We start from the raw sequence: 57,671 nt of genomic DNA, 5'->3' as shown, positions 1-57,671 counted from the left end.
GATCTAGAAGAGCTTGATCCACAGAAAGCTGACGAAGCAGCGCTAAACTTAACTTACGATCAAATCGATGATTTCCTTGAAGGTAAAGAAGTACCTCAAGACGTATCAGACCGCTTAGTGAGCATCTACAAAGCAACACAACACAAGCGTCAACCAATTCCAACAATCTATGATTAATGCTTTAAGTTAATCTCAATTAAAGAGGCCGGAAGTTCAGCTTCCGGCCTTTTCTATTTTATGAAGGGAGTGACTTAATTAGCCATTAATCCACAACTTCGATATCGGTTTGAGGCACACTGCAACATGCTAAAATCTGGCCCATGTTACGTTCGTGCTCCTGCAGCGCTGGTACATCCGGTTGGTGGACTTGCCCAGACTCAAGGGTCACTTTACAAGCACCACAAAAACCCGCTCGACAGCTTGATGCAATAGATACACCCGCCGACTCAGCTTGCTCTAGTAAGGTAGACTGGTTATTGCCTTCGAATAGATAGCCATTAACACTTAGCTGTAGCTGCTTAACTGTCTCTTCCGTTGGTTGTGCGACACCAAATGCTTCTTGATGATAGTGCTGAGGATTCAAGCCCATTTGAATCAGTAGTTTCTTTGCATTATCCATAAAGCCATCAGGACCACACACAAAAGCTTGGCGTTTATGAAGCGCTTCAATTTTGGCGACATGCGACACGCTCAAACGACCAGACAAACCATTCCACTCTTTCGCTGGTTGGCTCAATGAATAAATCACACGTAAGCCTTTGTGCTCTTTGGCGATCTGGTCAATCTCAGCTTGATAAGGAATATCTTCTTCGCTGCTGCATTGATGATAGAAAACCACATCATTAATTTGATCATGGTCTGCCAAATAACGAAGCATCGACAACATAGGCGTGATACCGCTACCCGCAGAAAGCAATAATAATGGGTGCGTTGGGTTCTCTTCTAAGTAGAAAGCACCATCAGGGTTTTGCGCGACTAAGGTATCGCCAACTTGGAAATTATCGTTCAACCAGTTGGAGATCTGGCCATCATTCACGCGCTTCACTGAAATCGCTAAACGACCCGCGCGAGATGGGCTTGAAGATAGCGTATAACGACGAGACACTTTTTCACCATCAATAACCATTTCAATCGGCAGATGCTGACCTGGTTGGTAACTTGGTAAAGAGTGGTTCTCTTTCGCTGGCTCTAACCAAAATGTCGTAAAGTCTCGAGCGATCTCTTCACGCTCGACGCAAGTTAAATGCAACGACTCTACCCATGTGTCTTCGTAATGTTCTTTTTCTTTAGTTTCGAGTACTTCAACCACATCACCCGCTCTGACTAAACCTTCGTTCTTAGCGACTAGGTTCTGACCAAAGAACACACCACCACGATCATTGGCTCTGAATTTAGAGAAGGTATTCAGTGGCTCTTTTGTCGCTCTTAACTCACCACTGTTAACATCCACAGTAGTTAGAATACAACGTTCGCAAGGCTTCACCGCCTCGAACTCAACCTCACCAATTCGAATGCGCTTCCAACCATCTTCAGCAAACGCTTCAGTGTTTGAGACCACGAAGTTGGTGCGGAACTGATCCATGGAATGCGTTTCAGGGCTGCGGCGATTCAACTCATCAAGCGAAGCTTGGCTGATGACCAACATCGGGTAACCGTCGGCAAAACTCACGTTATGACCCAACTTTTCACGAACACGATTCGATTGTTCACCAGAGAAAAGCAGCTCTACACGGACACCCAATACATCACTAAACCAGTCATCAGCTTCATCACTCGTTGTGTAGGCCGTGAAGCTGTCTTTCCACACTGTTGCTGGCGCTTCTTGCATCTTAAAGTTCGCATACTTAAGGCGCAGTGGCTCTTTGCCTTCGTAAGTAAAAATCAAGCCATCTGGCAGTAAGCTGGAAGACACTTTAACCATTTTAGGATATTTACGCGCCGTAACCATTGAGCCGTCAGCCAATGCCAGCATGAAACGTCTGTCAAAAGTGAGACCTTGTTTTTCAACCCAAGCAGAAGAAAGCGCAATGCCGCCCACTGATTTAACCGGAAACACATTGATTTGAGATAAGGAAGGAGCTTGCTCTGAAGCCTTTCGATCTAGAGGTGACTGCGACATAACGATTCCAATGTTTTGTAGTTTGTCCCAATGCTAACAAATGGTTATAAATAGATAAACTGGCAGCCATTAAACACTTGATACTAAGCGAATATCTTGAGATGTTTAACTCATTGTCTTCTATACATTAAGGCAGCAATGCATTAACACTCTCCAGACCTTCTATACTGTGAATACAGTTAGTGCATTGAACTTTCATTGAATAAAAAGGATTTATCATGAACAAACTCGTCATTATCATCTTATGTGTACTGCTTCCTCCTTTGGGTGTGTTTTTCGCACGAGGCGCAGGCAAAGACCTTTTGATCAACATCGTCCTCACTTTCTTCTTCTGGGTTCCAGGAATGATCCACGGGTTGTGGGTAGCGACTCGATAATCCATCTTCAAAAATAAATACCGAATAAAATACGTAGAAAAACAAGCTCCTAACCCTGAAGAGTTAAAAATAGGATGAAATGAAAGTGCTTTTCCACTATCATCCTGTCGCCTAAACGTAAGCGATTGCTTTCACAGATTTCGCCGAGTTTAGGCTCCAACTACATAACACTTCAAATGGTGGGAGCCTTCAATGACACAACTTACGATTACTCGTCCTGACGACTGGCACGTTCATCTACGCGATGGCGAAGTATTAAAAGATACAGTGCGCGATATCAGCCGCTACAATGGTCGAGCGTTAATCATGCCAAATACCATCCCACCGGTAACTGATACCGAAATGGCTCTAGCTTACCGTAAACGCATCATGGCAGAGCAGCCAAGCGAGCAGTTCCAGCCTCTAATGGCACTTTACCTGACAGACAACACAACACCTGATGAAATTCGCAAAGCGAAAGAATCTGGCGCTGTTGTAGCTGCAAAGCTTTACCCAGCTGGCGCAACAACTAACTCTGACTCAGGTGTAACCTCTGCGAAGAACATCTACCACGTACTAGAAGCTATGCAAGAAGTTGGCATGCTACTTTTGGTACACGGCGAAGTAACGACGCACGATGTTGATATCTTTGACCGTGAGAAGCAGTTCCTAGACACCGTTCTTGCGCCAATCGTGAATGACTTCCCTAACCTAAAAATCGTTCTAGAGCACATCACGACTGCAGATGCTGCGAATTTCGTAAAGAACGCGAACGACAACGTTGCCGCGACAATCACAGCCCATCACTTGCTTTACAACCGCAACCACATGCTGGTTGGCGGCATTAAGCCACACTTCTACTGCCTACCAATCCTTAAGCGCAACACTCACCAAAAAGCGCTAATTGAAGCAGCGACAAGCGGCAGCAAGAAGTTCTTCTTAGGTACAGACTCAGCACCACACGCAAAAGGCGCAAAAGAGTCAGCATGTGGCTGTGCGGGTTCTTACACGGCACACGCAGCTGTTGAACTGTACGCTGAAGTGTTCGAATTAGAAGGCAAGATTGAGAACCTAGAAGCGTTCGCAAGCCACAACGGCCCAGACTTCTACGGCATCCCACGTAACACAGACACTATCACTCTAGTAAAAGAAGAGTGGAACGTTGCTGAAACCATGCCATTTGGTTCAGACATCGTTGTGCCAATTCGTGGCGGCGAGACGATCGCTTGGTCAGTAAAATAAGCACTCGGAAGGCAAAGTAAATACGTTGTAGATACTTCGTAAATACTTCACTTCAACTAAAAAGGGTCACCAAATTATGGTGACCCTTTTTAATATGTATGAAAGGAACGCTCTAAGACGTTGTTTAAGCCCTACTTGCCGCGAACCTTCTCTATGACACTCCAAACCGCGACAACAAGTAACCCTGCCACCACACCAATCACGCCATTCAACAAAGTGGGAACAACTGCAGTCGCTATTGTATGCCCGCTGAAGTCCATGATGATAGGTTCAATCAAATGATGAATCGCAGGAACGTTATGAACCACGATACCACCACCAACCAAGAACATGGCAGCCGTACCGACAACAGCAAGCATCTTCATTAACTTTGGCGCAAAGGAAACAAGCCCATTGCCAAGCTTTGTTTTGACTGCGCTACCGTCAGATGTACGTTGAAGATAGAAACCTAAGTCATCTAACTTCACTATCCCTGCAACCAAGCCATAGACACCAATCGTCATCACGACAGCAATCAAGCTCACGACAATAATCTGGGTCAAGATGCTGGTCCCCGTCACGGTACCCAGAGCAATCACAATGATTTCTGCGGATAAGATGAAGTCGGTACGAATTGCGCCTTTAACCTTTCTCTTCTCATAGTCCTCAATAGACTCACCGGTTTTATCTTCATCTCCTTTGTCGTCATCTTGGTGGGCATGCGGGAAGAACTTTTCTAAGATCTTCTCAGCCCCTTCGAAACAAAGAAATAAGCCACCAATTAACAGCAATGGCATGATCAACCAAGGAATAAATGCACTAATCAATAAAGCGGCAGGCACAAGAACCAACTTGTTCTTGAATGAGCCTTTTGCAACCGCCCACACCACAGGGATTTCTCGTTCAGCAGACACACCCGAAACCTGCTGTGCGTTAAGTGCTAAATCATCGCCCAATACACCTGCGGTTTTCTTTGCCGCAACTTTAGACATCAGTGCAACATCGTCTAGCACTGTGGCTATGTCATCTAACAGTGTGAGTAAACTTGCTCCAGCCATTTTATTGTCTCTTTTAAAGGATTGAACAATAGATAAAATGTAACACTATCAATTCACTCATCAAAGTTATGAGTCTGTAAAAAATAAAGTCACAAACCGTGTTCTCTATTGCCGTCTCAGCGAGACAGGACTAGTCTGTCTGCATCTTTCACAAACATAAAAGAAAAAGTATAGATGAAAAGTGAATACAGCTACCCTATCGGTGAACCTGGAAAAAAATGGCAAGAAGCAGAACGTCAAGCATGGTTTGCTCAAAGAACCGTTAAGCGCGAATACCAGCAAGAAGTGGTTCCTAAAATCCAAGCATTAGCAGACCGCTTTGACATCGAGCAATACGGCGCGTTGAGCTACGATGAGGCGCGTTTCCCTCTGTTTGCAATCAAGAGCAAAAACTGGGATGCATCAAAACCAACCGTTCTGGTAACAGGCGGTGTTCACGGTTATGAGACAAGTGGTGTGCACGGTGCGATCAAATTCGCAGATACTCAAGCAGAGAAATACGCAGCGCATTTCAATGTAGTGGTTGCACCTTGTGTTAGCCCTTGGGGTTACGAAGTCATCAACCGCTGGAACCCAAATGCCATTGATCCGAACCGTTCTTTCTATGAAGGTACCCCAGCTGAAGAATCAGCAAACTTACGTGCATTAGTGGCGTCTCTACCAGAGGTACTGGTACACGTTGATCTACACGAAACGACAGATTCTGATGAAACAGAATTCCGCCCAGCACTTGCTGCTCGTGACGGCATTGAGTACATCGAAGGTATGATTCCAGATGGTTTCTACACAGTAGGTGACACTGAAAACCCTCAGCCAGAATTCCAAGCGGCTGTCATTGCTTCAGTTGAAAAAGTAACCCACATTGCACCAGCAGATGCAGACGGTAAGATCATTGGTTCAGAGGTGACACAGCATGGTGTGATTAACTACCCAATGAAAGAGCTTGGCCTTTGTGGCGGCGTAACGAACTGCAAGTACGGTACAACGACAGAAGTTTACCCAGACAGCAACAAAGTAACAGACGAAGAATGTAACGACGCACAAGTTGCAGCTGTCGTTGGTGCTTTAGATTACGTGATTCAACACGAGCTAAAGGCGTAAGCGAACAATTTATCTCTAGAGAACTAGAATAAAGTTGAAAAAAGCCACAAGTGACGAATCATTTGTGGCTTTTTTATTTCTTGATAGCGCATATAAAAAAACTCCCTCGCACAGAGTACAAGAGAGTTTCAGTAATACTTAGGGCATCATTAGCGAGCAATTTACCTCACTAGAAAGTCGCGCTATTTCGCTGTTTCGCTTACGTTTGCTTGGCCTTTATCTACTTCTGTAAATAGACCTTTCAGCAGACTCACACAACCAATCAGAAGAATGATAGTGAACGGCAGCGCTGCGATAATTGTAATAGATTGCAGTGCTTGGATAGATTGAGTACCACCAATCCACAGCATCACCATCGCAATCGCGCCTGAAATAACTGCCCACACTACTTTCTGTTTCACAGGTACTTCAAGCTTACCACCAGCCGTCATGCCATCGATAACAATCGAACCTGAGTCTAGTGTCGTAACGAAGAACACAATGATCAGTGCTACTGCGATAACCGATAGGATGCTACCAAACGAGTACGCATCTAACATGTGGAACAAGCTTAATGATACATCTGTGATGCCTTGATCAAGACCAAGTTGACCGACATGATTAATGACCTGTTCAATAGCCACACCACCAAACACAGACATCCAAGCCGAAGTTACTAGCGTCGGGATAATCAGTACGCAGAACAAGAACTCACGAACAGTACGACCTTTAGAAATACGCGCTACAAACATACCAAAGAATGGTGCATACGCTACCCACCACGCCCAGTAGAACACAGTCCAACCATGCAGCCATGTCGTGTCTTCACGACCAGTGCTTTGGCTCAATGCCAAGATATTTTTCACATAGCCTGTTGCCGCTGTTGCCACAGAATCAAGCACAGTTGTGAAGTTAAGCACTGCAATAAGACCAAGGAATACAAACGCAATAACCATGTTTAAGTTACTTAGGAACTTAACACCACCGTCCATACCACGAAGTACAGAGATGATCGCCAGACCCATGATCAAAACAATGATAGATTGCTGAAGTAGGATATTGTTTTCCAAACCAAACACGTGGCTAATACCACTTGCTGCTTGTGTACCACCCAAACCTAACGAAGTCGCCAAACCGAACAGAGTAACCAGTACCGTTAGCACATCGATCACATCACCCGTTTTGCCCCACACTCGCTCACCCAAGATTGGGTAAAAAACGGAGCGCATAGATAGCGGTAGACCTTTGTTATAAACAAAATACGCTAAGCAAAGTGCTGTCATGCCGTAGATAGCCCAAGCATGGAAACCCCAGTGGAATACCGTTGCACCCAGCGCTAACTCACGACCTGCTTCTGTAAAAGGTTCTGCGTTCAATGGAGTACCAAACCAGTTGGTAAAGAACGCAGTTGGCTCAGCAACACCCCAGAAAATAAGTCCAATGCCCATGCCTGCTGCGAATAACATCGCAATCCAAGAGGCCATTGAATAGTCTGCCGTTGCGTCTTCGCCACCTAAGCGAACTTTACCTAGCGGTGAGAATGCCAAAATAACGGCAAAAATTAACATGATGTTGGCTCCCCACATAAACAGGAAGTCAAACTTTGATAGAACCGCACCCTTGATGGAGTCAATTGCCGCTTTGGCATCTGCAGGAGGCAGAGCAAGAAGGGTGATGATGAAGAGAAGAGATAAGCCAACAGAGGCTACGAAAACTGTGTTATGGACATCCATGCCCCATTTACTGACGTTGTCTTGACCAACTTGATAGTCAGTAGAATCAATACTGTACTTTTTTGATTTAAAACTCATAAATTATGATGTTCGTATATCCGATTCAACGAATATAAGGACTCGCTCCATATCCAACTACTACTTGATTGGCTCGCCAAATCACCCAAACAAAGCATGGTGAAAGTCACTATTTGAGATAGTGAATGGACTTACTTGCTCAATCCCAAGCCGCACAATATAGCACAACACGAAGCATTTTGACTAAGTTTTAGCTCAATAGTTACTCATAATCGCCTGAATAATGATAATTAACCTAATAAAATCAGAATAAAATAAAACAACAAAATTATTTAAATACAACAACTTAAATCAAAACTGCACACCATAAAGTCACATCCAAATTTTCTGTATATAATTTTAATAATCGTCCAATTTACTTATAGCTCTAATAAAAAAGCCCCGCTATAGGGGCGGGGAAATTACCAAAGGTAAAAGAGAAATTGATGTTAGCGCTGCGCACTGCAGCGCTCGATATTAGAGTGCGAAACAGAATCCAAGATTGTAATCATCACCATTTTTCGCAGTGAACTCTTTATCTTCACTTGATGCATTTGGTCGGCCGCTTTCATCACCCTTCACTAAGCTAACCCAATGTCGGATTCCAGAAGAAATACTTGCGTCTGTTTGACCAAATGTGGTGCATGTCTCTAGTTGGATGTCTTCGATATCAACAAGCTCAAGGTTACCTGTACCTTTGCGAGCACCAATCGTCACTTCCACATGAGTACCACTTTCATCACGGAACAGGATTGATGATGGCTTAGATTTATCACCTGTATATGCCACAAAATGCTTCGCGCGTTTTAGGCCTGTATGTTCACCATTTTTGAAGTAAACCTGAACATGTCGGTAGTCAATCTCATAGCTCACAACATCTTCATGAGAGCCCGACTCAAGAGGAAATAGAGTATCTAGCAACTGCTTCGCCATCTTCTGCTTTTCGAGTTGCTTGTCTGCTTTCACCATTTCGACGGCAAAGACAGCTTCAGCAATAAAAGTTGAATGGTTTCTGTGAAGTTCTGTTTTGTCTAGTGTCAGCATATTCATAGTCTATCCCTCGTACGGCTTTAAATTTCACTCGGGTCAAACATCCTAATTGACCCTTTTCAGATTTGTTCTTTACTACTTGGTTTCCATGTTTTTCATACTACTGTTATTTTTGAAACAATTTCACAACAAAAATTACACACTGTGAATTTTACTAAATTGCTTTTTTACACACTCCTATTTTTAGGGGTAAAATGAGCATTAAGTCATTAATTTAAATAGACTTACACTCTCCGCACCCTCATTTTTACGTCTTGTTTGATTTTGTGTAATATCCAACCCCTACCAGCTTGTTATCGATAACTCGATAGTAGGTATGCTTGGTTTCGACCTTACTCGACAATGGATTTAACCAGCGATAGGTATAAACTCCACGGCCATTTTCGCGTGCAAGATTCAACATATCAGTGAGGATCGGCTTATCGTCTGGGCTCAAGATTTCGTTGTGTGATCGCCCAACTAACTCAGGGGACACCCCATGCGCCAGCAGCTTTCCTGAACTCATATCCATCACAAACACATACAAATCCCCTTCTACGAAGCTACCGTCGGCGTCATTGAACTGAGCCAAACTCTGTTGCTCCGACTCCACTATCGCGGTCATCGCTCTCGCCAATAAGCGCTTAGCTTCAGCGGCACTAGAGCGCTCTGGATAGAAGCCTACGGCAACAATCACATCTCCAACACGTTCAAAGAAGGTCGTTTTGGGCTCTCCCATACGATCGGTAGGGTTGGTCCAGTGATATTCCACCTCACCAAAACCGTTGTGGACCGCTTTGGTGATCATTTCTCGGAAAAATGGATTGCCATAAACATCTTGCGTGTCCAACACACTATCGCCCACCAGCACCATTGAAGAGCCGCCACTGGCAAGGAATTGGCCGTCAATTCCGAGTGCAAACACGTATAACTCACCGTCAATGTATTCTGGGTCACTCATGAAATCTTTGACGCTTTCATCTCCCTCTTTTTGAACGTGGATTACCGCTTTCGCCAGCAGAGTTTTGGCTCTTCTCTCAGCCTCGCTCACCACATGGGGCTCAGAAATATCGAGCACATTGACAGCTTGGGTAGCCTTCTCCGACTCCGAATGCTCAGCCCGTAAGCCCATACCACCAATAACGGCAAACAAGGCGCAACTGATAAGGATAATTTTGGATAAACTCATGGTTATCTCTCCTAATAGCCCACTAAGGACGGTAGCCAAAGCGTAATTTGTGGGAAGAAAGCGATAACAAACACACCTACAACCGAAGCAAGAACGAAGGGATGGATTTTCGCGGTAATTTGCTCAACCGTGGAACCACCTATCCCCGAAGCAACAAAGATGTTTTCGCCAAGCGGCGGCGTTGCAAAACCTATCGATAAGGTACATACCACCACGATGCCCACGTGAGTAGGATCCGCGCCTAACATATACATGATTGGTAATAGAACCGGCACAATGATCATGATTGCCGCTAAGGTTTCCATGAACATGCCGATGAACAGCAGCAAAGTAATCGTCAGCGCCCACACCATGTACATGTTGTCAGTAAAACTGAGCAAAGATTCAGCCACCACAACTGGAATTTTTTGTTCAATCAGTAAACGGCCAAACACAGTAGCGGCAAAGAGGATCAACAACACACGCCCGGTGATCCAGGTCGTGGTGGATAAAGATTTCATCACGCTTTTAAATGACAATTCGCGGTGAATAAATACACCCACAAACAGCGAATAGAAAATTGCCACAACCGCAGACTCTGTTGGTGTGAACATACCGCTGTAGATACCACCAAGAATCAAGAATGGCGCCAATATCGACCATAAACCTCGACGCAAGTAATGCCTTACATCCCCAAATGACCAGGTTTCAGTAAGCCCTTTATAGCCTTCGCGCTTAGCAATGAAATAGTTGGTCAGTACCAGTGTCGATGCCATGATGAAACCCGGCACAACCCCAGCGACAAACAGTTTTGGAATCGATAAAGATGCGAACTGACCATGTTGTGCAATGGCTTCTGGTGGTGCCATTAAGCCCATCGCAGAGATACCAAAAATAACCAAAGGAATGGATGGCGGAATAATGATCCCTAGCCCGCCAGATGCCGCCGTGACCGCCGAAGCGTAGCTCTTATCGTAGTCACGCTTAACCATCGCTGGCACCATTAGCATACCTACTGCGGCTGTGGTTGCTGGGCCAGAACCAGAGATCGCACCGAAGAAAAGGCAGGCCATTACTGTTGCCGCACCAAGGCCGCCTGTTACTGGCCCAGCTAAGCTTTCGGCAATATCAACCAAACGTTTGGAGATCCCTGCCGCCTCCATTAATGCGCCCGCAAGCACAAAAGCAGGCAGTGCCATAAGCGGGAAGTTACCTACCGAAGTAAATGCGATTTGTACCAGTGCGATAGGATTTTTGTCGAGCAACATATAGGCCGCCATCGAGGCGCCGGCCAGTGATACCGTGATTGGTGCACCTAGAATTAACAGGGTTAAGAAGCCACCAAATAAAATTAGAGTTAAATAGGATTCCATTATTACATCTCTCTATTACGACTATTCTCTGTGACTACTGCATAGACTTTTGTGCAGTCATTTTTCGCAGTTCTTTCACTTCTGGATCTTCATTGGTTGCACCTTTGAATAAGCGCTCATAGTTGTTCCAGATAATTCGAATCATCATCAGGGAAAACGCGATAGGTAAAATCATGTAGAAGTACTTCATCGGGATACCTGTGGTCTGAGACTTCCAAAACAGGTTCATTTTGTTGAAAACGAAGTCATAACTGAGATAGACAAAGTAACCGTTGAAGCAGAGCCATAAGAAATCAGCGATGGTTTCACTGACGGTTTGCACAATAGGCGGAAAGAATTTGAAGTGAAAGCTCACTCGGTTGTGTGCCGACATCTTGGCCGCCACAACAGCTCCTAGATAAGCGAACCAAACGAACATGTAAGTAGCGACTTCATCCCCCCACGGGATTGAGTAGTCGAATAGCTGACGCGTCAGGATTTGTGTAAACAGCAATAGGACAAAGCTTGCAAGCAACAAACAACATGTATATTCCTCAATGTTGTTCAGGTGTTTTTTTATTGTTTTAGCGACTGACATATAACCTCCAATGTTGATTTTCACATGACAACCAGTCGCTCACGGTCCTAAAAGATCAGGTACAGAACAGCTCAACGAGTACAGCCATGTAAATGCCCTATCTCACTGTTCTATCGCGAGGTGATTAAGTCGCGGAGAACAGCAGATAGGGCGAATCTAATCGTTACTTTCTACCTAGTAACTCAAGAACGTCGTCTAGCTTGTCTTTACCTCCAATGCTTGAGTAGAACTTAGGCCAAACTGACTTAGTCACCTTGCTGATCCACTCTTGCTCATTATCTGCTGGATCGGTGAATACCATGCCCTTCGCTTGTAGCTCTTCACGAATTTGGTTTTCCGTGTTTTCTAGATAAGCGAAGCTGTGCTCTGTCGCTTCCTGACCGGCTTCAAGAATGATCTTCTGCATTTCAGGTGTTTGCTGTTGGAAGACCGTTTCACTCACAATTAGAGGTTCTAGAGAGAAAATGTAGCGAATGTTGGTCACGTACTTTTGTACTTCATTGAACTTCATCGCATGCACTGTGATGTAAGGGTTATCTTGACCATCTACCACGCCCTGTTGAAGACCGGTAAAGGTTTCAGACCATGCCATTGGCGTTGGGTTTACGCCCCATGCTTGGTAAGAAGCGATCATGATTTCGTTACGAGGAACACGAATCACGAGCCCTTTAAGATCTTCTGGCGAAGCAACAGGCTTTTTCGAGTTAGTCAGAACCCTAAAGCCTGAATACGCCCAGCCTACAATACGAACACCAGCATCACGAATCGTGTTATCACCTAAGTCTTGACCGACTTGACCTTGAGTCAGTAGCACAGCTTCTTCTGCACTCTGAATTACGTAAGGCATGGTCAATAGACCAACGGTTGGAGAGAAAGGCGTTACGTTGTTGATCGCCAGTACAGAGAAGTCGAGAAGCCCGATTGCCGCATCGTTGACTGTGTCTTGCTCGTTGCCTAACTGACCGTTAGGGAACAGATCGATTTTTACTTTACCGTCTGTTTTTTGCTCCATGAGTTCAGAGAATGAGGTCGCTAATTCCCACTGCGTACCACCAGCAGCATCGCCGATGGCCATTTTAAAATTCGCTGCTGCCGCGGTATGAGATAGCACCGCTGTTGCTACAATAGTGACACCAGCAATAATTTTATTTTTAATAAATTTCATAGTCTTAACCTTTCCTTTCATACAGACTTCCTGCCTGTACTTTGCTCACAAGGTGACCTGGTACAACTTTCCTGGTCGTAGTTCTATTTCCCTATTTTGGAAACAATGTTCGGGTAGTTACAGCCTTTCATCCTTTAACGAATACCACTGATAAAGGAACCGCTGCCCCATTCTTCGAAACGGCGCAAACATCTCTGATTCCACCACTTCCCTCACGTTGGGGAACGGAAGTTTTGATTCAAATATTGGTAGGTCGAGCGTGTGACCTTCACCTGCAATCCACTGAGCAAGGCGTTTACCCGCTTGAGCGGAATACATCACGCCATTACCGCCATATCCAAGGGCGTAGAAGATGGATTGTTTTGGATTCGGTTGATAAATCCTCGGCATCATGTCGTGACTAACATCCACCCAGCCCCACCATGAATAATCAATTTTGATCTGGTCGAGAGACGGGAACTTTCGAGTAAGATCCGCTCTTAGCATGTCTTCATATTTCTTTTCAGGTGCATTCTTGCCGCTGATAGCACTGCGTGTACCAATCTGTACTCGGTTATCCGGTAACAAACGGTAGTAGTGGCGCAGAATTCGAGTATCAGTAATCACTTGATTGGTTTTGAAGTTACACGCGGCGATTTCGTCTTGAGTCAGCGGACGTGTGACCATTGAGTTAGACAGTACTGGCAACAGGCGATTTTTAAGCTCTGAATGCAAGCCTTGACTGGTATACCCACCCGTACAAACACCGACAGAACGCGCTTTAACAACACCACCAGGCGTCTTCAGGTAATGCACACCGCCACGAGTCTCCCAGCCCATCACTGGACTCGATGGATGAACTTTAACGCCGAGTGCTCGAGCCTTTCTTAGATAACCAAACGCCAACTTCCCTGCATGAATGCCAATCCCTTCTGGCTCATGCATCGCGCCTGCTGCTTCTTGGTCTCCAACGTAATCACGCTTTACGGTTTCTGCATCTAAGATCTGCGCATCGTAGTCAAATGTGTCGCGCAGCAACTTGGCTTCTTTCTCAAGTGTTGCCATCACTTTTGAGCGGTGAGCAACATATAAGTGACCACCCGGTTGTGGGTCACAATCGATGTCTTTGATCAAAGACTTGAAGGTTTCCATGCCATCAACACACTCGCGGTGCATTTTTAGCGCCGTTTCTAGGCCCCAGCGTTCAATCCATTGAGAACGCTTCAAACGCCCAGAGGCACACTGCGCTTGACCACCATTTCGAGTACTGCATCCCCAGCTTGAACGGTTAGCTTCAATCACTGTCGCTTTTATGCCATACATTTCTGCAAGATGTATCGCGGTACTCAGGCCAGTAAAGCCGGAACCGATAATCGCCACATCGACATCCATGTCCGATGTGATTGGGCCATCATCTTCAGGTGGAGCACCTGCAGTATCTACCCAATACGTTGGGGCGTATTCTTTACCATGACCTGGCGTTTTATCCTTAAGTGGATCGTACTTTGGATCGTATCTATCTTTTGCTTGAGTACTTTCTTGTGCTTGGGTGCTTTTCACCTTTGGCTGCACATCGGCAGCCGGTTGTTCCATTACTAAACTCATAATTCGACTCTCCTAGTCATAACACGTGAACGGGTTGCGATTTCGTGTCTAGTTCTTGGGAGTCAAAAGAGGTCGTGTTTTACGGAAGGCATTTTTAACGCTAATTTTTCCGTCTTTCAGAGTAAATACATCAACCATACGAGCTTCAATAATGCTGCCATCCGGGTTAGTCGCAGAGAATGTTGATTCACTCACAGCGCGATCACCACACACAAAGTGGACAGGATCGCTCCAAGCGGCGTCTGGGAAGTTCTGCCAAACCAATTCAAAGCTCTTTCGAACCGCTTCGTACCCTTCAATGGTATTTCCAACTAAGCCTTCACCAGCCACAGTATGGAATACACAATCTTCAGTCATGAACGACATTAATGCTTCGATATCATGGTTATTCCAAGCATCACTGAATGACTGTAAAAAAGCGGTGTCGACTTGGTTTTCCAGCACGAATGTCGCTGCATTGGTTTGCATATTCATATTCCAGAATCCTTTATGTTTACGTTATTGATTTAAATTTCAGTAGCTTTGCGCCACTTTTTTATTAGAGTTTTTAAACTAGAAACTTGAAAGATTTAACAACCTGATAACAAGCCGCATAACTCTAACTTCGAGTTGTGTTATATACAATCTTCAAGCTCACAGATTTCGTATTTTTATAAATTTAATTAGTGTTCTAAGTTTATTTAAACAAGACTTCACTCTATTTAAATAATTAAAATAAGACATGAGCGAAGTCTTAATTTTCGATAAAGATATTAGTCGTTAGTCGAAGTCAAAATCTTGATGGTACTTTCGACCATATTGTTCCAAAGTTCGATTATGAGTATTAACTTGTAATTCGATGTTGCTTCCATCTTTACCCATAACCTTATTTCCATCGACGTGTGATTCATTTTTCAAATCAACCAGTGTCTCTTCGTTATACTCTGTAGGTTCATTTAACACATTCATGGATATTAACTCCTTTATCAGATTTACTTTGGCTGACGGCAGAACATGAACGGATACTAGATCGTTTGAATACCCTTGCTCGTCGTACAAAGGTTGAATGGCATCATTGCAACCTTCCTTAAACGGATGAATGGAATACCATTTGTCCTTCCGTTGTTCTTGCTGATCACAATCAACAACATGAAATATCTGAGTTTTCTCAACACCACATGACGTGAAGAAATCACTAACCCTTTCAAAATCAATAACTTTAGTAATATTAATGCAGTCTTTACTCTGGCTATGACACAAAGCCCACAGCGCATTAACCAGGTTATCGCTCCATTCAAGTAAACGTGTAGGAAATCCCTGCTTCTTTGCTAAGCACATCAGCAACCAATCATTTATGTCGTGAGAGTTCAATGAATGCCCACCATAGACACGAACGGTTGAAAGCAGATCTTGTTCGACTCTTCGTAAGTTCTTACGGTTAGAACGGCCCAAGCTCGGCATCAAGTTATTGTTTTCGTAATCACAAACGTTATAAATCAACCCACAAGGTTCGTTGCACTCTTTAATATATGAATCAATTATTTGATACAGTTCTTTGAGTGCGCTTATATACCGTTTATTGTTCATGTCTATTTTCTACCACTCAACCATATAAATAATTATTCTTAGCTAAAAAATAAAGGTTAACGACTCTTCGAATACTCATACTAAAGTCGAATAAATCCAGTGACTCATCAATAATTACTATTTTAATATTCGGTTAATAATAATTACTGATAAAACCTCGATATCGATACAATGTAATATGGAGTAATAGTGATTTGGTTAGTGCTCTAATATTCAGAGCATTGAACGTGAAAAATATTACTTAATGAAAAAAGAGTTTTCTTTCACGTTCAATTTAATATCAAAAACCATCACTTAATTTGTTTGTCCGACTCCGATCTCGATAGACTTCTCCCTAACATTTTCGATAATACAGTGCCGGACAAACGTCCTATTGGTTATACGTAGTCTTTGTATTTATCTAGGAAACGAACCGGTTTAGACAATGCGTCTCGACGGAACGGGTCGCCCAGTTCTTGAGTACACATGATCTCAATGATGGTTGTTTTGCCTTCATTCATTTGCATGTCGATGGCTTTTTGTAGAGTTGGACCAACATCTTCTAGCTTATCAACCGTGATACCTTCAGCACCCATTGCTCGAGCGATCTCTGCAAAGCTTTGGTTGTCTAGTTCACCAGCGACAAAACGTCGGTTGTAGAAGTCGACTTGGTTCTTCTTCTCTGCGCCCCATTGACGGTTGTGGAATACCACCGCAGTCACAGGAATGTTGTGACGAACACACGTCATGGTCTCCATCAGGCTCATGCCCCACGCGCCGTCGCCTGCGTAAGAGATAGCTGGACGATGAGGTGCTGCTGCTTTCGCACCAATGATGGTCGGGAACGCGTAGCCACAGTTACCGAAACTCATTGCCGCAAAGAAGCTACGTGGTTTTTCAAAACGTAAGTAGCTGTTTGCAACCGAGTTGATGTTACCGATATCCGTTGAGACCATTACGTCTTCTGGCATCGCTTTTTCTAGTTCACGAAGTACTTGACGTGGGTGAAGATATTCACCACCAGAGAACGGCGTCTCATGCGAGTTTTCTTCGATCATGTCCAAGCTGAACGAGTCACGCTCGTGCGTCCACTCATCCAGCTCTTTTTCCCACAGCGCTTTTTCTGTTGCGACGGTGTCTTGGCGAGCACCTTTGTTGTCATCACACAGCAGTGCACGACCTTCCAATCTCTCGGTTAATGCCACGGCAGCCGCTTTCGCATCACCACAAATACCCACAGAGATCTTCTTAACCAAGCCAAGCATCTTGTTGTCCGCATCAATCTGAATGATTTTTGCGTTCTTCGGCCAGTAATCCATACCGTGCTGAGGCAATGTGCCGAATGGACCAAGACGTGTACCAAGAGCAATAACCACATCCGCTTGAGCCATCAATTTCATTGCAGCTTTTGAACCTTGGTAACCTAGTGGACCACACCATAATGGGTGACTTGCTGGGAACGAATCATTGTGTAGGTAGCTGTTTACTACTGGCGCGCCTAGTCTTTCAGCCAGTGCTGCACACTCTTGAACCGCGTCAGCCATTACCACACCGCCACCAGAAATGATGACTGGGAATTTAGCTTCAGCAATCAGGTCTGCCGCTTCATTCAGAGATTTTTCACCACCTGGGCCACGGTCTAAGCGTGCCGGTTGAGGGATCTCGGTTTGAGTCTCACCATAGAAGTAGTCACGTGGAATGTTAAGTTGAGTAGGCCCCATCTCGCTCATTGCACGGTCAAAGCATCGACCCGTGTACTCCGCCATACGATCAGGGTGGGTTACATGCCCTTGATACTTAGTAAACTCTTGGAACATTGGAAGTTGGTTACACTCTTGGAAACCACCTAAGCCCATTGTTTTAGTGCCGGTCTCTGGCGTCACAATAACAACAGGGCTGTGTGCCCAATACGCTGCTGCAATTGCTGTTACACAGTTACTGATACCCGGACCATTCTGGCCGATAACGACACCGTGGCGACCAGAGACTCGAGAGTAACCATCTGCCATGTGAGCAGCACCTTGCTCGTGTACCACTGGGACCAATCGAATGCCAGCAGGAGCAAAGATATCCATTGCATCCATAAATGCCGAACCCATGATGCCGAACATATCGGTGACATCATTGGCGACCATAGTTTCAACGAACGCTTCTGATGGTGTCATTGTTACTGTGCCGGAAACAACCGTACGTTTTTCTTGCTCACTCATTCTTCCATTCTCCTTGAGTTAACCTAAATTTCATTTTTCGGAATGAATTGTCTCTTTTTCGAATTCAAATTCACCTTAGTAGTAGATTTTTTGCGCGTCAACTTTTTACGTTAAATTGGAACAATTCATTCTAATTAATAAAACTGGATCACATTATTGGTAGTTTTTCGTACAAAAAGTGCCGTTAACTCCAAGAGAGAGGTTAATAATCGATAGCAGTTCAAAAATCACAGCAGTCATGGAAGCGAGAATGGGGAATAAAGAATGAACAATGAGGAATTGCGACCAACGCAACAGGTAAGTGTAAGAGAGCATTTCGGCATCGATAGCGACTTAACGGTGTTGGCCTTTGAGAAGGCGGGAGAGTATGTACCGAAGATCGATCCTAATTACTGTTTTGATCCTGAAGTCACGCTCGCAATATTAGCGGGCTTCACATCTAACCGTCGCACTTTAATACAAGGCACACACGGAACCGGCAAGTCTTCTCATATAGAGCAAGTGGCTGCGCGATTAAATTGGCCATGCTTGAGGATCAACCTAGATGGACACTTAAGCCGATTGGATTTCATTGGCAAAGATAGCATCGTCATTAAAGATGGCATGCAGGTAACGGAGTTTAAGGAAGGCATTCTTCCACAAAGTATTCAACAACCCATCGCATTAGTGTTGGACGAATACGATGCGGGCCGACCTGATGTGATGTTTGTGATTCAGCAACTGTTAGAGCAAGACGGCAAATATACTTCTCTCGAGCAAAACCGAGTGATCACTCCCCACCCTTCTTTCCGCCTGTTTGCGACCTGCAATACACTCGGTTTAGGCAACTTTTCCGGTTTGTACTCTGGCACTCAAGTGCTTAACCATAGCCAACTTGACCGATGGAACATCATCGCGACACTTAACTATTTAGACCCACAACATGAAACTAAGATCGTTCTATCAAAGCGCCCTGAACTAAACAATGAGAGCGGTCAGCAGTTAGTAGAAAAAATGATCGCCACCGCCGGTTTAACGCGAAATGGATTTAGAGCCGGCGATTTATCAACGGTTATGTCGCCAAGAACAGTAATCACATGGGCTGAGAATATTCGAATATTCAACAATGTAGCCACTGCATTTAGGCTGTCGTTCCTCAACCGTTGTGAAGAAGAAGAGAAGGAGCTGGTTCGCGAATATTACTTCCGCTGCTTTGGTGAGGCTCTAGAGGATCATACTCAGAGCTATGCTCAATCGGAGTCCTAATCGATGGCTAATATTTCCTCCCAACAGAAAAAGATCCTCGATATTGGCGTGTCAGTTGCCAGAGCAATCAGCGGTGAGTTGAGCCTGAATTACCGAGGAGAGCGCCTCTACAACGGTAGTCGTCCTTGTTATCACTTATCGGCACACACCAACGATCTTACCTTTGTGTCACGCCATGAGCTCATCAACAGTAAATTATCGATGAATGGTAAAATTGACTCCTCTGCATTGAGGCTGCTGTTTTCTGATGCTGAGCTTCACTATTCGTTGCGCCCAAAAAGCGAAGTCGAACGTTTACTTTTCGATTTTTGCGAACAGGTGCGAATCGAGTCACAAGTTCCCGCTTACCTAAAAGGCGTCACTAAAAGCATCCAGTTCAACTTTACGTATTGGAGCGATCAATATCATCAAAATGGCTTTACTGAATCCCGCATTGGTATTTTGTTGTTCACATTAATGCAGGTCATCCATACTCGCTTAACGGGTGTTCCTATCTCGGAGCCGATCGCTGAAACCATTGAATCTACTCGAGCAGGCATCGTGCCTATATTTGGTAGCTGTCTAAAACAATTAAAAGAACATCGAGCCGATCAACAGCGTTTTGCTCACTATACCAACGAGCTCGCATCTCTGGCGCAAGCGCTTATCAACCAAGAACAAGAGGGTGAAAGCTCAAGCACACCAACGGTCGAAGAAGACATTAAAATCCTCGCGCAACTTGCTTTAATCGTTGATGGTGACATTGAAGATGAAGAGGTTGATGCGGACATCACTGGCAGTAGTAAGGTATTCGAGCTTTCCGGTGCCAATTACCAGATCTTTAATTCAGAGTTCGATCAAGTGATCACCGCAGATAAGCTTGTTAGGCGTGCCCTGTTATTCGAACTGAGGCAAAAACTCACTGATGACTTGATGGCGAGACAAGTGAATACCCGTCGCTTAGCTGCCATGCTGTCTGGTTTTGTCGCCACACCACAACGAATTCGACGCCAAGAACACCTAGAAGAAGGCATCGTTAACGCCACTGCCATCACTAAGCTAATCACTTCGCCTTTAGACCGTACGGTTTTTTATCAACCTGAAATTGGCCCGTCCCACCAATGTGCCATCACGTTTTTGATGGACTGTTCAGGGTCGATGCAAAAACACAGTCATAAACTCAGCCTACTGATGGATACGATTCTCAAATCCGTTGGACTCGCCAATATCCCCTTTGAGATTATCGGCTTCACCACCAATAACTGGAACGGTGGCAAGGTCTATCGTCAATGGCTTAAACAAGGCCAACCGAAGCATCCTGGGCGTTTAAACGAGGTTAGACATATCGTATTTAAAGATTTTGATACGCATTGGAGGCGTGCTCGACTCGGTATTGCCAGCCTTCGTAAAGCAGACATCTTCAAAGAAGGAATTGATGGAGAAGCGGTTCAGTTTGCTAGCCAGCGATTGCAGCAGCACAGCGCACAACGAAAGATCTTGTTTGTGTTTTCAGATGGGTGCCCAATGGATACCGCGACCAGCACAGCCAATGATCAATTCTATTTAGATAACCACCTCAAACAGGTGATTGATCGCGAGACGACCAAGAATAATATTGAGATCCATGGCATCGGTATGGGGGTAGATTTAAGCCCCTACTATCGCAGCAACATCACGTTGGATGCGCAAGAGAGCTGCTTGTTTGGACTATGTAGAGGGATCTTTGAGATGCTAAAGCGTGTTTAAACGGTGAAGATTTGGCTAGCGAGTCGCTAGCCTCACTGATAGAGCGGATTTTACGGAGAGCCCAACAGTGACCATGCCGACACGGCCATCAAATATCCACCAATCAACATCAATACACCAAACACCAACTTCCTCAATTGATCATTAGACAAGGGAGGCGGAAAGCGCCGCGCAAACATGGTGACAAGCGCCACCAAAGGAATAGCAATCGCAGATAGCCACAATATGCTCGCTTCCATATCGCCTGCAGCGTAAACATTCACGGTACGAGACATCGACGTGCAAGCGAACACCATCAGTAGTGTGCTTCGTACTAGATCGAGCGTAAAAGGTTGCCTATAAAGATGATAAACAATCGGTGGACCCGCCATACCAAACAGCCCACCCGCTAGACCAGAACTAAAACCTGACACAAAAAATGATAGGGTTGCTGAGCGCTCTGTTCTGGTTTTAGGTTTGAACATAAAACTCAGACCAGCGAATAACACCATAGCACCCAACAAAGCTCGTAGGATATGCGTTGCAGATTCGCTCAATTCGCCCAATAAGAACACCCCCAGCGAAACCCCAGGGATAATACCGAGCACTAACACCACAAGGATTTTTAGCTCACCAAGCAACGGCTTGCCCATTAAAGCAACCAAGCAATTGAACAAGGTGACAATGCTAACTACGGCGGCAATAACATTAATGGAAACCAGATTAAGACTGACCGTCAAACCAATCACAATGATGCCTAACCCAAAGCCCGTGACAGTTTGAAAATAGGTGCCTAGCGCAATGGTGGCCAAAATAGCGAGTAAAACCGGTAACTCCATTAGCAATCCTAATTCGATACTTGTTATTTAGTGGAAGGGCGAGCTCTAGGTATTCAGCTTTGGCTAATTAAGGCTTAATACCTAAACTCAAATTCTGATTCTTCTTTCTCTTCAACATTAGCTTCGGTATCAAAAGTTGAGTTTGCTGCTTTACCTTGCTGCGCTTGAACTGCTGTCACCGCAATCACGTTAAAAATGTCTTCCGCGCTACAGCCTCTCGACAGATCATTAGCCGGTTGATTCAACCCTTGGAGCAAAGGACCAATAGCCACCGCACCACCTAACCTTTCTGCCAACTTGTAACCTATATTGCCCGCTTCAAGGTTCGGGAAGATCAATACATTCGACTGACCTTTCACTTCGGAATCAGGCAACTTTTTGGCCGCGATTTCGGTAACAATCGCTGCATCAAGCTGAACATCTTGGTCAACCGCAATACCAGGGCAACGCTGTTTCACTATCTGCGCAGCACTACGCACCTTATCGACCGACTCATGTTTCGCGCTACCGTTGGTAGAGAATGAAAGCATCGCCAATTTGGGCTCTTCCATTAGCAACGCCTGAGCACTTTGAGAAGCGGCAACCGCGATTGATGCCAGCTCAGTTTCATTGGGGTTAATCACCAAACCACAGTCACTGAAAATCAGACCACCTTTTAGGTTATGGAAAGGCTCACACAACATCATGAGAAAGAAACTCGACACCAACTCGCTATCGGGAGCAGGGCCGATGATCTGCAGCGCGGCTCGTACTACATCAGAAGTGGTATACACCGCACCATTTACTGTGCCGTCAACCAGCCCTTCCCTTACCATCAAGTTGGCAAAAATAAGTGGATCTTTAACCTTCTCCAAAGCATCTTCATACGTCACACCTTTAGCTTTTCTTAACTCATATAGACGCTCAGCTAACACGGCTTTCAAAGCTGACGTTTGAGGCGAAACAATGTGAATGCCAGCAAGATTAATATGATGCAACTGCGCGGCTTCAATGATCGCCTTCTCATCCCCCACTAGCGTGATATGGGCGAGCTGCTTATCAACCGCTAATCGTGCTGCGGCGAGTATCCGAGGATCTTCCGCTTCGCTCAACACCACACGCTTACGATCTAAGTGCGCCTTATCAATAATCCGTTCAATTGCCTTCATGATAAAATTCCATTTATTGAGATTAATTGTTCCATAATTTAAGTTTATATTATTGAAATAATAAAAAAGGTCAAATATTATTCAGATAATTGAAGGAAATTGATTTGCTATGTACACTCTTACACATAGACATATCGCAAGGATGAATCACTGTATGCAAACAGAAACACCACAAGTTCAAGGAGATACGCCAACTCTTCGACTTTTTGCTCTATTAGAGGTAATCGCACAGAAAGACGAATTCATTTCTCTTCAAGGATTAGTCGAAGAAACCGGGCTCCCTAAACCGACGTTACACCGTATGCTGCAACAACTGGAATCAGCAGGCATCATTCAAAGAGATGGTGACGACAAGCACTACAGCTCGGGGACTCGACTCAGAAAACTGGCCGAAAACCTACTCTTCAATAGCACTATGCACAGTGCAAGACGCACGATTCTTGAAAACCTACGTGCAGAAGTTGGCGAGAGCTGCAACCTGACAGCGCTATCGAGTGGCGAGATCATCTACCTTGACCGTGCAGAAACGGAAGCCCCACTTCGTTTCCACCTTCAGCCAGGCTCCCGCGTTCCCGTGCATTGCTCGGCTACCGGCAAACTGTTTTTGGCTCACATGTCGAAATCGCAGCGCAGACGTCTGATCGAGAATGTACCTCTGACGCAGTACACAGTAAAAACCATTACCGACTACTCCGTTCTGGAACAAGATATCGAAGAAGCGAAGATCCAAGGCTATGCGATTGACGATGAAGAGTTTCTTCCAGGTTTGGTGTGTATTGCGGTACTCATCCCATCACCAACCGGTCAATCCAACCTTGGTTTAGCAATTCAAGCACCTGTGATTCGAGTGAAGCCAGATGAAGCGATTAAGTTTTTGCCTGCACTGCAAAAAGCGGCGAAAGCATTAGCGAAAATCGAAGCGGACAACTGGGGCCAGCAATAAAGAGTTAGAGGCTATCTGGCTCATCGACAGCGGTAAGTTCACTCACTAGGTCAACATGTGTTAAGTAATCATCAATAAGGAACCACAATGCTCAAAATCAACAACAAGCAATTACTCTCTTTTATGGTGACAGAAGCAGATAGCGCGGTTACGGTCACCAATCCAGCAACCGGTGAGCTCATTGGCTATGCGCCAATCTCTACCGAGGTGGAGCTAGATAACGCTATCAAGCGTGCAAATATCGCACAGAAAGAGTGGGCAAAAGTTCCAGCCAAAACTCGCGCTGCGCTACTGAATAATTGGTATAAGTTGATCCTTGAAAACAAAGATGATCTTGCTCGCTTGATGACCATGGAACAAGGTAAACCGTTGGCAGAAGCCACTGGCGAAGTGGTTTACGGAGCAAGCTTTATTGAGTGGTTCGCCGAAGAAGCCAAGCGCACCTACGGCGATTCGATCCCAAGTACTGCGGCAGATAAACGCCTAGTCACCATCAAACAACCGATTGGGTTAGCCTGTGCCATCACGCCATGGAACTTTCCCGTGGCGATGATCACGCGTAAAGCAGCGCCTGCATTGGCGGCTGGCTGTAGTTTTATTGTGAAACCTTCTGACGAGACACCACTTTCTGCGTTTGCGGTCGTTAAACTGGCTTACCAAGCTGGAATCCCTGAAGACCTTATTCAAGTGGTTTTAGGTACTAGTCCGGAACAAATCGGCGAACTGTTTACCTCTCATCCATTAATCAAAAAGATCTCATTTACCGGCTCTACCCGTGTTGGCAGCATCTTGATGGCGCAAGCCGCCAAAGGCATCAAACGTACTTCAATGGAGCTTGGCGGCAACGCACCCTTTATTGTGTTTGATGACGCAGACATCGATGCTGCCGTACAAGGTGCAATGGCATCTAAGTTCCGAAATGCAGGGCAAACCTGTGTTTGTGCTAACAGATTCTATATCCACAGCAAGGTACACGATGAATTTGTGGCTAAGTTCGACCAAGCAGTACAACAGCTTAAGGTCGGAAATGGCTTAGATGAAGGCGTCAATATTGGCCCAGTCATCAGTGAAAGAGCGAAGCAAAATATCCAAAGCTTAATTGACCGAGCGATTGAGCAAGGTGCACAGCCAGTGACACCAACTCAATTACTCGATGGCCAGTTTATTCAACCCGTCATTCTTAAAGACGTGAAACATGACATGGACATAATTCAACAAGAGATCTTTGGTCCTGTCGCTCCAGTTATCAAGTTCGACAGCGATGAAGAACTCATCGAGATGGCGAACGATACCATTTATGGTTTAGCGTCTTACTTCTACAGCCAGAATATTCACCGTGTATGGAAGGTCGCAGAAGCGCTTGAATACGGTATGGTTGGCATCAATGACGGCTTGATCTCTACTGAAGTAGCACCGTTTGGTGGGGTGAAACAGTCGGGCACTGGTCGTGAAGGGGCAAAAGAAGGCATCGATGAGTACATGGATATTAAGTATCTATGCTTCGGTGGAAATTAAGGCTTCGGTGGAACTAGGCTTTTCTCCTCGCTCCTCAACCCCTCTGAAACGAAAACAAAAAAAAGCCGCGCTATATTGCGCGGCACCTTGGGCTCGGTTAAAGGGGGTTACTTTTATCGTTGTTATTCTTTTCTTTCTTATTATCCGGTTGTTTTGCTACTTAAGTGATTTCAGCTTCAAGCGCATAGCGTGGAGTACTGGCTCGGTATAACCGCTTGGCTGAGCACAGCCTTCAAACACCAACTGACACGCTGCAGAAAACGCAATGCTGTTTTCAAAGTTAGGCGCCATATTCTGGTAGCTTGGATCCCCAGCGTTTTGCTCATCAACAACAGCAGCCATGCGCTTCATCGTTTTCATAACTTGGGCTTCATCGCAAATGCCATGGCGTAACCAGTTTGCAATGTGCTGGCTCGAAATACGCAGTGTGGCACGGTCTTCCATGAGTCCTACGTTATTAATATCAGGAACTTTCGAACAACCAACACCTTGGTCAATCCAACGCACTACGTAACCTAAAATGCCTTGCGTGTTGTTATCCAATTCATTTTGAATATCTTGTGCAGTCAGCTTTTGATTACCCAGTAGAGGAATAGTAAGGATATCGTCAACGTTTGCTCTCACACGCTCGCGCAGCTCTTTTTGGCGACTCGGCACACTAACCTTGTGGTAGTGCAATGCGTGCAAAGTAGCAGCGGTTGGCGAAGGAACCCAAGCGGTATTAGCACCCGCTTGTGGGTGACCAATTTTGGCATCCATCATCTTTGCCATGTTGTCTGGTTCTGGCCACATACCCTTACCAATTTGGGCTTTACCTTGCAGGCCACAAGCTAAGCCCAGATCAACGTTTTGATCTTCGTAAGCGCCAATCCATGTCATGGTTTTAAGTTGTGCTTTAGGAGCAAATGGACCCGCTTCCATACTCGTATGAATCTCGTCACCCGTTCGGTCCAAGAAACCTGTGTTGATGAACACAACACGATCTTTAGCGGCGCGAATACACTCTTTTAAGTTCACAGAGGTGCGGCGCTCTTCATCCATAATGCCGACTTTAATAGTAAAGCGATCAAGACCTAATGCATCTTCAATGCGACCAAAAAGCTCATTGGTAAATGCCACTTCTTCAGGGCCGTGCATCTTAGGTTTTACGATATTGATGCTGTTAGCGGTCGAGTTTTGGTAAGCACTGTTACCTTTCAAATCGTGCATAGCGATCAGTGAAGTAATCATGCCATCCATGATGCCTTCAGGGACTTCATTTCCTTCATCATCAATGATCGCAGGGTTCGTCATTAAATGACCAACATTACGAACAAACAACATGCTTCGACCTTTAAGCGAGATCTCACCACCCGTTACGCTGGTGTATTGGCGATCTGGATTCAGGCTACGAACAATAGTTTTGCCATTTTTTTCTAGCGACTCTTGTAGGTCACCTTTCATCAAGCCTAACCAATTGCGGTAAGCCAATGCCTTATCTTCACCATCTACGGCGGCTACTGAGTCTTCGCAATCCATAATGGTAGTCAGTGCTGATTCCACAAGCACATCTTTAATACCGGCTGCATCCACGCTGCCGATTGGCGCACTAGGATCGATTTGAATTTCGATATGAAGGTTATTGTGTTTAAGCAGGATACAAGACGGCGCACTAGCGTCACCTTGATAACCAATAAATTGATTGCGGTCGATTAGCGTGACTTCTTCGCCGTTATCGAGAGTCGCCGTAAGCGTGTTGCCGATGCTCACATTGCTGATGCTGTATTTGGTCACGTCTTTATGAGAAACGCCATTGAGCGGTGCGGCATCATCAAGGAAACCACGAGCATAACTCACCACTTTGGCACCACGTACCGGGTTAAAGCTACCGCCTTTCTCTGCGCCATCACTCTCGCTGATCACGTCTGTGCCGTAGAGCGCATCATATAGACTGCCCCAGCGCGCGTTTGCTGCGTTAAGTGCAAATCGCGCGTTCGTGATTGGCACCACAAGCTGCGGCCCAGCTTGCGTTGCGATTTCAGGCTCAACATTGGCAGTCGTTACTTGGAAGTCATCGCCTTCAGGTACTAGGTAGCCGATCTGCTGTAGGAACTGTTTATATTCTGCAGCATCCAGTGTTTGACCAGCACGCTCTTGGTGCCACACATCGATTTGATGTTGGAGATCTTCACGCTTGATAAGCAATGCACGATTCTTTGGTGCCAGATCTTTGAGTATGGTTGCAAATGACTGCCAGAAGTCTTCTGCAAGAATACCCGTGCCAGGGATGATCTGTTCATTAACTAGTTGGTAGAGGGTGCTATCTATGTTCAAGCTTCCCTGTTGAATACGACTGCTCATAAAATCTCTCTCAAGTTAATCACTGACTACTCACTTAAATTTACGTAACTGACGAAAATTTAGCTAATTTATGCCACTTATAATGGACATTCACAAAAGAAATACCCTAAAAATAGGGCTATTCCGTCACACCACTTTCTATTTCATTGGCGACACTTTTGATCAAGCGACGCATCCACTGGTGGTCTGGATTGGTTTGTAACAACGGGCTCCACGCCATCTTCACTTCAAAAGGTTCGATGGCGAAAGGAGCGGGTTTGATCAATAACTTAGGGTTGTTGCGTTGCAGCTGTGCTGCTTTGGTTGGGATGGTAAGGATCAGGTTTTTTTGTTGAGCGAATAGAATCGCTGACAGGTAGTGTCGAGTAAACACAGTAATGTTTCGGGTTTTGCCTATACGCATTAGCGCTTCATCGATCCAACCTAGTTTCTGCGCTTCACTTGGGTTAATCCCGACCCCCGTACCCATACCGGTTTTGCTCACCCAAATGTGTTGCGCTTTTAAGTAAGAAAGAATATCGAAATTGTCAGCTATCGGATTGTCGCAGCTAAATAAGCAAGAGAAGCCGTCGTGCCAAAGGCTCATCTGGTGAAAAGACTGAGGAATATCGTCGAAGCGGTTAATGATGATATCAACGGTACCCTGCTCTACATCCTGATAACTCACGTCACTTGGCGTCATAATATCTAGGCGTATTTTCGGCGCTATCTCACTCAACCTTTTTAATAACGGCTGGATAATGGTGGATTCAGCATAGTCACTCGCCATGATACGAAATACGCGCTCACTGTCTTCTGCGTTAAATTCCGTCGTCGGTTGCAAGGTCTTTTCTACATTCGCCAAGATGTTGCGAATCAAAGGTTGCAACTTTTGCGCGCGCTCGGTTGGCACCATTCCTTCACTTGTTCTGACCAGCAACGGATCCTCAAGTAGGTCGCGTAATCGGCGCAGTCCATTACTCATTGCAGGCTGAGTAATCCCCAACTGATTCGCTGCTCGCGTAACGTTTCTTTCACGTAGCAACATGTCTAAATACACAAGTAAATTAAGGTCTATACGAGCAATATTCATATAAAAAATACCGAATATAATAACTATAAATTAACAAAATTATCACATGTGTGATTATTCTTTGTCCATAGCAAAGTTTTAATCCAAGCCAAGTTGGCAACCATACCCACGTGAAACTAAGGAATAGTTATGTCGCAAATTACACAAGATATCGAAATGATAGAAGTTGCAAAAAGCGCTGCAGGTGCTCCATGGGATGCAATCGATGCTGAATCTGCTGCTCGTATGAGAGCTCAAAACAAATTCAAAACAGGTCTAGATATCGCACAATACACGGCAGATATCATGCGTGCGGATATGGAGGCTTACGATAAAGACAGCTCTCAATACACTCAGTCTCTAGGTTGCTGGCACGGTTTTATCGGCCAACAAAAGCTGATTTCTATTAAGAAGCACTTTGATGGTAAAACAGATCGCCGCTACCTATACCTTTCTGGTTGGATGGTTGCAGCACTTCGTTCAGAGTTCGGTCCACTACCAGACCAATCAATGCACGAGAAAACATCAGTTGCAGCGCTAGTTGAAGAGCTATACACCTTCCTTCGCCAAGCAGATGCACGTGAACTAGGCGGTCTATTCCGTGAACTAGACGCAGCTCGTGAAGCGGGTGATGTTGACCTACAAGATCGCATCCAAGACCAAATTGACAACCACGTAACACACGTAGTGCCAATTATCGCGGATATCGATGCTGGTTTCGGTAACGCAGAAGCGACTTACCTAATGGCTAAGCAAATGATTGAAGCTGGTGCTTGTTGTCTACAAATCGAGAACCAAGTTGCCGATGAGAAGCAATGTGGTCACCAAGACGGCAAAGTAACCGTACCTCACGCTGATTTCCACGCGAAACTTCGTGCACTTCGTTACGCTTTCCTTGAGCTAGGCATCGACAACGGCATCATCGTTGCTCGTACCGATTCACAAGGTGCTGGCCTAACAAAAGAAATCGCAGTAGTGAAAGAGCCGGGCGACCAAGGTGACATCTACAACTCTTACCTAGATGTTGAAGAGATCGATGTAGCGGACATGAAACAAGGCGACGTTTGCTTCAACCGTGAAGGCAAGCTGGTACGTCCTAAGCGTCTACCATCTGGCTTGTACCAATTCCGTCAAGGTACTGGTGAAGACCGCTGTGTATTTGACTGTATTGAAGCAATCAACGCGGGTGCTGACCTACTTTGGATTGAAACAGAGAAGCCTCATATCGGTCAGATCAAAGAGATGATGGATGGCGTTCGTGAAGTACACCCTAATGCAAAACTGGTATACAACAACTCTCCATCGTTCAACTGGACACTAAACTTCCGTCAACAAGCATACGATGCGATGGTTGAAGCTGGTGAAGACGTTTCTGCATACGACCGTGCTAACCTAATGAGCGCTGAGTACGATGAATCTGAACTATCTCAGCGTGCTGACGACAAGATCCGTACGTTCCAAGCAGATGCTTCTCGTGAAGCGGGTATCTTCCACCACTTGATTACTCTGCCTACTTACCACACTGCAGCGCTGTCTACTGACAACCTTGCTAAAGAGTACTTCGGTGACCAAGGCATGTTGGGCTACGTTGCTAACGTTCAACGTAAAGAGATCCGCCAAGGTATCGCATGTGTTAAACACCAAAACATGTCTGGTTCAGATATGGGTGATGACCACAAAGAGTACTTCGCGGGTGAAAACGCACTAAAAGCAGCCGGTGAACTCAATACATCGAACCAATTTGATTAATCGCTAGCACTTTTTTGATTAGTCACTAAAACTAAAGCCTCCCCCGCCCTTCTCTCTTACTTCGGTAAGATCCGGGGGAAGGCTTTGAGATAAAGCTTGTACTGCCGGCTTTATCTCAAAGTCTCAGATTTGTGTCCTAACCCACGGCCAAGTGAGCAACTTCGGTTTAAGCTAACTGTATTCATGTTTTATGAGATTCCTGTTTGTTGAAATTTCTTTTGATTGAGAGCGCCTATGACTTCAATACCTAAACACCTACAAGATGCAAAAACACTGCTATCAGAAAACGGTTTCGCAACAGGTGATACTTGGTATCACGGAACCTCTTCAGCATTAATCGCTTCCATTAAAGGCCAAGGGCTAAAACGCTCGGGCGATAAAGCACTCAACCAAGCCGCCGTAAAAACCATGGCAACCATCGGCAATAACTACACAGAATCTGTCGAGCCGGTCTTCCTAACTCAGAGCAAAGAGCTTGCGTACTACTGGGCACAACAAACAGTGAGAGAGCGCAGCGTTCGTTTCGAAGGTGAAGAGCAGCCTGTCGTATTAGAGGTGAATTTATCTGAAAAGCAACGCGCTAAAGTAAGACCAGACGTTGGCGCAATGAGCTTACTGATGATGAGTGTTGGTGAACAGTTCATGGCGCACCTCGCTAAGGTTTACCAAGAGAACGACATTGCAGGCCCAGATATCGATCTTCGTACTGCAGACCGCATGGATTACCTGAACAAACTGGGCATGGCGTACATCGATGAAGACATCAGCCGAGCTTGCGTTGTGGAGTTATCCGAAAGCGAAGCATCAGAACCTGAATTATCTGAGGCGTAATAAACCGTTACTAGCTCGAGATAAAGCACTAACCAGAATAAAAATGGCTCCCAGTCGGGAGCCATTTTTGTGTGAGATATTATGTTCGATATCTAATTGAGGCTATTGGCACAACCTGCCTTGCTGGGCGGCCTGAACCATTTCGATATCGCCTTGTAGAGAGCGGTATACGATCGTATTCCACACTTCACCATTATCCATTTCAAACTCAATCGCGTAGTTCAAACCAGCCACAACTTGAGTTCGAACACTCAAAATCTGTTTAAGCTTTGCAGACGTGTTCATTTGACTAAGCACGGCGTCTAACGCTTGCTCTGCTTGTGGTGTGACTTCACTTTTCGACCAACCACCTGTTAGGTTTTTAGTACTACAGATCGGATTCTTATTCTCTTGTGATTGAGTCATCACTTCACCATTCTGACTGCATCCAGCCAGAGCAACCACGCCAACTAAAGTCGCTACTCCAAGTAGTGATGTTAATCGTGCTTTCTTCATAAATCCTCACTAAATAAATCATTCAGTTTTAACAAGTGACCACACCGTTATCTCGGTGTTTCATATGCTTACAAGCTTAAACCGCCAATGTCATCACTTAATCAGAGATTCTGGTGTAACGACTCTATAAACACAGAAAACTGTCAGAAAACAAAGCCGAGTGTCCATACTCGGCTTGTTATTTCACCTAATCGAGATATGTGCCTTAATGAAAATAGACCAACATCTCGACATCATCACCTTGCTGCTCTGCACTTAACAAGAAATGTAAGTACCCTTCCTCAGTCACTGGTATTTGTAGATACTCATTGCTGCCACGATAATCCGACGCATAGTCATGCTGCCCAGCGGTTGGCCAATATGCACGGCTCGCAAACAGGTCAACATTACCTTGTTCTGTTGAACCACTGTTTTGATCAGTTAGCCATACGCGAACCTCTCGTACCCCCTCTGGAACATAAACGGCAGCGTAACGTTGTTGATGAACCGTAAACAGATGAGCTTTACTTGATTCTAATACCACAGGTGTTAGGTCATCTTGCTCCGGAGAGGGTGGAACGGGTTGCTCTGTTTCCAACGATGCAAGCAGCTTCACGCCGTTGAATTCAGTTCGTCCCGTAACACTCATGTAGTAACGACCGGGCTTAATATATCCCGTCGCCTCTGGCTCAAATAACACCATCTCATTGCTGCCACTGCCATACTGGCTGAACTCAAAGTCATAGTAATGCGCAGCGCGGTTGTAACTCATATAGAGATCTACATCCCCCTGAGTTTGTCCTTCAATTGATACCTCAAAATGGGTCGTGTTCTCAGGCACGTCAACGTAGAACAGCTGCTCAGTGTACGCTTCACCGCTTAACAGCACGCTTTGGTTAGCGACAAGAACCTTGATTTGCTCGCTTGGTTCTGTCGGCTCAGTTGGCTCTCCGGGTTCTGGCTTATCTTCAATCGTTACCGTATCTAACCAACGCTCAAACTCACCATCGTACTGCTGGCCAAGCACCTTAACCTGCTTTGCCCAATCAGCGAACTGACCAGAGCGAGACAGCGCCAGTAAGCTTTGCACTTCATTAGGATGCTCTTCTAGCATAAAGCGAGTCGCTAAATACCCCCATCGGTAAATACGATTCGAATCATGAGAGTAAGTGGTCGCAAACACATCCGATAGGCGCATCTTGCCACTATCAATTAAGCGAATTGCAGCATCGTAGCCTTGCTTGTAGTGCATGTATTCAGCGAAGCCTTCTAACCACCACACTACATAACCATGAGCCAAGTTATCATTAAATGAACCATGTAGATTGAAGCGTGCATCTAGGTAATGCGTGTATTCATGCTCAAAATTCAGAATGGAGAGCTCATCCCCATTGTCGTAACGGTAAGCCACGAAACGCGCTACATTATCCAAGTCGGCCGGATTGCCTTCTAAGTACTGACCACCGTTATCTGTCGTATTGCCAAACAGGAATGAAGAGTAGTCAACATAACTGCCTTTGCTACCAAATACCGCGATCTCAACATTATGATTGTTGTCGTCAGCCACTGGTTGCTGCCCAGTATTGGCCACTTGATGGAAGTCTGCCTCTTTTACCGCCAATACATCACATGCCTTTACAGCTTGTGACTCGGTTAAATTTTGAGAGCGAAGAATAGCAGGACCTTGGCACTCGTAGCGGTTAGGTAAGATACGTCGAGCAACGTCGCGTTTCGCCTGTTCAAGATCGAGCCCGTTCAAACCCTCTGGTGCAAAGTATCCCAGCATTTCTACGGCCGCTAGCCACAGTTTGTCGTGCTCACTGCCCAATGGATTTTGCGCCATCACATCTTGCATCACCTGCAACGCTTTATCTTTAGTCGCTTTATCTGGGCTTGCTAGCAACCTTCCAGTCTCGCGCACCGCGTTATAAACCAGAAAACTTGCGTCAGTATCCAAAGCCCAGCGATTGTCGCGAGCAAACGTCGCTAGTGTATCTATATGCTGAGTGTTGTTTGCTAGGTAATCGTAGAAATCATCTCGAGCGGCATGGCCGGCCATCGCTCGAAATAGATTATTGAGCCCATCGACCCACTGTGTGTCTTGCGCCGTTTCACGGTTGAAGTGGCTAAGTGCCGCAAGTTGTGCATCCATAGTGAGTGAAAGCTGCTTCACGTTGTCGACCATTAAAGTCAGGCTCTTCATCGCACCGACTTGTTCTCGCCCTTGGTTTAGCGAATTAGGATTAGCAAGAAATGCATTGGTTGAGTGTGCAAAGCGCTCACTCAAAGCCTCTGAAAAATCTTCTTCTCGCGCGTTATAACGAACGTAATAAGCTGCACGTACAAATTCACCTAAGTTTTCAAGTTTACGTGCTTGCTCAGATTCACCTCGGTAACGGGCTATCTCTAAGTTCAGTAGATTACTAATTTGGATCAGGCTGTTTTCGCTGTAGATATTGGATAACGAACTTTTTGATGCAGAGAACCAAGAGCTATAACAACTGTTGTCGGCTAGTGAAACCGCATGAGCGAGATCAGGTGACAATTGAAGTTCAGACACCTCACATTGGCTTTGAGCAAAAGAGAAAGTAGATGCACTAGAAAGTAAGCAAGCGAGCGCCAAGCGATGACGTGGAAATAAACGAGTATGAAGCATAATTATATTTGTTAATTGTATATTTGGCTCGTCGTTATATTCCCTACAATTATGAAGGTGAATTTAGTTGCGTATTAATTATGAGATTGCTTCAAAAAATAGATATTTAGTATCAGTTTATAAAACCAAAGGTTTATGCTCACTAGCTACATGTTAGGCTAGGCGTATGAATTGCTCCTAAGTTATTGAGAAAAAACTAATTTAGCACTTCATAAACTAGAAAAAGTTCGGTTGTTAAGAAAATACGCAAGTAGTAGACTTGCGCTCGATTATGCAACTTGTTTTCATTTCATAGACACAAGCAACGTTATTTATACACAACGAAAATAACGTTAGTTCAAGGCTTACATAATATAAGTGTCAGGAAATAAGTGCAGATCGAATAAAAATAATTATATAAACCTAGGCTAGGTTCACACCATGAAATTACTGTCGTCTTTAGACTCGCTGTTGGCTAGCGATGAGTCTATCGAAATAAAGCAACATATATTGATAGATCTCGTAATCAATACTTATCAGCCACAACAACGCACAACTCTTTTCCAAACCGTTACTGACTATCGACGAAACCTCCTTGAGTCTTTGTTCCCGGAGCATCAAAACAAAAGCCTATCTGTGTTATTTGAGTTGATGGACTATCGCGATCTCATTCAGCGATACCCAAGCACTTTGGCCCCTGAATTGGTTTTGCTAGAGAAGGCTGCAAGCCAATGCTATATGTCATGGTTAGACTTTTGGTGTGAATCTGAGATTGCCGCAATAAAGGAAAAATCTCCGCTTGGCGATAGCCCGATCTCACCGATGGATCTGCCGATCCAAGATTGTTCGTATTATGGTGCGATCATTGAACATATCGAAGCTGACCCACTCATGGTACAGACGCCATGTCATCCACAAGCCATGCCTATCAATGATGCGATTGCTTTAAGTAATCTAGAGATCTTCATAAAGGGTGAAAAATGGTATGAGATGCTGCCTTTATTGCACCTTTCGCAATCGGGTAAACACTTTGTCTTACTCAAGCACCCTGTCGATGAGCCCTTCCCAACACTAGTCTCTTCCGCACTCATTCAAGATTGGTCGAAGAATGAAACCTGGTTAAGCTACGCGCCACCGTTCAGTAATGAACACTGGCAATACTGCTTACCTGAGCATGGCTACCAACAACTTTCAGAATTGCAGCTTTTCACGCCATCGACACTGTCAAAGTGTTACTCTCTGCCAGAATTTGATAGTACATTCCAGTTACAATTGTCCGATGCACAGGCTATATGTGAAGTGTTGCGACTTACCGTCAGTGGTAATACTCAACAAAAACTCTATTTCCTCTACCTTGCTCAAAAAGAGCTGATGAGCGTTCTACATCAAGTAGGCTATAAAGTTGGCTTCACCATTATCGAGCAACCTTTCATGCTTCAGTTTTATCAATCTATCGACTCAAGAGCCTATTTCCACTCTGGTTTTTGCGAGTTGAATGCAGACGGCACTACCATCTATCGTGGTTTTTGGAATTTCGAAAGGATGGTCAACGAATTCAATGACACCGATTTTCGTCGCTACAAACAGGCAGTGCGTAGCAGCCGAAAGCTGAGATCGACAAAAACACCAAGTTCAGTAAAAAAGAATGAACATGTTTGATTTCGGTTTAGAGGCGATTGTTTATGCCAAAGCGATAACGCTTCTCGCGACCGTTGCGGTCGTTGTGATGTGGTTACTCTACTATTGCTACTGTCTCAAGCAGAAAGGGAAAAACATTGCAGGGACACACCACGTTCCCTACATCGCCTATTCTGTCTGTATTGTTGCTTGGATTAGCAGCAATGCCTACTTCCATACCGATTTACTGCCAGAGCTCGGGTCTTCAGCAGCGGTATTCGCAGCTAAATTTGCCAACCTAGCCTCATGCTTTGCCTTTGCTTTTGCCTACTACTTCTCGTGCCAGCTTGCGGCTGAACAACGTAATGGCAAGGTACACCTATGGCAACAAGCCATCTTCGTCAGCTTTAGCGTCTATTCCTTTTTTATCAACCTTAGCCCGAACTTAACTGTTGAAGACGTCACCATTTTTGGTCCAAGTCTGTTTGTCATCGAGTTCGGCCCGCATACGCCTTACTTCTTCACCGGAATGATCAGCTTAGTGGTGTTAACCCTTTGCAACCTGGTAGCGATGCGTGCCAACAGCAGCAAACTGGTACTCGCCAAAACCAGCTATATGATCGCTGGTATCTTGGTATTCATGCTGTCTACTGCAACCATCCACCTCGGCATGACGTACTTCTTGAGAGACTTCTCACTGACTTGGTTACCACCAGCACTATCAATCAGTGAAATGCTGTTTGTAGGCTACGCGCTTTTAACCTCTCGCTTCTACAGCGTGAAATATCTTGCTTACATGAGCCTTAATGCGTTGTTAGTCTGCGCGATACTGGTAATACCGTTCGGCGCGATATTCATCCCTCTGACCGACGATAATCAGTGGCTAATCGCAATCCCAATCTGCGCGATGATTGGCATCACATGGCACGTACTCTACAAGCGTGTCAGCCGCTATGCCTCTTTCTTTGTTTACGGAAACAAGAAAACCCCAGTACAGCAAATACTGGCTTTAGAAGAAGACTTTAAGCTGTCGATTGATGATGCGATGCGCCGTTTAGGTCAGCTGTTGCAAATCCCTGAAGACAAACTTCGCCTTGTTAATAGCAACTACAACGAAACCTTCTACGAAGACTATCTTTCAACAAACAAGTCAGTTCTAGTCTTCGATGAGTTATCGCAAGAACTTGATTACACAGCGCCTTCCAAACTTTCGCTCAAAGCGCTATATGACAAGATGAGTTCGAACAATACCGCCTTAGTTATGCCACTGTTTGGGCAAGGAAAGTCGGTCACTCATTTACTGGTATCGTCGCACAAGAGCAACGATCAAATGTTCTCTAACGAAGAGATCTCGGCGCTGCAAACCCTGCTTACTCGCGTTCAAAGTACCATCGAAGCCGATAGACGCATCCGCCAAAGTCGAGCGCTCGCCAACTCTATTGCTCATGAAATGCGTAACCCGCTTGCCCAAGTTCAGCTGCATTTTGAGATCTTGAAGCAGCACATCGAAAACCAAGCACCAGCAAAACAGATCCACCTGGATATTGAGAATGGGCAAGCCGCTATTCAACGTGGACGACAGTTGATTGATATTATCCTAAGAGAAGTTAGCGACAGCTCGTCTGAGCAAGGTCCTATCCTGATGACCTCGATTCACAAAGCCGTGGATCAGGCCGTCAGCCACTACGGTTTTGAAAACGAGAAGATCATCGAGCGAATTCGCTTGCCGCAACATGCTGACTTTGTTGCCAAGCTAAACGAAACCTTATTCAATTTCGTGATTTTCAATCTGATCCGCAATGCGATTTATTACTTTGATTCGTACCCGGATAGTCAAATTGAAATCAGCACCCAGATCGGTTCTTACGAAAATGTTCTAATCTTCCGAGATACTGGGCCAGGTATCGACGAAACCATTACACATAAGATCTTCGACGACTTCTTCTCTTATCAGAAAAGCGGTGGTAGTGGCTTAGGATTGGGCTATTGCCAACGTGTTATGCGTTCATTTGGTGGCAGAGTTGAGTGCAAATCGAAGCTTGGGGAATTTACTGAATTCCACCTGTACTTCCCAGTAGTACCTAATGCGCCAAAAGCAGATGCCCTACGCACACCCTATTTCAACGACTGGAAGCAAGGCCAAGTCGATGTCGAAGAGACTAGCGAAGAGACCAGTGAAGCAACCCCGCAAGCTCACAGCACCCAAACGGAAGAACACAGCACGGGCTCAGTGGCAACACAAGTGACAACCAACGGGATAGCGCCAACCGTGCTCATCGTTGATGATAAAGAGGTGCAACGTACCCTTGTTCAGATGTATCTAAGCAGACTGGGCGTAAACAGCCTGCAAGCTAAAAATGGGGAAAATGCCGTCGAGCTGTTTAGAACAAACCAAGTCGATTTGATTCTCATGGACGTACAAATGCCAGTCATGAACGGTTTTGACGCCAGCCAGATCATCAAGGCTCGTTCAACTAACACACCAATCATTGCGCTTTCTGGTGAGTCGGGGCAACGTGAGTTAGACATGATTAACCAATTGATGGATGGTCGGTTAGAGAAACCAACATCACTAGACGCACTTCAGGTTGTGCTCGACAAATGGCTATACAAAAACACGGCAACAGAGGCTTCCAAAGAAGCGGAAAGTGAATAGCTAGTAGCAAATTATTGGTGGCTGATAAGCGCATCAATAGTTAATCAAAAATCCCCTCAAGAGTTTATTTTGAGGGGATTTTCAGTTTAGGCAGTCGTACTTTTAAAGTACTAGGCTATAGAGACTTAGCTAACGACTCAAAAGCCTCCACTCTCACTTTTGACTCTTCACGCGCTGCATTCGAAGCGCTTTCTGCTGAAGAGAAGGTTGCGATAACGACATTCTTGTCCTGGTTGATATACAAGAACTGACCAAAAACCCCACGATATGTTGCAATGTTTTTGTCTGAATCGTGTACCCAGAGGAAGTTTTTGTAACCCTCTAAGTGCGAATCAAAAACTTGAGTATCAGTATCTTTGTAGACACTGTTCATCATGTGTCGATTTTCTTCCGGCGTAATATTGAAGCTGTCTTTGACCCACTTTTCTGAGAATACTTGTTGGCCGTTGTATTCGCCATTGTTGACCATAGCTAGCCCAACACGTGCAAAGTCTCTTAGCGTAGTATTGAAACCACCAGTTGCGACTGGATTGTAGTTCATGTCCGTTATGAAGAAGGCATCATGCTCTGTGCCGAGTTTGCTCCAAATATTGTCAGCAATAAATTGGTCAAGCGTTTGACCGGACACGCGAGCGATAACCCACCCGATGACATCAACGTTCGGGCTGTGGTACTCAAACTTGTCATTCACCGCTAAATTTTCATTCTGTTCAAACATTGCAGAGAAGCTCAGCAAGTCACGAGGCTTATCTGTCTTTGTTGGATCAAGTGCCAGTAAGTCATACGCCGGAATAAAGCCTAATCGTCGGAAATATTCGAAATGCACATCACCCGGAGCCATGTTTACATAATCTTCGCTGTAATCAATCGCAGAGGTCATGTTCAGTAAAGTTCGTAGGGTCTGCTCACCGAAGTGTGTTCCTTTGAGCTCTTCGATGTATGTGCTGACCTTTTTTTCAACATCAACCTTGCCTTGCTCAGCCAACAAACCTAAAGCTTGGCCAATCAAAGATTTGGTGCTTGAAGCCCACATGTGGTGATCTCTCGCAGTGAAGTCACCAAAGTACTCTTCATGCAGTATCTTTCCGTCTTGAATAATAATGTAGCCATCGGTGTGATCATTAATCATCGCATCACGAAAAGTTAGCTCTTCTCCGGCATAGGTAAATTTGTGTTGAGCGACTTCCGCATTCAATACTTGTGGGATCTCGTTGATCGCACCATCTCGAGAAACCATAACCGTGGGATGGATTCCCATGTTCTGGAAAGCCCACTTATTGAATGGCGCATGCGTCCAGTTCTCCAGCGTGACTTGCTCATTCGCTTTTGCTGGCACTGTAGACATAGGCTTGATCTCCGCCATCACGGTTGTCGAAAATAAGCCTGCAGTGATCAATGAAATAATCGACTTTCTCATCTGAAATCTCCGTTAACAATCTTATGTGTACGGATGTAGAGTACTTTGCTAAGTTCAAACATATAAATCCAAAATGTACGCTCAAACAGTACAAGGCTAATCAAATGATGATTTCGAATGAACAGGTTGCATGCTTCACCAGTGTCTATGAGCTCCAAAGCTACAGTGCTGCGAGCAAAAAATTGAATAAGGCTCGTTCTACCGTGCGAGAGAGAATCAATGCGTTAGAAGATTTGATGGGAATGGAACTGTTTTGCATCGAAGGCAAAAAGGCGGTTGCTACAGACATTGCTCATCGTCTGTACCCAAGAGCACGGTTACTGGCGAGACAATCATTAGAGTTCGAAAACATAGCCTTATCTGCTTACAAAGGCGAGCTCAACAACATTACCGTTTATCACGATAGCTCGATCCCTTGTCAGCTGTTGCTTAGCATTGAATCTGAGATCAAGTCTCTTCACCCTCACATGCTTATCAACTGGCTGCAAAGAGATAGAAACCACTGTTTACAGCAGATAGAAGACGGAGATGCCCTGTTTGCCATTATGCCGGGGATGGGTAACTTACACCCGAATGCGGGTATCGGTAATATCAACCTTGGATCTTTTCAGCTGAGCCTGTTCACGTCCGTTCACTCTAACATTCCCAACCGAACGATTTCGATTGCTGAACTGGCCACCTTTCGTCAATTAATCACTGAGAATGACATTGCAAACGAGCTTAGGCATACCAAGATCAGTAGCGAGTTTGAAGTGGTCACATCACAAAGCCTACTCATTGAAAAGTTAAAGCAAGACGGGTGGGTTGTGTCTCCTCGGGAAAACCTAACCCAATACATAAAAAGTGGTGAGGTACGTGAAATCGAGCTCCAAGAAGCGCCAAATATGATTCAGCAAGATTGCATTATGTTTTACAACTTATCTTCTAAAGCGTCCGAACAAGAATCGAAAATAATCGAAGTGGCCGCTAACGTGGTTAAAAACCAAGCACTCCATGAAACGCAATCATTCTAATCGCAGTTCGACAAGCCAAGTTCAAAACAACACGTTGAGCAACTCAACATTATAGCGCGTCTTGATGGTCTCTTTCACTATTGCCGAAGCGGGTATTACTGAAGTTCCAAAGGAACATATAAGCCCCCGCACCAGCTCAATACTCTGTTACTAAGTCAGGCATCGATCATTTTTGAACAATTTCATGATTTAAAAGGAGAAAAGAGTTATACATAATAATGTGTTATTTAATCGACTAATTCATCATGACGCTCAAAGAAATCCTAAAAATTCCCAATGTTCGCTACTTCCTAATGTTTCGAAGCAGCTACTTTGCGCGTTTTTATTACCCAGTATTCACTCTACTCTACTTAGATTACGGCCTAACCCTTTCGCAATTTGCCATGCTTAACGTAGTGTGGGCGGCGACCATTGTGCTTGCTGAAGTCCCATCTGGCGCATTTGCTGACACCTTGGGTCGTAAGAAGCTAGTGGTACTCTCTTCCCTAGTGATGTTTGTTGAAATCGCCATGATTGCCTTAGTGCCGACCGAAAACCCAAACTTGGTGTTCATGGTCTTTTTGGTCAACCGGATACTCAGCGGATTAGCCATGGCATTGGCGAGTGGTGCTGATGAAGCACTGGCATATGACACCTTAAAAGAACAAGGCAATGAGGAGCTGTGGCCTCGTGTGTTGCAGATACAGCTTCGTATCGCCTCAAGCGTCGGCATCTTTGTCACCTTAATTGGTGCTGCAATGTACGACGTAAACTTCATGACGAACATTTTCCATGCTCTAGGGTTAACCTCGCCAGAAAGCACCAAAGACCTGATGCGTATTCCTGTATTCGCCACTTTATTGGTTGCACTACTCGCGATTTATGCTGCGGTAAACATGCGTGAAGAAAAGAAAGTGATGCCAAATGGTCAAACTAAATTAGCCACAACCATGGCCAGCCTTAAGCTCACTGCTGACACAGGTAAGTGGGTACTCGCTACGCCCTACGTACTTTTCATACTGCTCTACTACAGCCTATTTGAACACACATCGCGTATGTTCCTCACTATGAACAGCCAATACTATCTTGCCATCGATATTCCAATTATTTACTTCGGTTTTATTGGTGCGGGAATCAGTCTATTAAAAATCATTTTGGCAGGTCAAAGCCGCAGACTGGCAGAAAGTATCGAGCCGAAAACCTTTATTATCGTCATGGGCTTAGCAAGTATCGCTACCTATTATTGGATCAGTTTAGGCTGGTCGATCTATGGGGTGATTCCTGCATTGGTACTGATCTTTATCATCATGACGATGAACATTTTTATCAGTTACCACCTGAACAAAAAAACCGAGTCACATAACCGAGCCACGGTTCTTAGCTTCAAAGGTTTGATGTTTAACCTCGGATATGGGCTGATCGGTGTTTTGTATGCATACTACTACAAATTGGTTTCTAACAATTACTCCGAGCAAGAGATAGAGCAAAACCTCGCGTTCTTGGCGTCGCTATCTTCGTTCTGCTATTACTTCGCCTTTCTGTTCGTATTAATCAGCGGGTGGTTCTACTTCAAAAACAAAAAGACACCCATCTTTTAAATTTCAGTGCCATGCCAAATCAGGGCAAAGGTGAAGCTCTGCTCATAAAAAGACCGCTTCCACTTCTCAGCAGGTAATTTTTTGTTAACATAATCATTAAATTACCTCACACACGGAAGCGTCATGTCTTTTAGTTGGATCGCCTTTACCCTGCTTGCTGCCTTCAGCCAATCTTGGCGTAATGCCTTTCAAAGCAAATTGAGTGGCACCATGAGCGTAGCTGGTGTGACGCTGGCAAGATTTATATGGGCGGGTCCGATCGCCCTGCTCTACCTCTACGCTTTGTATCAATGGCAGCCAGTATCCGCGCCGAACTTTTCCGGTGAGTTTGCTTTCTATGTCGTTGCAGCCGCAATCATGCAGATCCTCGCGACTGGCTTGATGGTTATGCTATTTAAACTCGAAAACTACGCCATCGGTGCAGGGCTTGCCAAATGTGAAGCTCCTGTTTCTGCTGTACTTTCCGTGTTGTTTTTTGGTACAGCGTTGACTGTTACAGGCTGGATAGGCGTATTAATCGGCACATTGGGCGTGCTCATCATGAGTAGCGCTTCTGGTTGGCGAAGCCTCTCTCCTAAAGTATTTTGCTTGGGCATGGCATGCAGCACCGCCTTTGCACTAACCTCGCTTTGGGTACGTGAAGCTAGCTTAAGTATTGGACTTCCTTTCCCTCATAGCGCTGCTTGGGTGCTGTTTTTGGTCATTAGCCTGCAGACACTAATTATCTGCACTTTTCTCCTGATTAAAGAGCCGGATACGCTGCGCCTGATATTCAAGAAATCAAAACTGGTTGTGATGACAAGTTTAGCGAGTGTGATTGGTTCTCTTGGCTGGTTTAGCGCGATGTCTCTTCAAGCCGTGCCATACGTGAAAACATTAGGCCAAGTCGAAGTGGTCTTTATGGTATTAATCTCCTATTTCTGGCTAGGGCAGAGCATTGCCCGCAAAGACATCCTCGCGCTGATATTGCTTTCAGTCGCTGCAATCTTGGTGATGTGGCAATAAAGAGCATGTAGCAATAAACAGTAAGGTTCCAACAACCCATTCAGTGACCCTCTCCAAACCTTTACGCCGTCTAAAAATCATACGATGGCGTAAAATGATAAATACCGACCTCACATAATTTTTATAGTGCGCCTATCAGCTATCAATGCATAACTTTAGCCAATAGGAAAACAATCTATGAAAACATTTGTTCAAATTACTCTAGCCACGCTCCTTGCGACAACGTCAATGATGACACTGGCTGAACCGGCGGCAACAAACGATGTGCCATCACAAGCATCGACCACAACAATGAAGCATGAGGCAATGACAATAACGCTTACAGATAAGCATTTTACGCCTTCAAATAAAGCTGAAACAGCCGACAATCAACAGCTCACACAAACTCACGATACAGAGTCAGTATCAAAGCCAGCCATTTAGAAACCGACAACAAACTCAAACCATTGATCAACGATTCAGCGAGAGCGTTCACATCAAATTGGGTGTGGACGGTATCGTTATGCAAACAGGAGCAACCGAGTCACTCGCGACAGCGTTAGTTTATTGTCAGAAAATCGATAAGCACGATACTGATGGCTAGAATTAAGCCAAGATTCAACCATAATCTAATTATCGTTAACCTCAGCTTAACTGGTTTATGCAATGGATCTTAATCTTCTCAAAACTCTCGATGCGGTAATGAAGGCGCGTAGTGTTAACCTTGCAGCAGAAGCATTAGGCATTTCCGCCCCTGCAGTCAGTCAATCTCTCAACCGATTGAGAGAGCAATATAACGACCCTTTATTCATCCGAGAAGGGCGTGGTATTGCACCAACAAACTTTGCTATTGAGCTACACGCAGAAGTACAAGAGCCTTTGAATTTACTCTTGAATGGATCAAAGTCTCGCCAGCATTTTGATGCCAAGAATAGTCGTCGCACTTTTCGGATATCCAGTCACAAAGACATCGACATATTGGTCGTGCCCACACTAAACAAGCACCGAAGCGAGCATGCACCTAATACCAATATTGAAGCTGATATTGAACACCTTGATGAACAATCAAGACAAGCCGATTTAAGGCAGCGCAAAGTCGATGTGATCTTATCTACCGTTCCCTTAGAGGAGCATGGCTATGACAACCTTAAGCTGTTTGAACAACGCCTTGTTGTGGTGTTAAGCGCGGATCATCCTCGCATTCAAGGCAGCATAACAATGGACCAATTTTTTGCCGAAGAACATATCATTTGGCAAACGCAAAGAATGAATGACTACACGCTCAACTCAGTCAGCAACATCCCGCTCCCCGTACGAAAAGTCGCTTACAAAACCAGTTCTGCCCTCACTGGATTAGTCTTAGCGAGCCAAACCGATTGGTTATGTGTAACTGCCAGTTCCATTGCAGAGAAAGTGTCTAAAAACGATAAATATCAAGTCATTGAGTTGCCATTCTCGACCGAGCCAGTACCCATTTACATGACCTGGCATCATTCTCAGCGCAACGACAACGGGCATAAATGGTTTCGTGATGCTTTGATTACAGCGACTCAAGCCATTAACTAAACCTTACCTAACATCAAATTAAGCCAAACTACCCTATGGATTAATTAAGACTTAAATGTCATTTAACCTTTACTCTATCGATTGAGTAAGGGGAAGCTTCTAAGCTCTCTAGTATTGCTGAAATTAATGGTCGATTTCATCCGTAACGGAGAGAACCTTATGAACCTTACTTTAGATTACTTATCTTTGGGTATTCTGATCCTCGTACTGCTGATCTTAGTGTACGGGCTCGTTATTATTCACGATATTCCTTATGAAATTGCGGTAAAACGCAATCATCCTCATCAAGATGCTATTCATGTAGCAGGCTGGATCAGCCTCTTTTTCTTGCACGTAATGTGGCCACTGCTTTGGGTATGGGCCATGTTAAGTGAGCCATTAAAAGTAGCGAGTACAGAACAATCAAAGCTCGATGAACTCGAAAAACGAATCAATGCACTGCAAGCGAAAAGCGAGGAGGAACTGTAATGGAAACCTTGATAATTCTTAGCTACATCGCATTGTGTGTGATTGTATTTCGCGTCTTAAAGCTCCCTAAAAATAAGTGGACGATTACCACAGCGACTGTCATTGGGGCTTTCTTAGTCGGCTGGATCTTCTTATACATGGCGATGTATCAGCCAGTAGCACGCGTAGCTGGCGTGTATAGCGTCACTACTCCAATCACCTCTGAAGTCTCTGGCGAAGTCACCGACGTTTTTGTAAAAGGTAATGTTGCTTTGAAAAAAGGCGACCCTTTGTACCAAATCGACCCGACACCATTCCAAGCAAGTGTCGACAAAGCGCAAGCGCAAGTAACAGCGACCAAAGCCTCCATTGATGAGCTACTGCTCTCCAAGCAAAACATCCGTGAGTCGATCAAGAAAACGGATGCTCAGCTTGTCTTCAATCAAAAGGAACTGAAACGTTTTAATAAGTTGGCAAAGCGTGATTTTGCATCTCAAACAAAAGTAGACAAATTTACCGACACGATTGCAGAGCTCAACGCTGTTCAGGCACAAAACCACATTCAATTGAACGTCATTGATTCGAAGATTGCACAGCAGTTGGCTGCAAAGAAAGTTCACCTTGCAGAGCTCGATAAAGCTCAGTTCGATCTTGGTAAAACATTAGTTGTTGCACCGACAGATGGCTATGTAACACAAGTGGCGTTACGTCCGGGCATGAAGAGTCGTGTCGTTCCTTTTCAAGGAAACCTAACGTTTGTGCACAAAGAATCTAAAACTATTATCGCGGCATTCAAGCAAAACCCTGCGCGTTATATTAAACCAGGCTACGAGGCAGAAGTGACCTTCAAAACCATTCCTGGCCATGCCTACCGAGCAAAAGTCGTCGATGTACTGGATATCTTCAAGCAAGGTGCAGTCACACCCTCAGGGAATCTCAACGATCCGATTCAGAGAGTCGGGGGACGCGTCTTAGTAAAAGTGGAACTTGTTCAGCCAGAATTACTGGACGGTCAGCCGCTTCCTGCTGGCACAGATGCCCACGTCGCGGTGTATTCTCCAAAATGGGAAATGTTCTCTATCGTACGTAAAGTGATTCTTCGTATGCAAAGTTGGCAAAACTGGGTTTTTGAAGGTTAACAACTCTCTTCAAAACAATAGCTTGTGAATTTAATGCCTTTGAATTCAAACCAGTAGAGAAAACCAGAATGAACTCACCCCATACCACTAATAAAACCGTCAAGAGCGTGCTTGTAGCGCTCTTATTACTCTTCACGAGTATGACGTTTGCTGGATACATAGTGTTTTACGACAACGACGCACAACTTTCAGCTGACAGCGCTATAGAAACAGCAGACACCGTGTTAATCATTGACGAACACGATGTAATCCAAAGCAAAGATCGTCATAACTGCGATATCACTATGATCCAACAACGATTATTAAAGTAGCCCTAAAGTAGGCAGTAAAGTACATAGACACACTGAAGTGACTTGGTTGAATGGCGACGGTCTGGCATGATGTGGCTTACATTGATGGGAAGTCATCGTCCTGCCATACAATGCCTATCCGTACCACCAAACTAAAGTGCTCGAGCCATGTCTGAAATCAAGCAAAATACCCGTATCAATCAGTATCGTTTCGGACAGCCGAAAGAGTCCCTCAAGATCGAACATGTCACTTTAGGAGCACTCGATAAAGGTAAGGTTCGAGTACAGATTGAAGCGACCAACATTAACCCGAGTGATCTGTTGTCGATTCATGGTGTGGGGCAATATAAACACAGCCACCAGCCGCCCAGAGTTCCAGGATTTGAAGCAGCAGGTACGATCTTAGAGTCTCAACATGCTGATTTTACGGTGGGTCAGCGAGTGCTGGTGGCGACGAGTGGAACATGGCAAAGATACGTCGATGTGTCGCCTGAAAACCTTTTCCATATTCCTCAACACCTAGATAACGGCTACGCGTGTCAGTTATACATTAATGCACTCACCGCCTGGGTACTGACGACAGAAGTGGCGAAGTTGACCAAAGAAGATGTGTTGATCATCAATGCCGGCAGTTCAGCGATTGGTAAGATTTTCTCCCAATTATCAAGGTCACTTGGATTTCAAATCATCGTCGTCACGTCACAACCCAAGCGCGCTCTTACGACTTCAAAACATGTGTTGGATGCCAAAAATGACTTAGTTGCACAAATCCAGCAACTTGGCCTACCGCAACCAACGGTTGCCTTTGATGCGATTGGCGGTTCACCCGGAACCGAGCTTATTCACACGCTGGGCAAACAAGGGCGTTTCATCAACTATGGTACGCTTTCTCTGGATTTTTATGAGCCACGTTTCTTCGAGTATGCTAAAAACCAAGCTATCGAGTTCAGCACATTTTTCTTACGTTATTGGGAAGAAGCTGAAGGTAAAAAAGTGCGCCGAGCCCAGTTCGAGTCCATGCTAGCTCACTTCATCAAGAACGAGATTCAACTCGATGTCGACCGTTGCTTTCCTTTAGAGCAAGTTCAGACCGCGATTGATCTTATCGAATCTAAAACCACACGATTGGATGGCAAGATCATCCTGCTCCCCTCTTAGCGCACAAGATGCACTCGGAAGTTGTTCCTCTCTATCAACAACTTCCACCTGCCACTGATCTATTCTTCCTCTTTTAAAGTACAAGTTATTAATAATTCGATATAAATCGCTCTAAATCCTCAAATTGTCGTCTACAGTTTGATAGAGCCTATCGTGATATTAATTGCCAATGCTTAACACCTTTGGTGGTCGCTTTTTGATTACAAGGAGAGGAAATGGATAGCCCAGTTGTCACACTGCAACAGGCCAGTAAAAGCTTTATTGATGGCAAAGAGAGCCATCAAGTGCTGGACAATATCGACTTCAACCTAGGGACTGGAGTCAGCATTGCTTTGACTGGTTCGAGTGGCAGTGGCAAGAGTACTCTACTCAATTTAATTGCGGGCTTTGAACCACTTTCAGACGGCGAGTTATGGCTCGATGGAGAAAATACCTCAACTTGGAAAGACCCACACTGGAGCCGTTTCCGCCATCAAAAGCTCGGCGTTATTTTCCAACAGTTCAACCTACTCACCCCACTCCATGTAAAACAAAACATCGCCTTTCCATTGCATTTAAACCAACAGAAATGGGGAGCTTGGTGCGATTACTTAGTCGAAGCATTAGGTATCAGCGAACTACTCAACAGACACGTATCAGCCCTCTCCGGTGGCCAGCAACAACGTGTCGCTATCGCTCGAGCATTGGCTCATAAACCTAAACTTTTGCTTGCAGATGAGCCCACAGGAAACCTAGACCATAAAGCAGGGTTGGAGGTGATGAGATTACTAAGTGAGATCACAACACAAGGCAACACCGCTGTATTATTGGTGACGCACAGCCCTAAATGCGCCGATTTTATGCAGAGACAACTGGTATTAGACAATGGAAAACTCAAGCATGTAGACCAAAAGCAAGCCAGTGAGATGACTCATGCCAAAGGCTAATTCTACTAATACGCCTGCTCACTTAGCGATCACGCACACCAAACTGACGCTAGACCTATTCGCGGCGCATTATCGCCATTCTCCTTTACAAGCTGCGGCGATCTTGATTGGTATTGTGTTAGCCGTGACTTTGTTTGTCGCGGTACAAGCCATCAACTTGAATGCCAAACGCAGCTATGTAGAATCTACCGAGCAACTGAGCGCTCAGGCTCAGAACCTAATCATTCCACCAGCAGGACAAAACTACCTACCTGAATCGCTCTACTTCAAGCTAAGACAAAACGGACTCAGCGCGATACTACCTGTGATTGAAGGGCGTGTGAGAGACGAGCAAGGACGTCGTTGGTCAATCCAAGGCAGCGAGCTCATCGCCGCTCTTACCTCAAGAGCTCGCTACTCCGAAGGGAACGAAAAAAACATATCTCTTTTTGATAATGCACTTCCCCTACCTCAGCTCTTAGCAGGCAAGCCCATTGTGATGATGAGCCAGTCGCAACATCAAAGCTTAGACGAAATGGACACGCTGATCCTCGATGACATCGTTACCCAAGTGGTCGTGTTGCCTGATGAGTGGCAACTGGGGAGTCGAATGCTGATGGACATAGGATTCGCTCAACAACTGCTCAACAAACAAGGTCAACTGAGCTATATCGCCGTTTTTAATGCCGAGAACCAACCACAAGATAACTGGCAGAATCTCATCGCAGAGCAAGGACAATGGATCACCAATAATCAAAGTACCGACCTTGGATCCATTACCGACAGCTTTCACCTTAACCTGACGGCAATGAGCTTACTCGCGTTCTTGGTTGGTTTGTTCATCGCTTATAACGGCGTGAAATACAGCTTACTGAAACGTAATCGACTATTGGTTCAAATTCAGCAAGCCGGTGTAGCACCAAGCATCGTATTTTCTGCTTTGCTCATTGAACTTACCGTTCTGGTAACCCTGGGAGCTTCACTCGGTTTCATTTTAGGAATTCAATTAAGCCACTGGCTCCATCCCACCGTGGCAATAACGCTGGAACAACTATACGGAGCAACACTTCTGCCTGGCACATGGCAATGGTCATGGTTAGTTCAGGCCTTATTGCTCACCTTAGCCGCCACACTTGTTGCCTGCTGGCAGCACTTTAAACAACGCATTCAACAACCGCTCTCTTCTCATGGTGGCTTTTATCAAGCGCCAGAGGCTTCAAACGAAAACCAACTCTTTATCATCGGAATAACACTCACGGGTATCGCATTAGCTGGCTTATGGCTTAGCGAACACCACCGCTTCACCATGGCGTGGCTTGGCGTGTTAGTGATATCTATTCCTTTGTATTTGCCTAAAACGCTCAGCTTATTAGCAAATTGGAGTGAACAGCACACTCAGTCGGGGTTGATGCAGTACCTATTTGCTGAATTGCGAGAGCTCATCTCTCCGCTCTCCCTTGCCATGATGGCACTGCTTCTTGCTGTAACGGCTAATATGGGAATGAATACCTTAGTAGGCAGCTTTGAATCCACTCTAAAGCAATGGTTAGAACAGCGGCTGCATGCCGACATTTACGTTAGTCCAGCTCAAGGTGAAATCGCTAATGTAGAACGTGCGTTAGAGCAGTTTGAGAACGTTGAAACCGTCTATAAGCAATATTACGTCGACGATAACTTACAAGGCTTGCCAACGTTACTCGGCACCAAAGACAAAGATACATTAGCGCAAACCATGGTGTTCCAATCGCAGCTTGATAACTTTTGGCAGCGTTTCTATCAGGGTGAACTGGTAGCAATCAGCGAACCCACGGCAGTGAAGCTTGGCTTATCTTTGAACAGCGAACTTAAGCTCGATTCTATTCCAAACAAATCACTAGTCGTCGGGGCGATTTTCCACGACTACGGCTCACCCAATGGCGAGGTATTGCTTGCCCCTAATTTATGGCTTGAAAGCGGTTTTACTAACTTGCCGACTAGCCTAGGGGTTAAAGTCTCTGGAGACCAACAACAAGTCTACGAACAGTTACGCCAGCAATTGAACTTGCATCCAAGTCAGCTCTACGATCAAGCGCAGATCAAATCTCTCGCCTTGGACATCTTTTCACAAACCTTCGCCATTACACGCGCACTAAATGGCGTCACCTTGATGGTTGCCGTCATTGGCCTGTTCTGTGCGTGTTTTATGCTGCTCGATGCTCGTAAGGCCGCTATCGCAAGGCTGTATGCACTTGGCGTAAGCCGTAAAAAACTGATGGCAATGGTTCTCGGGCAAATCGTTGTGCTTGTGACCTTTACTTTGGTTATCGCCATCCCACTCGGTGCTATGGTGGGTTACGTACTAACAGACATCGTCACCCTACGCGCCTTCGGTTGGAGCTTAAATTACCAGTGGAATTGGAGCGATGCGCTTAGCATTTCCTTCATCACGATTATTGTGGCTGTGATTGCAACACTCATTCCTCTATGGCGATTAGTCAGTAAGCCTGTGGTATCCAGTTTGCAAAGTGAGGTGTTGTAATGAACATTGGCTTGAAGAGTAAGTTAATCAGACTATCTGCTCTCTCACTGGGTCTGCTATCTCTATGGGGTTGTGACAAGGCTGATCCGAATTCCGCTCAAAACATGGGATCAATACTCGGCGGGAGCAGTGAGCAGCAGAGTGATAAATTCAGTACCGTCATTAGAGGCGTTGAACTCACCTTCCCTAAAGACCATCAAGCACACCCGAATTTTCGTCATGAATGGTGGTATCTAACCGCCAATCTCATCGATGAAGACGGTAATGCGCTAGGCGTACAATGGACACAGTTCCGCTTTGCCGCAGCCCCAGAAAACAGCGTCGAACAAACTAAACAAACCGCATGGCAAAGCCAACAGATCTACATGGCTCACAGTGCCGTCACCACCGAAGACAAACACTACGCCGATGAAAAATGGTCACGCGATCAAGCAGAACTGGCAGGAGTAAGCACATCACCATTTCGCGTCTATCTTGATGATTGGCAATGGACATCTTCTACTGATGACTTATTCCCTGCCACATTGAATGCTAACTCAGAGCAGTTTGGCTACTCGTTAACACTGATTAGCAACGCTCCCTACCAAAAACAAGGAGAGCAAGGCTACAGCACCAAAAGCAGCGATGGCAAAGTCGCTTCCTACTACTACAGCCAGCCATTCATCAATGTATCAGGCGACGTGACGATTGATGGTGTGACACATCAGGTTTCAGGCAAAGGTTGGATAGACAGAGAATGGAGCTCACAGTTCTTACTCGACTCTCAACAAGGCTGGGATTGGTTTGCACTTAGGCTCAGTGATGAAACCAGCCTAGTCGTGTTCCAACTGCGAAACTCGGCGACAGGCGAAGCCAGCTATGCTCACGCAAGATTGATGCAGCAAGATGGCTCTGGTATTGCCATTTCACAGCAAGACATTACTCTCACTGCAACCAAACAAACAGTAATCGATGGGCGAGATTATCCAACAGAGTGGCAAATATCAATTCCAACGAAAAACATAGAGCTGACAGTCTCGGCACTCAACCCCAAAGCAAAAATGCCCCTATCGGTTCCCTATTGGGAGGGTCCAATCTCAATTAAAGGAACACACTCAGGTACAGGCTATATGGAGTTGACTGGGTATTAGTCATACCAGAACAGACATGAGCCCTATCTAAAACTCAGAGTAAACAGAATTTCTCTGTCTAAGAGCTCCTAGCTTTATAGTGAGGAAAATCAATGACTCACCATATGAAACAATATACTATGCCCGCAATAATTCCCACGGTTAAGAAGTAGCATGCAGTATCAAGAAGTAAGCCAGCGTATTTATTACTCTAATAAGGAATACGTTCCTGTTGGTGAAATTGCGCGGTCGCTTATTGCTTTTGAAAGCCTAGTAAAACAAGCACCAGAAGTGCTAGAAGCTCTTTTCCCTGATGCGAAAGTAATCAATGTTGAAGTATTTATTAAAGAACTTCGTTCAGACAGTATTTGGGAAGATCTAGTTGTAAAACTAATTTTTGGGAACCAACAAAGGTTTGATGAGTGCATTGAAAATACGAGACAAAAACTAGGGATAGAGAAAATTATGAATAAAAATCCTAATTTCTTGTCAGCGGTGCTTGTGGCGATGATTCTTGCTGGAGGTACTTACTATTTAGGGAAGTCATCAAGTTCGTCAGATAAAAAAGCTAAAGCTACTATAGAGGCAAATAATAACACTATTATTCAAATAGGGGCCGGTATGGTAGACATGTCCGCTGAGGAATTTACCAATATCGTTATCTCTGCGATCAAAGATAAAGAAAAGTTAGCTGAAAATTCACTAAATGTAGTTAAACCTGCAAAACTTGACCCTAATGCAACTATTACGTTTAACGAGGATCCAAACATCCAAATTTCTAATGCTTCGGTTCGAGCAATGCCTGAGTACAAATCTAAGCTGGAAGTTGCAGAGGATGTTATAGAAGATTTTCATGATGTGCGACTTGAGATCAGAGCTATTGATTTAGACTCAACAAAAAGAGGTTGGGCTGTAGTAGCTCCTTCACTACATAAAAGACGAGTTAAGTTGCAACTTGATCCAACAATTAAACCTATGGTTCTTAAAAATAAGCTATCTATTAATGGTCATATTACCGTTGTCTGGGGTGCCGATAGTCGAGGCAGTCGAGTACCTAAGTTGATATTTCTACGAGAAATCCTTGATTAGCATCCTGCGTGGAAGTACAGCCAGCGAGATATTTAAGAGCGATTCGCAATGCTGCGTTCTCTATCCAACAACGAGCAACCATAGTAAAAAAGCCATCACTAGGATGGCTTTTTTGCATTGGCTTCAGTTTATATATCAGCCACCACAGCGGCTATCATATATGTCATTTACCCAACTTGGGTTATCAATGAACGGGTTGCGGTTACCTTGCCATTTGACGGCTTTTTCATGGCGATTACGCTCCCAATCATCGACAGGGTCGGCGTTATGCCATTGCAGTAATGTACACAGCTTTCCAACTTTAGGTTGCCCTGAAGAGCTAGACGTGTCATCGACTAAGTACAAGTCCGGCATTTTCGCGTTATTGCCTTCATAACGTACCGCCATGTAGAAAAGCGAACGAGCGGTATCCCCTTTCACTGCGTCACGAGGTTCAAAGCTGTCGTAGTCCGTCTTGTTAAGCGGTGACTTTTTCAATGGCGTTCCACCAAAATCGAAGTCTTTGTTCGACCGGATAGAGTTAATCTCTGCGTCGGTTGGTTGAAGATGGTGAATGTCGGTATAACCCCACTGATCTTTGCGCTTGAAACCAAAAGATTTTGGCCAAAGGTGTTCACGATTCCAAGCATTCTTGTCGTTGTTGCCTGATGAAGTAAAGTCTTTGGATTGTGAACGACCGCTATAATACAAAATCACATTGTTCGGATTATTCGGATCTTCGTTGGTGTCTTTCAATGCAGACCACACCTGAGTGTAAGTGAGTTGCTTTTGCCCGCGAGCAGCAATCACACCAAGCATGTCTTTTAAAGCATTGCCGCTTAGCCCCTCAGCTTCAAGGTAGTAACCATCAGGGTAGCTAGTATTAGCAAGCGCAACTGGACTAAGAGCCGTCGAAATCAGCAAGAGGCTTAAATTTAAACGTATTTTCATTGTTTTTATTATCCTTGTTATTGTTGTTATTCACCCACCATTGATGAGTGCCCTCATACTCTACAAAACACCATTTATATGCAATCTGTTTATTTATAAATCTTACTTGAGCTACAGCCTTAATATTTAAGCCGTAAGGTATAGCTGTGCACAAACCTGCAATGAGCCATGCTTGGTTGAAGGTATTTAGGGTTGGGGTGCTTACTCCCGAACGCGAATAAGCTGCTTTTGTTAGTGATGCAGAGCGAAAGTGAGTCACTTACGCCCTGCTATCTTCGGTTAAGTTAAGTTCGAGACAGATCTAGCCACGTCTTCCGCGCCTTTTTGTATCTCTTCGATCACAACAGATACGCTTTCAAGCCTATCGTTTGTTTCGATAGACGATTGACTGATCACTTCCATAGATTGAGTAATGTCATTGGTTAGAGATAAGTTCTCTGCAACCACTCGACTGATTTCTTCTGTTGAGTCGGATGTTCTCGAAGCTAAAACCCTGACCTCATCAGCAACCACGGCAAAACCACGGCCGTAATCTCCAGCCCTAGCCGCCTCAATGGCCGCATTAAGTGCCAATAAATTCGTTTGATCAGCAATATTGCCGATGACCTGCACGATATTTTCGATGCTACCCGATAATTCAGTCAGTCGACGAATTAGCTTTTCAGACTTCTCGATATCTTCAACCACATTTTTAGACAGCTCACGGGTCAGAGCGAGAGAAGATTGTCCATCACTTGCCACCTGTGCTGTCTCTACCGCGGTACTGTAAGCAATAGAAGTCGCATCCGAAGTCGCCTCTTCTTGCAGCACTTCATTAGTGATATCAGAAGCAAACTTAACGACTTTATAGACCTCTCCTCGCTCGTTCTTTATCGGGCTGTAAGAGGCTTGAATCCAAACTTTTCCACCATGTCGATCTTTTCTTAAGAAGCGCCCAGTAAATGCTCGACCCGATTGCAGCTCTTGCCAAAAGTTAGGGTTCTCTTTGTAAAATTCGTCAAAACAGAACATCCGATGATTCTGCGAAATAACCTGTTCTTTTGAGTAACCCAAGGTTTTCAGGAAGTTGTCATTTGCATCTAAAATATTGCCATCAGGCGTAAACGAAATAGTCGCAAAGGTTTGGTTGAGTGCGTCTAATAACTCGCTGTCTAGAGTCTGCTTTACATGAGACTCGGTAACATCAGCGGCAACTTTAACAACCTTTTGCACTTCCCCATTTGAAATGATTGGGCAATAAGTCGCATCGATATGAACTTGTCGCTTTCCCTTCGCGTAACGAGGAAAAACACCGCTTTTCTTTGAACCTGCAGCAAGGTCTCGCCAAAACTGCGTATAGTGAGAGGTATTCACTATCTCGTCAGAGCAAAATAGTGAGTGATGTTTACCTTTTATTTCATCCAGTGAATAGCCCATCAGTGATAAGAATGGCTCACTCGCGTCTAACACATGCCCGCGAGTATCAAACGACACCATTGCTAAAGAACGATTCAATGAATCAACAATATCCATATTGTGATCAGGTTGATCTATGCTTTTTCCTTCTTTTTAAAAAAAATGATACTGTCCACCTTCAAAAATAATAATTGGTTTTATGTTTTATACCCTTAGTAAATAAGGACTAAATTCCTATCGCGCCAAATTAGTTAACGACAGAAAGTTCTACGATTGGCAAACTGCTAGTAGGATGCGTGTTAAGTTCGACTTTATGAAAGCCAAACAGTTGGACAATATGAATAAAGTTGTCCACGTTAATATTGGATAAACAGACTGATAATGGCTTAATCTGTTGTTGCTCATCAGAGAAGCACTGCTCTAGATGCGCCTGCGAAACATATAAAGTACTAGGAAGATATTCGGACACACCTTCATTAAGGTCTGCCGTTATCCCATGATCTTCTCTCAAATATTCAAGTAGATAGTGAAGCTTATGCATGTCATTCAACCTATCCCTGTAGCTTTGGGATAGCTCTCTAAGCTCACATAAACGCTCTTCAAGTAAGGCTGTACCATACTTGCCAGCCTGTATGATCGACTTTATCTCTTTCTTAATTGTTTTATATTTGATCTTATTTATTTTTGGCTTAAACCAGCGCACCAATATCTGGTTTCGGACATCTCTAGAAACATGATTTCTTGAGTTGGCAACCGAAATCCAAAGGTGCAATAAAGCGTTGTCTATCGTGGTTGAGAGTAAACGCTCGTATTTGTAACTCGACATTGTCACTCTTTATTTTCGAACTGCTACGTTCTGTAAAATCCCGAATTCAGATAATAAGTGCGACACTTCATTGGTAGGACTGAGGAAGACAGCCAATTGTTGAGATTGGTATGCTCTTCTGACCAAAGAAACAAGCAGTTCCAACATGAAGTATCAACAATTGACTGAAGGGAAAAGATACCAGATTTCAGCCCTTTTAGAACAAGGTGTATCAATAAAAAACATTGCCCTTGCCATCGACTGCCATAGAAGCTCAGTTTATAGAGAACTTAGCCGTAATAGTGGA

The 57,671-nt window shown here is 44.8% G+C and carries 49 protein-coding genes (1 of these 49 running past the window's edge); 26 read left to right on the top strand and 23 right to left on the bottom strand.

The window, feature by feature from the left end; all coding sequences use genetic code 11:
• On the top strand, window positions 1-177 hold the 3' end of the coding sequence (nadE, locus tag L1D55_RS15230) for an ammonia-dependent NAD(+) synthetase (protein WP_239918027.1). It extends 654 nt beyond the left edge of the window; the window shows 177 of its 831 coding nt (coding positions 655-831); its start codon lies beyond the left edge, outside the window; the stop codon is at window positions 175-177.
• An 85-nt stretch (window positions 178-262) separates the two neighbouring features.
• Here the strand turns inward: nadE and L1D55_RS15225 are convergent, their stop codons facing one another.
• Window positions 263-2,119 (bottom strand): hybrid-cluster NAD(P)-dependent oxidoreductase, encoded by a 1,857-nt coding sequence (locus L1D55_RS15225; RefSeq protein WP_239918026.1) that lies wholly within the window; start codon window positions 2,117-2,119, stop codon window positions 263-265.
• A 218-nt stretch (window positions 2,120-2,337) separates the two neighbouring features.
• Between L1D55_RS15225 and L1D55_RS15220 the strand changes: the two genes are divergently transcribed.
• Window positions 2,338-2,496 carry a YqaE/Pmp3 family membrane protein gene (locus tag L1D55_RS15220; RefSeq protein WP_004737661.1) on the top strand — a complete coding sequence of 53 codons (159 nt, stop codon included), beginning with the start codon at window positions 2,338-2,340 and terminating at the stop codon, window positions 2,494-2,496.
• Window positions 2,497-2,688: 192 nt separating this feature from the next.
• Window positions 2,689-3,717 carry a dihydroorotase gene (gene pyrC, locus L1D55_RS15215; RefSeq protein WP_239918025.1) on the top strand — a complete coding sequence of 343 codons (1,029 nt, stop codon included), beginning with the start codon at window positions 2,689-2,691 and terminating at the stop codon, window positions 3,715-3,717.
• A 131-nt stretch (window positions 3,718-3,848) separates the two neighbouring features.
• Here pyrC and L1D55_RS15210 read toward each other — a convergent pair whose 3' ends face one another.
• Window positions 3,849-4,754 carry a DUF808 domain-containing protein gene (locus L1D55_RS15210; protein ID WP_239918024.1) on the bottom strand — a complete coding sequence of 302 codons (906 nt, stop codon included), beginning with the start codon at window positions 4,752-4,754 and terminating at the stop codon, window positions 3,849-3,851.
• Window positions 4,755-4,928: 174 nt separating this feature from the next.
• On the opposite strand from L1D55_RS15210, the gene L1D55_RS15205 reads away from it, so the two are divergent.
• The gene (locus L1D55_RS15205; protein ID WP_239918023.1) at window positions 4,929-5,855 is read left to right on the top strand and encodes a M14 family metallocarboxypeptidase; all 927 of its coding nucleotides are present in this window, start codon (window positions 4,929-4,931) and stop codon (window positions 5,853-5,855) included.
• Window positions 5,856-6,037: 182 nt separating this feature from the next.
• On the opposite strand, the gene L1D55_RS15200 is transcribed toward L1D55_RS15205, so the two are convergent.
• The 10 genes from L1D55_RS15200 to xsc form a co-directional block, all read right to left on the bottom strand.
• Window positions 6,038-7,645: a BCCT family transporter gene (locus L1D55_RS15200; RefSeq protein WP_239918022.1), complete on the bottom strand. Its 1,608-nt coding sequence runs from the start codon at window positions 7,643-7,645 to the stop codon at window positions 6,038-6,040.
• A gap of 456 nt (window positions 7,646-8,101) precedes the next feature.
• Window positions 8,102-8,674, bottom strand: a complete 573-nt coding sequence (locus L1D55_RS15195) for a malate synthase (protein ID WP_004737666.1) — start codon at window positions 8,672-8,674, stop codon at window positions 8,102-8,104.
• Between the two features lie 247 nt (window positions 8,675-8,921).
• A complete protein-coding gene (locus tag L1D55_RS15190; RefSeq protein ID WP_239918021.1) occupies window positions 8,922-9,842 on the bottom strand; it encodes a cache domain-containing protein in 921 nt (306 codons plus the stop codon).
• 11 nt (window positions 9,843-9,853) lie between these two features.
• Entirely contained in the window at window positions 9,854-11,194 is a 1,341-nt protein-coding gene (locus tag L1D55_RS15185; protein ID WP_102424990.1) for a TRAP transporter large permease, read from the bottom strand.
• 34 nt (window positions 11,195-11,228) lie between these two features.
• Window positions 11,229-11,771: a TRAP transporter small permease gene (locus L1D55_RS15180; RefSeq protein WP_008215727.1), complete on the bottom strand. Its 543-nt coding sequence runs from the start codon at window positions 11,769-11,771 to the stop codon at window positions 11,229-11,231.
• Window positions 11,772-11,934: 163 nt separating this feature from the next.
• Complete coding sequence (locus L1D55_RS15175) at window positions 11,935-12,936, bottom strand: TRAP transporter substrate-binding protein (protein WP_239918020.1); 1,002 nt, start codon at window positions 12,934-12,936, stop codon at window positions 11,935-11,937.
• A gap of 117 nt (window positions 12,937-13,053) precedes the next feature.
• A complete protein-coding gene (locus L1D55_RS15170) occupies window positions 13,054-14,520 on the bottom strand; it encodes an FAD-binding oxidoreductase (protein WP_239918019.1) in 1,467 nt (488 codons plus the stop codon).
• 48 nt (window positions 14,521-14,568) lie between these two features.
• Window positions 14,569-14,994 (bottom strand): nuclear transport factor 2 family protein, encoded by a 426-nt coding sequence (locus tag L1D55_RS15165; protein ID WP_239918018.1) that lies wholly within the window; start codon window positions 14,992-14,994, stop codon window positions 14,569-14,571.
• Window positions 14,995-15,279: 285 nt separating this feature from the next.
• Entirely contained in the window at window positions 15,280-16,086 is an 807-nt protein-coding gene (locus L1D55_RS15160; protein ID WP_239918017.1) for an FRG domain-containing protein, read from the bottom strand.
• A 377-nt stretch (window positions 16,087-16,463) separates the two neighbouring features.
• Window positions 16,464-18,275, bottom strand: coding sequence for a sulfoacetaldehyde acetyltransferase (gene xsc / locus L1D55_RS15155; RefSeq protein WP_061032189.1), 1,812 nt, complete (start codon window positions 18,273-18,275; stop codon window positions 16,464-16,466).
• A 264-nt stretch (window positions 18,276-18,539) separates the two neighbouring features.
• On the opposite strand from xsc, the gene L1D55_RS15150 reads away from it, so the two are divergent.
• A complete protein-coding gene (locus tag L1D55_RS15150; protein WP_239918016.1) occupies window positions 18,540-19,520 on the top strand; it encodes a MoxR family ATPase in 981 nt (326 codons plus the stop codon).
• A 3-nt stretch (window positions 19,521-19,523) separates the two neighbouring features.
• Window positions 19,524-21,245: a cobalamin biosynthesis protein CobT gene (locus L1D55_RS15145; protein ID WP_239918015.1), complete on the top strand. Its 1,722-nt coding sequence runs from the start codon at window positions 19,524-19,526 to the stop codon at window positions 21,243-21,245.
• A 50-nt stretch (window positions 21,246-21,295) separates the two neighbouring features.
• Here L1D55_RS15145 and L1D55_RS15140 read toward each other — a convergent pair whose 3' ends face one another.
• Window positions 21,296-22,063, bottom strand: coding sequence for a sulfite exporter TauE/SafE family protein (locus L1D55_RS15140; protein WP_239918014.1), 768 nt, complete (start codon window positions 22,061-22,063; stop codon window positions 21,296-21,298).
• Window positions 22,064-22,137: 74 nt separating this feature from the next.
• The gene (gene pta / locus L1D55_RS15135) at window positions 22,138-23,211 is read right to left on the bottom strand and encodes a phosphate acetyltransferase (RefSeq protein WP_239918013.1); all 1,074 of its coding nucleotides are present in this window, start codon (window positions 23,209-23,211) and stop codon (window positions 22,138-22,140) included.
• Window positions 23,212-23,365: 154 nt separating this feature from the next.
• On the opposite strand from pta, the gene L1D55_RS15130 reads away from it, so the two are divergent.
• Together L1D55_RS15130 and L1D55_RS15125 are read left to right on the top strand one after the other, a co-directional pair.
• Entirely contained in the window at window positions 23,366-24,154 is a 789-nt protein-coding gene (locus L1D55_RS15130) for an IclR family transcriptional regulator (protein WP_239918012.1), read from the top strand.
• An 87-nt stretch (window positions 24,155-24,241) separates the two neighbouring features.
• Window positions 24,242-25,669 (top strand): NAD-dependent succinate-semialdehyde dehydrogenase, encoded by a 1,428-nt coding sequence (locus L1D55_RS15125; RefSeq protein ID WP_239918011.1) that lies wholly within the window; start codon window positions 24,242-24,244, stop codon window positions 25,667-25,669.
• A gap of 156 nt (window positions 25,670-25,825) precedes the next feature.
• Here the strand turns inward: L1D55_RS15125 and L1D55_RS15120 are convergent, their stop codons facing one another.
• Both L1D55_RS15120 and L1D55_RS15115 read right to left on the bottom strand, forming a co-directional pair.
• Window positions 25,826-28,009, bottom strand: a complete 2,184-nt coding sequence (locus tag L1D55_RS15120; RefSeq protein ID WP_239918010.1) for a malate synthase G — start codon at window positions 28,007-28,009, stop codon at window positions 25,826-25,828.
• Between the two features lie 118 nt (window positions 28,010-28,127).
• Window positions 28,128-29,081 carry a LysR family transcriptional regulator gene (locus L1D55_RS15115; protein WP_008215742.1) on the bottom strand — a complete coding sequence of 318 codons (954 nt, stop codon included), beginning with the start codon at window positions 29,079-29,081 and terminating at the stop codon, window positions 28,128-28,130.
• 129 nt (window positions 29,082-29,210) lie between these two features.
• Between L1D55_RS15115 and L1D55_RS15110 the strand changes: the two genes are divergently transcribed.
• Window positions 29,211-30,809, top strand: a complete 1,599-nt coding sequence (locus L1D55_RS15110) for an isocitrate lyase (protein ID WP_102425310.1) — start codon at window positions 29,211-29,213, stop codon at window positions 30,807-30,809.
• A 234-nt stretch (window positions 30,810-31,043) separates the two neighbouring features.
• On the top strand, window positions 31,044-31,640 hold the full coding sequence (locus L1D55_RS15105; protein WP_239918009.1) for a hypothetical protein: 597 nt from the start codon (window positions 31,044-31,046) through the stop codon (window positions 31,638-31,640).
• Between the two features lie 102 nt (window positions 31,641-31,742).
• Here L1D55_RS15105 and L1D55_RS15100 read toward each other — a convergent pair whose 3' ends face one another.
• Together L1D55_RS15100 and L1D55_RS15095 are read right to left on the bottom strand one after the other, a co-directional pair.
• Window positions 31,743-32,135, bottom strand: coding sequence for a cystatin domain-containing protein (locus tag L1D55_RS15100; RefSeq protein WP_239918008.1), 393 nt, complete (start codon window positions 32,133-32,135; stop codon window positions 31,743-31,745).
• A 205-nt stretch (window positions 32,136-32,340) separates the two neighbouring features.
• On the bottom strand, window positions 32,341-34,770 hold the full coding sequence (locus L1D55_RS15095; protein WP_239918007.1) for a M9 family metallopeptidase: 2,430 nt from the start codon (window positions 34,768-34,770) through the stop codon (window positions 32,341-32,343).
• Window positions 34,771-35,190: 420 nt separating this feature from the next.
• Between L1D55_RS15095 and L1D55_RS15090 the strand changes: the two genes are divergently transcribed.
• Entirely contained in the window at window positions 35,191-36,408 is a 1,218-nt protein-coding gene (locus tag L1D55_RS15090; RefSeq protein WP_239918006.1) for an acyl-homoserine-lactone synthase, read from the top strand.
• Entirely contained in the window at window positions 36,401-39,022 is a 2,622-nt protein-coding gene (locus L1D55_RS15085) for a hybrid sensor histidine kinase/response regulator (protein ID WP_239918005.1), read from the top strand. Before L1D55_RS15090 ends, L1D55_RS15085 begins: the two co-directional genes overlap by 8 nt.
• Before the next feature lie 115 nt (window positions 39,023-39,137).
• Here L1D55_RS15085 and L1D55_RS15080 read toward each other — a convergent pair whose 3' ends face one another.
• Window positions 39,138-40,439 (bottom strand): serine hydrolase, encoded by a 1,302-nt coding sequence (locus L1D55_RS15080; RefSeq protein ID WP_239918004.1) that lies wholly within the window; start codon window positions 40,437-40,439, stop codon window positions 39,138-39,140.
• A 104-nt stretch (window positions 40,440-40,543) separates the two neighbouring features.
• Between L1D55_RS15080 and L1D55_RS15075 the strand changes: the two genes are divergently transcribed.
• The 13 genes from L1D55_RS15075 (at window position 40,544) to L1D55_RS15015 (ending at window position 54,234) form a co-directional block, all read left to right on the top strand.
• Window positions 40,544-41,452, top strand: a complete 909-nt coding sequence (locus tag L1D55_RS15075; protein ID WP_239918003.1) for a LysR family transcriptional regulator — start codon at window positions 40,544-40,546, stop codon at window positions 41,450-41,452.
• A gap of 245 nt (window positions 41,453-41,697) precedes the next feature.
• On the top strand, window positions 41,698-43,029 hold the full coding sequence (locus L1D55_RS15070) for an MFS transporter (protein WP_239918002.1): 1,332 nt from the start codon (window positions 41,698-41,700) through the stop codon (window positions 43,027-43,029).
• 123 nt (window positions 43,030-43,152) lie between these two features.
• On the top strand, window positions 43,153-44,034 hold the full coding sequence (locus L1D55_RS15065; protein WP_239918001.1) for a DMT family transporter: 882 nt from the start codon (window positions 43,153-43,155) through the stop codon (window positions 44,032-44,034).
• Window positions 44,035-44,211: 177 nt separating this feature from the next.
• Window positions 44,212-44,457 (top strand): hypothetical protein, encoded by a 246-nt coding sequence (locus L1D55_RS15060; protein ID WP_239918000.1) that lies wholly within the window; start codon window positions 44,212-44,214, stop codon window positions 44,455-44,457.
• 222 nt (window positions 44,458-44,679) lie between these two features.
• Window positions 44,680-45,579 (top strand): LysR family transcriptional regulator, encoded by a 900-nt coding sequence (locus tag L1D55_RS15055; RefSeq protein WP_128164984.1) that lies wholly within the window; start codon window positions 44,680-44,682, stop codon window positions 45,577-45,579.
• A gap of 159 nt (window positions 45,580-45,738) precedes the next feature.
• Window positions 45,739-46,047: a DUF3302 domain-containing protein gene (locus L1D55_RS15050; protein ID WP_239917999.1), complete on the top strand. Its 309-nt coding sequence runs from the start codon at window positions 45,739-45,741 to the stop codon at window positions 46,045-46,047.
• Window positions 46,047-47,165, top strand: a complete 1,119-nt coding sequence (locus L1D55_RS15045; RefSeq protein ID WP_239917998.1) for an HlyD family secretion protein — start codon at window positions 46,047-46,049, stop codon at window positions 47,163-47,165. Before L1D55_RS15050 ends, L1D55_RS15045 begins: the two co-directional genes overlap by 1 nt.
• A gap of 68 nt (window positions 47,166-47,233) precedes the next feature.
• On the top strand, window positions 47,234-47,476 hold the full coding sequence (locus L1D55_RS15040) for a hypothetical protein (RefSeq protein WP_239917997.1): 243 nt from the start codon (window positions 47,234-47,236) through the stop codon (window positions 47,474-47,476).
• Between the two features lie 147 nt (window positions 47,477-47,623).
• The gene (locus L1D55_RS15035) at window positions 47,624-48,613 is read left to right on the top strand and encodes a zinc-dependent alcohol dehydrogenase family protein (RefSeq protein ID WP_239917996.1); all 990 of its coding nucleotides are present in this window, start codon (window positions 47,624-47,626) and stop codon (window positions 48,611-48,613) included.
• Between the two features lie 215 nt (window positions 48,614-48,828).
• Entirely contained in the window at window positions 48,829-49,539 is a 711-nt protein-coding gene (locus L1D55_RS15030; protein ID WP_239917995.1) for an ABC transporter ATP-binding protein, read from the top strand.
• Window positions 49,526-52,036, top strand: a complete 2,511-nt coding sequence (locus L1D55_RS15025; protein ID WP_239917994.1) for an ABC transporter permease — start codon at window positions 49,526-49,528, stop codon at window positions 52,034-52,036. The genes L1D55_RS15030 and L1D55_RS15025 overlap by 14 nt, the downstream gene beginning before the upstream one ends.
• A complete protein-coding gene (locus L1D55_RS15020; RefSeq protein WP_239917993.1) occupies window positions 52,036-53,166 on the top strand; it encodes a lipocalin-like domain-containing protein in 1,131 nt (376 codons plus the stop codon). The genes L1D55_RS15025 and L1D55_RS15020 overlap by 1 nt, the downstream gene beginning before the upstream one ends.
• A gap of 153 nt (window positions 53,167-53,319) precedes the next feature.
• Complete coding sequence (locus L1D55_RS15015; RefSeq protein WP_239917992.1) at window positions 53,320-54,234, top strand: hypothetical protein; 915 nt, start codon at window positions 53,320-53,322, stop codon at window positions 54,232-54,234.
• A 135-nt stretch (window positions 54,235-54,369) separates the two neighbouring features.
• On the opposite strand, the gene L1D55_RS15010 is transcribed toward L1D55_RS15015, so the two are convergent.
• The 4 genes from L1D55_RS15010 to L1D55_RS14995 form a co-directional block, all read right to left on the bottom strand.
• A complete protein-coding gene (locus L1D55_RS15010; RefSeq protein WP_239917991.1) occupies window positions 54,370-55,164 on the bottom strand; it encodes an endonuclease in 795 nt (264 codons plus the stop codon).
• On the bottom strand, window positions 55,115-55,423 hold the full coding sequence (locus L1D55_RS15005; protein WP_239917990.1) for a hypothetical protein: 309 nt from the start codon (window positions 55,421-55,423) through the stop codon (window positions 55,115-55,117). The genes L1D55_RS15010 and L1D55_RS15005 overlap by 50 nt, the downstream gene beginning before the upstream one ends.
• Before the next feature lie 20 nt (window positions 55,424-55,443).
• The gene (locus tag L1D55_RS15000; protein WP_239917989.1) at window positions 55,444-56,676 is read right to left on the bottom strand and encodes a PAS domain-containing methyl-accepting chemotaxis protein; all 1,233 of its coding nucleotides are present in this window, start codon (window positions 56,674-56,676) and stop codon (window positions 55,444-55,446) included.
• Window positions 56,677-56,806: 130 nt separating this feature from the next.
• Window positions 56,807-57,385: a DUF2913 family protein gene (locus tag L1D55_RS14995; RefSeq protein WP_239917988.1), complete on the bottom strand. Its 579-nt coding sequence runs from the start codon at window positions 57,383-57,385 to the stop codon at window positions 56,807-56,809.
• 145 nt (window positions 57,386-57,530) lie between these two features.
• On the opposite strand from L1D55_RS14995, the gene L1D55_RS14990 reads away from it, so the two are divergent.
• On the top strand, window positions 57,531-57,671 hold a 141-nt coding region (locus tag L1D55_RS14990), incomplete at its 3' end, for a helix-turn-helix domain-containing protein (RefSeq protein ID WP_239918043.1).

Source organism: Vibrio sp. Isolate22 (assembly GCF_022398115.1).
In the GTDB taxonomy this organism is placed as follows: domain Bacteria; phylum Pseudomonadota; class Gammaproteobacteria; order Enterobacterales; family Vibrionaceae; genus Vibrio.
This window is presented reverse-complemented; position numbering and strand designations above follow the sequence as displayed.

Excerpts from the sequence above, each read along its gene's own strand:
- L1D55_RS15225 (WP_239918026.1), bottom strand. The coding sequence starts at position 2,119 with ATGTCGCAGTCACCTCTAGATCGAAAGGCTTCAGAGCAAGCTCCTTCC.
- L1D55_RS15220 (WP_004737661.1), top strand. The coding sequence starts at position 2,338 with ATGAACAAACTCGTCATTATCATCTTATGTGTACTGCTTCCTCCTTTG.
- pyrC (WP_239918025.1), top strand. The coding sequence starts at position 2,689 with ATGACACAACTTACGATTACTCGTCCTGACGACTGGCACGTTCATCTA.
- L1D55_RS15210 (WP_239918024.1), bottom strand. The coding sequence starts at position 4,754 with ATGGCTGGAGCAAGTTTACTCACACTGTTAGATGACATAGCCACAGTG.
- L1D55_RS15205 (WP_239918023.1), top strand. The coding sequence starts at position 4,929 with ATGAAAAGTGAATACAGCTACCCTATCGGTGAACCTGGAAAAAAATGG.
- L1D55_RS15200 (WP_239918022.1), bottom strand. The coding sequence starts at position 7,645 with ATGAGTTTTAAATCAAAAAAGTACAGTATTGATTCTACTGACTATCAA.
- L1D55_RS15195 (WP_004737666.1), bottom strand. The coding sequence starts at position 8,674 with ATGAATATGCTGACACTAGACAAAACAGAACTTCACAGAAACCATTCA.
- L1D55_RS15190 (WP_239918021.1), bottom strand. The coding sequence starts at position 9,842 with ATGAGTTTATCCAAAATTATCCTTATCAGTTGCGCCTTGTTTGCCGTT.
- L1D55_RS15185 (WP_102424990.1), bottom strand. The coding sequence starts at position 11,194 with ATGGAATCCTATTTAACTCTAATTTTATTTGGTGGCTTCTTAACCCTG.
- L1D55_RS15180 (WP_008215727.1), bottom strand. The coding sequence starts at position 11,771 with ATGTCAGTCGCTAAAACAATAAAAAAACACCTGAACAACATTGAGGAA.
- L1D55_RS15175 (WP_239918020.1), bottom strand. The coding sequence starts at position 12,936 with ATGAAATTTATTAAAAATAAAATTATTGCTGGTGTCACTATTGTAGCA.
- L1D55_RS15170 (WP_239918019.1), bottom strand. The coding sequence starts at position 14,520 with ATGAGTTTAGTAATGGAACAACCGGCTGCCGATGTGCAGCCAAAGGTG.
- L1D55_RS15165 (WP_239918018.1), bottom strand. The coding sequence starts at position 14,994 with ATGAATATGCAAACCAATGCAGCGACATTCGTGCTGGAAAACCAAGTC.
- L1D55_RS15160 (WP_239918017.1), bottom strand. The coding sequence starts at position 16,086 with ATGAACAATAAACGGTATATAAGCGCACTCAAAGAACTGTATCAAATA.
- xsc (WP_061032189.1), bottom strand. The coding sequence starts at position 18,275 with ATGAGTGAGCAAGAAAAACGTACGGTTGTTTCCGGCACAGTAACAATG.
- L1D55_RS15150 (WP_239918016.1), top strand. The coding sequence starts at position 18,540 with ATGAACAATGAGGAATTGCGACCAACGCAACAGGTAAGTGTAAGAGAG.
- L1D55_RS15145 (WP_239918015.1), top strand. The coding sequence starts at position 19,524 with ATGGCTAATATTTCCTCCCAACAGAAAAAGATCCTCGATATTGGCGTG.
- L1D55_RS15140 (WP_239918014.1), bottom strand. The coding sequence starts at position 22,063 with ATGGAGTTACCGGTTTTACTCGCTATTTTGGCCACCATTGCGCTAGGC.
- pta (WP_239918013.1), bottom strand. The coding sequence starts at position 23,211 with ATGAAGGCAATTGAACGGATTATTGATAAGGCGCACTTAGATCGTAAG.
- L1D55_RS15130 (WP_239918012.1), top strand. The coding sequence starts at position 23,366 with ATGCAAACAGAAACACCACAAGTTCAAGGAGATACGCCAACTCTTCGA.
- L1D55_RS15125 (WP_239918011.1), top strand. The coding sequence starts at position 24,242 with ATGCTCAAAATCAACAACAAGCAATTACTCTCTTTTATGGTGACAGAA.
- L1D55_RS15120 (WP_239918010.1), bottom strand. The coding sequence starts at position 28,009 with ATGAGCAGTCGTATTCAACAGGGAAGCTTGAACATAGATAGCACCCTC.
- L1D55_RS15115 (WP_008215742.1), bottom strand. The coding sequence starts at position 29,081 with ATGAATATTGCTCGTATAGACCTTAATTTACTTGTGTATTTAGACATG.
- L1D55_RS15110 (WP_102425310.1), top strand. The coding sequence starts at position 29,211 with ATGTCGCAAATTACACAAGATATCGAAATGATAGAAGTTGCAAAAAGC.
- L1D55_RS15105 (WP_239918009.1), top strand. The coding sequence starts at position 31,044 with ATGACTTCAATACCTAAACACCTACAAGATGCAAAAACACTGCTATCA.
- L1D55_RS15100 (WP_239918008.1), bottom strand. The coding sequence starts at position 32,135 with ATGAAGAAAGCACGATTAACATCACTACTTGGAGTAGCGACTTTAGTT.
- L1D55_RS15095 (WP_239918007.1), bottom strand. The coding sequence starts at position 34,770 with ATGCTTCATACTCGTTTATTTCCACGTCATCGCTTGGCGCTCGCTTGC.
- L1D55_RS15090 (WP_239918006.1), top strand. The coding sequence starts at position 35,191 with ATGAAATTACTGTCGTCTTTAGACTCGCTGTTGGCTAGCGATGAGTCT.
- L1D55_RS15085 (WP_239918005.1), top strand. The coding sequence starts at position 36,401 with ATGTTTGATTTCGGTTTAGAGGCGATTGTTTATGCCAAAGCGATAACG.
- L1D55_RS15080 (WP_239918004.1), bottom strand. The coding sequence starts at position 40,439 with ATGAGAAAGTCGATTATTTCATTGATCACTGCAGGCTTATTTTCGACA.
- L1D55_RS15075 (WP_239918003.1), top strand. The coding sequence starts at position 40,544 with ATGATGATTTCGAATGAACAGGTTGCATGCTTCACCAGTGTCTATGAG.
- L1D55_RS15070 (WP_239918002.1), top strand. The coding sequence starts at position 41,698 with ATGACGCTCAAAGAAATCCTAAAAATTCCCAATGTTCGCTACTTCCTA.
- L1D55_RS15065 (WP_239918001.1), top strand. The coding sequence starts at position 43,153 with ATGTCTTTTAGTTGGATCGCCTTTACCCTGCTTGCTGCCTTCAGCCAA.
- L1D55_RS15060 (WP_239918000.1), top strand. The coding sequence starts at position 44,212 with ATGAAAACATTTGTTCAAATTACTCTAGCCACGCTCCTTGCGACAACG.
- L1D55_RS15055 (WP_128164984.1), top strand. The coding sequence starts at position 44,680 with ATGGATCTTAATCTTCTCAAAACTCTCGATGCGGTAATGAAGGCGCGT.
- L1D55_RS15050 (WP_239917999.1), top strand. The coding sequence starts at position 45,739 with ATGAACCTTACTTTAGATTACTTATCTTTGGGTATTCTGATCCTCGTA.
- L1D55_RS15045 (WP_239917998.1), top strand. The coding sequence starts at position 46,047 with ATGGAAACCTTGATAATTCTTAGCTACATCGCATTGTGTGTGATTGTA.
- L1D55_RS15040 (WP_239917997.1), top strand. The coding sequence starts at position 47,234 with ATGAACTCACCCCATACCACTAATAAAACCGTCAAGAGCGTGCTTGTA.
- L1D55_RS15035 (WP_239917996.1), top strand. The coding sequence starts at position 47,624 with ATGTCTGAAATCAAGCAAAATACCCGTATCAATCAGTATCGTTTCGGA.
- L1D55_RS15030 (WP_239917995.1), top strand. The coding sequence starts at position 48,829 with ATGGATAGCCCAGTTGTCACACTGCAACAGGCCAGTAAAAGCTTTATT.
- L1D55_RS15025 (WP_239917994.1), top strand. The coding sequence starts at position 49,526 with ATGCCAAAGGCTAATTCTACTAATACGCCTGCTCACTTAGCGATCACG.
- L1D55_RS15020 (WP_239917993.1), top strand. The coding sequence starts at position 52,036 with ATGAACATTGGCTTGAAGAGTAAGTTAATCAGACTATCTGCTCTCTCA.
- L1D55_RS15015 (WP_239917992.1), top strand. The coding sequence starts at position 53,320 with ATGCAGTATCAAGAAGTAAGCCAGCGTATTTATTACTCTAATAAGGAA.
- L1D55_RS15010 (WP_239917991.1), bottom strand. The coding sequence starts at position 55,164 with ATGAAAATACGTTTAAATTTAAGCCTCTTGCTGATTTCGACGGCTCTT.
- L1D55_RS15000 (WP_239917989.1), bottom strand. The coding sequence starts at position 56,676 with ATGGATATTGTTGATTCATTGAATCGTTCTTTAGCAATGGTGTCGTTT.
- L1D55_RS14995 (WP_239917988.1), bottom strand. The coding sequence starts at position 57,385 with ATGTCGAGTTACAAATACGAGCGTTTACTCTCAACCACGATAGACAAC.